A 57671-nucleotide genomic window follows, 5' to 3' on the forward strand; every position below is an offset into this window, starting at 1 on the left:
AGAACCTGTTGTATCCAAAACGTACAATGAAAGCATAAATTGAACAATGTTGCTTGCTGCCATAGTAAAAGCACTGCTAAACCAATAGAGCATATAATTCCTGTTGTGAAATAATTCTTTCAACTTTTAGACCTCCTAAAAAGTGAGTGTATAAGCAATTGAGTAACTTCTTATATCCCATCGGATCTTAAAAAGAGACTTATCTTTTTAGAAAGGTCTATTTTTTACAAACCGAAGGGATAGCCGACTTTCGAATATTTGATATTAGTACACATAATATATTAATATTCATCATAGAACCACCCCTTTTTCGGTTTTTATTCAAACTTAGGTATATTATACCGCATTTTTCCTTACGAGCTTATTTCAGATGTTATTTTCTCTATAGTTTTTTAGCAATTTTTTTCAACACAAAAAACTCACATTTTATACTCTTTGCAATTGACTCTGCCCAATACACATTTTGGAAGAAAACCAAAATAGTCCTAAACCTTAATTACCCAATTTAAATAAGTTCTTTATCTCCTGGTTGGATAACTCAGTTATCCAACTTTCTCCCGTTTTTATGATATTTTCAGATAACTCTTTCTTTTTTTCTAGCATCTCGTTTATTTTCTCTTCAAATGTTTCTAAGGTGATGAATCTGTGAACTATCACGTCTTTTGTTTGACCAATCCTGAAAGTTCTATCTGTTGCCTGACTTTCCACTGCCGGGTTCCACCAAAGGTCATAATGTATAACGTGGTTTGCAGCTGTTAAATTTAATCCCGTGCCTCCAGCCTTTAAAGACAGGATCATAATTGGGTATCTATGCTTTGTTTGAAAGTCGTTTATCATTTCGTCTCTCTTTTTTCTGTTGAGCCCTCCATGAAAAAATAGAGGTTCTATCTTAATGTTATCTGTAAGTATCTTCGTTAATATATCTCCCATCTCTTTGTATTGTGTGAAAAGTACTACTTTTTCGTTGTTGTCTACAATATTTTGAAGTAGGTCCAATAATTTCTCTGTTTTACCAGAATCATCCGGTAAAGGAACTCCTTTTTTAGTGTAGTTAACAGGATGATTGCAGATCTGTTTGAGTGAGGTCAACATTTTAAGTATTAATCCTTTTCTTTGTATGCCGTCAGCTTCCATCTTTTCCAACTCTTCTTCTACGTGTTCAACAACCTCTTTATAAAGTGCAATTTGTGATGGTTTTAAGTATACATATTCGTCGTATGTGAACTTTTCCGGAAGGTCTTTTATGATATTTTTATCAGTTTTAACCCTTCTTATCAAAAATGGATTTATCAAACTTTGTAATCTTTTGGTTGCTGTTGTATCTCCATATTTTTCAATTGGTTTCGCGAAGGTTTCTATAAAACGATTCTTCCCACCCAAATATCCAGACATAAGGAAATCGTATAAGCTCCATAATTCGGTTAATCTGTTTTCTATGGGGGTTCCTGTCATTGCGATCCTCTTTGGAGCGCGGAGAGCTTTTACCGCTTTGGTTTGTTGTGTATCCGAATTTTTTATATTTTGTGCTTCGTCTATAACAACCATTGAAAATTCTTTTTTTGTTAGAAATTCAACGTCATTTCTCACAACACTGTAAGTCGTTATAATTACATCAGAATTATTCTCAAACTTCCTATCACTTCCATGGTAAATACTTACATTTAAAGTAGGTGCAAATTTTTCACACTCTTTGTACCAATTTCCAACAAGTGTCGTTGGACAAACCACTAAAACCGGTTTTTCTAAAGCTTTTTCTTCCTTCATTTTGAGAATTACTGAAATAACTTGGATCGTTTTACCCAAACCCATATCATCTGCTATACAGACGTTGAAACCTTTTTCTAAATTCGTGTACAACCATCTGAATCCAGTTTTCTGATAATGCCTTAACTCCGCATTAAGATTTTTTGGTAACCTTACTGGAGAAACTTTTCTCAACTCTTCTAAAAACTTTTGCAGGTTGTTATCCAATATCACGGGAAGACCGTTCATCTCTTGTGAAAGTATAACTTTCAAAGTTTCAAAGTCTGAGGTTAAGTTTATATTCTTGACCTTTTCCATGATAGCTTCAAACTCGTTGGCACCTAAAAACACGTAATTTTCTTTTATCTTAACTATCCCTCTTGATTTTTTTGCCAATTTTTCGAACTCTTCAAGTGAAATTTCTGAATCTCCTATGAGTACGGTGTAATTGAATCGTATGAGCTTGGACAAAGATAAAAAGGATACGTGACTGCCTGTAGAGTTTGCTTTTAAAACGAGTTTTGGCCTTGAAACCTTTTGAAGTCCTTTTGGAGCTAGTATTTCAACGTTCAGGAGTTTTAATATGGGCATGGCATTTATCATTATTTCCGATAACTGTTCCGTATTAACCATTATTTTAGAACTTTTTTTCTTTAAAAACTCACCAAAGAATTCCGCGTATTTTGCAATAGTTACAATCTCTTTCAAGACCTCTGACTTTCCTACTTCTTGGCTCTCAAAGAAAGTTTTTATATCTTGGTAAGTATCAAAAGGCTCATCTTTTCTGTAGATATCGAGTGATAGGTTGAAAAACAACTCTCCCATATCCTCTATACTAATAACCAATTGATACTTGCTTTGCCTCAAAAGTAAAGGTTCAAGATAGTTTTTTATACTTTCGTAGGTTCTTTTTTCTTCAAACTTTTGGGCGGTGTATACCTTGGATTCAAAGAACACATCGATTATTTTATTCTTCACTTCTGTTTTGTAATACTTTTTTATGAGATATTTGATGTACTGGGATACAAGGTATTCAACGATTTTTTCCCTTTTCATGTATTGACCTTTTTCGTTGATTACCAGATCCACGGGAACGATAGAACTCAAATAATTAACGTAATCCTTCACATAATCGTTAAAATAAACAGGTGAGTAATCGATAACGAAGTCTTCTTCGTTAATCTTTTGTGGAGTAGGGATAAATGCCTTCATATCGATAAGCTTGTATACGAAAGAAACCAATCTTTTTAAAAATAGTGATGCTTCACTGTCCTCATCGGTTTCCATAAGAGGTATCGATCCAAATAAATCGAATAAATCTTCGTAATGCACCGTATAATTGCCATTTTCTTTTTTACATTCTAATTCTTCTAACGGTTCACCTTCTAAAATAATATTGGGAGTAATGGGAGAATAAATAAATTTTATATCAGACTCTTTGAAATATGGGTTAAACCTTTCATCTACCTTCTCATCTTCTTCACTTATAGCTTTCGATAAGTGATTGTACATACTCAACAGAAGGTTTTTAAAGTTTTTCCCATCGTAAAAATAGGCTTCATCAGGTAGTAGGTTTATAACCTTTTCTATCTCATATTTTTCATACGAAGGATCTGGTTGTTCCATCGGTTTGGTAGGTTCTTCCTTTTTATCTGTAAAGATAGAATCAGAAGTTTTTTCTGTCTCTTTAGCGATTTCTATCAAATCTTTCTTTTTCATGCCGTGCATTTCGAAGATCAAAAAAGGGTCTTTGTCTATCTCATCGGCTATAATATAGTAAACGGCTGCCAAATGTTTGCAAGGATTTGCCCAATCAGGACATGAACAATGTGCATTTATCTCATTCCAACTTTCTGGGAACAATCTTATTCCCATATTTTTGGTGATATCTAAAAGTTCTTCGGGAAGGTTCCCACCAATTAACATAGCAGAAAGGTCTAATCTTTCGCTTAGAATTTTTTTAATTTTTTCTTTCTCTTCTTCCGTAAAAACAGGCAAAGCTATCCTTTCTCTATAGGGATTCGGTCTCGTACCTTGAACCCTTGCTGATATTACAGAGTTTTTTTGAATTTTAATCTCCAAAACCGCCCCTTTTTTTGCATAGCTTCTACCGCGGGGCAACCTATTAGTGTCCCTGTCGATATTTTCCAAGGCCTCTACCCATTTTTTGCCCCACCAACTTTTTCCAAAAACGTATTTTCCACCCATTTTTCTTTTTTCTGCCTTCCTTCGTAATTACTTTTTAAGAAGGGATTTTGGAGAGCAACCTCCAAAATCCCTTGGTTTAGATTATGATCAATAATATTTAGGATTAGTTGGGATAAAATTAAACTTCTCAGGTACATTTTTATGTACCAAGAGTCTGATCGATTTTCCATGGAAATCACATTCTACCAAATTATGAGAAGAATCGTAGATATGGCTTTCTACTGTTTGAACGTCGAATCCTTCGTCTTTAATGGCTATTTCTTCTGGTCGAAAGCATAACTTGTAATTACCATCTTCTTTATCCACTTTTAATTTATTTAATACGTTGCCACCTTTGATTTCAACGTCTATTGTGTTCAATCCTAATCTGGAAGTAAGTTCCATAACTTTTAAGTTTGATGGGTTCTGGTAAACATCGAAGGTTTCTCCAAACTGCAAAAGCTCTCCATCATCCAGTATAGCAAGATAATCACTTACCGACAAAGCATCTTCGGGATCACTGAAAACTGCTATCGTTGTTTTACCTAATTCTTTTATAAATCTTTTGAGCAAAGCTCTCATTTCTACGTGAAGCTTTCTATCCAACTGACTTAGTGGTTCATCAAGGAGTAACAACCTACAATCGTGTAATTTCTCTCTCCCAAAGGCGATCAACTGTTTCATACCTTCAGGCAATTCATCGGGCTTTATTTCTAAATAATTCGGTAAACCATCCAACTCTTCTGCCGCTTTTATCGCTATCTCATACACTTCTTTTTTCTTTTTCCCACCAATGTACAAAGGGAAACCTAAATTCAATTTCGTATCTAAATGAGGGAAAATGGCATAGTTTTGAAAGACAAAACCGACCTTCCTGTCTCTTGGGGAATACTCTTCTATCCTCTCGTTTCCAAAGATAATTGCTCCAGATTCAGTTTTATTCAAACCTGCAAGGGTTCTTAATAATACCGTCTTACCTGAACCTGAAGGCCCTAAAATAGATAAAACTTCTCCAACTGGTAATTCAAAAGAGATATTTTTTAGTCTGAATTCACCAACTTGGGAGTTTAGGTTTTCTACCTTTAAAGAAACATCATTGGTTACTTCAACCATTTTTTTCACCTCCTTTGCCAAGTAATAGAGCAAAAAGTGAGGTTACTTTTTTACTGAAATTATAACATATTTAATTTAAGTTTAATGTGAAGGCAAAACGCGGAACTAGCTCTACATTAAAGAATTCAACATGTTTTCAATATTATCAAACCAGTATTTATTATACTCTGAAAGCACTTTAGCAGGATCTTCTGGTTTCATTAATAGTTTTATTTTCACATTGAATTCGTTATATTCGAAAACTTTCTCTTTGCCATTTTCTTCGAATAATTTTTTATACCAATCGATTTTTCTATAAGCGCTTGAATGCTCAGTTCCTTTTGGATCCACAAAAAGAATATAATAGTTATTTCTTCTTTTTAGCCAAAAAATAAAATCAGGATAAAATCTACTCATTTTATTTATGTTAGGATTATAATATGGAATATAGATTTCATCTAAACTTTCATCTAATTTACTAAAAAACCACCAATCAAATTCTTCGAACTTATTGTTTTCTCTTTTCAAATAATTTTCAAGATCGCTTATAAACTTTACTTCACTTGGTACTTTTATAATATGGTTTATATACTTTATTTTTTCATCTTCAGAAAGTATGAGTGGAACGTAATAGTGATTAGGGACATACTTTATTTTGATTCGTTGACCTCCACTTTCAAATTCTTCCTCCTCACTTATACTTTTCACTTTCTTTAAATATTCTTCCAGTGGTATTTTCCCATATTGTTCTTCTACTTCTTTCATAAACTTCGTAGAGTTTTTAACTTTTTCAATCTTATTTTGTATCTCGTAAATATTTTTCAAATACACTCTGATTTCCTTAAAATGTTTTATTTCTTCATCTAATTCTTTGAGGCCCTGAAAGTCTTTCGGAGCAAGGTTAAGATAATTAAAAAACCTTTGAACAAGCAAATCTACATTTTTAATGGTTTTCTCTTTGATATTAAAATTGCTTCGCTCTTTTAGACTTCCTCTCAAAAATTTTATTTTCTTTGGTTCCGTTTCGTATCTCATTAGAAACACTCTATCATCGGTAATAAATTCACCTAATTTAGATAATAACTCAAGATCTTCCGAAGAAATTTCAAATTTTATCTGTTCTTTCCTTTCTAAAATAGGCACTTTTGATTGTTTGTAGATTGGTACAAGTAAATCTTTCTTTTTGATTTTGTCATTTTCAAAAAGTGTAAGCTGATTCTCGCCATCTTTTTTTCTTTCTTGTTCTAACTCTTGAACAACTGTTTCTAAAGCTTTTCTATTCGTTCCAAAGATAAATAGAATCTCTATTGGTAAAACTTTGTTTTTAATTGCGTCGAACACTTCTTGATCAATTTCTTTGGCATTGTATAGCTGCAATATTCTTTTCCTCTTATTTCTTATGGGTTCTATTCTCACACCTCTACCAATTGATTGAAGAATAAATTTCTTTGCACTCTTATCAGTTCCTATGTTTATAAAATTAATTACATTAGGTCTGTTGGAATCCCAACCTTCGTAAAAACTTCGAGATCCCATAAGAATGCTAATATCAGATTCTTCCTTATTCAGATTTTCAAAATAACTTTCACCTTCGTATCTCTCTTGAAATTCATATCCTACTAACTCACTTTTTAACCATTCAGATATATTTCCTATTTTTATTAATGCAAACGGCGTATCACTTGTTTTCAATTTAAAGGCTAACTCTTGGTTATTGGACTGTCTAATTATTATTTCAATTTCCCCATGAACGGTTGAATTAAATACATATTTTAATATTTCTTCTTTTGTTATACTCTTTAGTGTGGACTCTTCTATCTTTATTTTTTGGTCTTTTTCAAACATACAGGGTGGTTCTTTGCGTAACTCTTCCCAAAGCTCCTCAATAGCCACTTTTAGAATCTCAAGATCGATTTCACCGACCGCTACTTTTTCAAGTTCTCTAAAAAATAATTTAAGATCTGCATCTTTAATATTAACAGAATTAACCAGAGTTAAAAGTAATGGTTTATGGTATAAATCAGCTTGGATACGGGTAATTTCTTCATAAAACTTTTTCACATAAGTTAGAAGAATCAATGATTTCAAAACTATCTTTTGTTTTTCTTCCTTGTTGTAATCTTCTTTATCGTTTTTAAATACCCTTATCTCTTGTTTTAAAATGCTCAAATGCTTACCATATCCTGCGTTTATGAAACTTGAAAGATTAAATTCATAAGCACATGTAACTATATCTCTTGGATCTATGAACGTTGCTGAAGAATTAAACAAAAATCCATTTCTTGACATAATAGAATAAATATGTTGCCTTTTGGAATCTTCTTTATCTCCTTTATGAGCTTCGTCTAAAAAGATGTACCATTTCCCATCATTATCATAGTTTTTGAAATCTATAATCTTATTTTTTTGTTCGTCACTTAAATTATCAGATCTATAATAAAAAATACTTGTCCCAAATAATTGAGGATTTCGCTTTATCTCAGAGTATTCTTTTAACTCATGCAAATATATGTTATTTTCATTCGACCTATTAAATTCATCCACATGTTTTTTAAGCTGCTCTATCAAATCGTCCCTATGGGTTAAAACGAGAATATCGTGTGGAGGGATCTCCTTCCAATTAATTAATTCTGATAAAATTTGAATTAGTTTTATGATAACAAGCGTTTTACCGCTTCCCGTGGCCATCCAAAAACTCATACGATTGATAAAGTTCTCATAAGAAAGCCTGTTATCATCTACTTGAGGGTAATATTCTGCTAAAAGCTTGTAGTTGCTTTTATTTGTCAATTTAAAATCAAAATCACTATCTAGGCCATTGTCTTTGTACCAATTAAAAAGCTTTTCTTTTCTTACTTTGTTCATCTCCAAACTTTCGTTATTTTGATAATCTACAAAATCCTCAAAATACTTCCATAATACCTTGATAGCATTTCTTACTGCATTTTGTTGATAATCCCAAAGAGTTTTGCTTTCTGAAAACCCTTCAAAATCAAAAGTATTCCACGTAACTGGTAAATCTTCAAATTGTATATTTTCTATCATATCTTGTAATAATGTTTCCAACCTGTTCACCACCAAATCAGAGGTTTTATGAGTTTATAATCCAAGTCTTTTAAGTTTATTTTCTCACCATTTTCAAATACTACGTAGTCCGAGTGAATCTTCTTTATCCATTTGCCAGTTAAGTTAGATAATGTTTCTGCGATGTCTATATTTTTATATAGCTTAGATAAATCTACTTTTACTTTATTGTTTTCATAATCAATCTCAAGAGCTTGGAGCATCTTTAAGTCTTTCATAAAAACATATTGATTGTACGGATCTTCATACGGATTATCAAAGAGTGTTGAATCTTCATATTTTACCTTTCTTAATGTGTCTTCATATTGCTCAAGCTCGTAGTATTTGAAGAAGCCACCGCCCTGCCAATCGATATCTTTACTTAAATGGGATCTTCTTTTCTTGTCAACTGCAGTAAATTCTTTGTCTCCAGCTAAAACTATTTTCATTCTTCCGAGTAATCCCAATTTTTCTTCTTCATCGAAATAAAATTTGTTAAAGCTCTCGGCTACTTCTACGCCTACCCATTTTCTTTTCAACTTATGAGAAACCGTTACAGCTGTCCCAGACCCCACGAAAAAATCCATAATAATATCACCTTTTTCAGATGTGGATTGAATAATCCTTCTTAATAAATTTTCTGGCTTTTGAGTATCATAACTAACATTTTCACTTGTCCTTAGCTCTGATTGTGTAAATGAATAGATATCATTCCATATATCACCAATGGGATAAATCTTTTCTTCTACCGTCTTTTTCTCAAGCTCAAAATTCCCCCCATCATATTTTTCTATAAAGAAATCATAATCTTCTATCTTCTGCGGATTAGGTTTATTTGGATAAGAAATAAGGTCCAACCAGCCGATATCCAATTTAGTGGTCTTTCTATTTGGTTTCCATAACTTTAGGAATTTGAAATCATCTGTCTTTGAAGCTTGAAATATTGTATCGTGTTGTCTTACGTATTTTTCTCCAAAACTTTTGTAACTGAACAATCCTGCTTCTTCATCTTTTGTTGCATTTGTATTCCATACAATCTCTGTTAAGGTAGAGAATAATTTTCCTAATAAATGTCTTCCAAGGAAATTAGCATTCCAATCAAGATGGACAAAAATACTCCCCTCTTTTTTCATAAAATATTTAGCTTGGTTAACTCTATTTTCCATTAAAGTTAACCAAGTAGAATCTTGAAATTTATCTTTATAAAAGAAATCTTTTCCAGTTTTAAACGGTGGATCAATATATATAGTCTGTACTTTTTCTTTGAATTTAGGAAGAATTGTGTTCAGTGCTTGATAATTCTCACTCTTTATAAGCCAGCCATCTAAGGAATTATCTAAATCATCAAAAAGACCTAAAATCTCGAGTTCTAAATCTTTGAAATATTTAGTGTCAATTGGGAGATGTTTATACTTTTCAGTTAATTGTTTCCCTGTTATACTGTTTTCTAAAATATTGTTTTTGTTAAGCTCAGTATCAATAATTCCTAACTCTTTCCATTCTTTTACTTGTTCTTCAAATCCTTCATGGTTCATTATCTTTTCTATAATTTCTATATCTTTCTGGGCTATCCTATCCATAGTTATCACATAGTTAGAATTTAAAACAAACTTGGGCTTGTTCCATATTTTTACTAACTCATCTTCAAATTGTGAAATGAAATCTATTATCTTAAAGGCTATGTCTTTTAGTACTTGCAATTCTTTTATTCTTTCTTCAGTCCATTCACTCTCTCCAGAAAAGACATACTGATATAACCAAATATTGAACTGTTCTTTCAAAAATTCTTTTGCATTCTTGTTTATAAAGTAATCTACTTCATTTTGTTTTTCAAAGACTTTGAAGGCTTTATTTAACTCCTCTTCAGTTGTTGTTACCCCTTCTTTTTTCAAGGATCTTAAAATATCATCGATCTTTGTTTTTCTTCCTCTTTCCGAGTATAATACATTGAAAACAATTGCTTCGTCTTTCCTTTTTTCTTTAAACTCGTATATTATTTCTCTCTTTTCATTTGCTTTTTTATGTTCTAACGTCGAAACATCAAAATAATACTTGTGCTTGTCAATTTCTACTTCTAAATTTTTGAATAATCTATCTGTTTTAACATAATACAGCATGTGTGTTTTCCAGAATAAGATGACATCTTTATCGTCTGTATATACCTTTTCGTAGACATTTTGATGAAATGGTGTGTACCTGAAATAGATTGAACCTGTTTCAGAGAAGTATCGATTGAAAAATGTATAAAGTTTATCAAATAATTCTCCCCTAAACTTAGGAAATGGTTTTAAGGCATCATCTATATCCTTTTTAAGTTGTGGGAATACTCCCTTTTTGTAGTAATTTGATTTGATTCTCATTAAATTAATATATCCTGATTCTCCTTCTACCTTTGCCCCAACAAAAATGTCTTCCAATGCATCGAAAAATTTAATTTCTTCTTTAGTCATATTGCTCGCTCCTTTTAATTTTAACGGTAATTAACTTTACTATTCTAAGCATTTAACAGATTTCTTTTATGTTCTTTTTATAAATTATAACATTAAGCTATTTTATAATAAAAAATTATTAGTGAAATACTTTAAAAAAAGATATCACTCCTCATAAAAAAAGAGTGATATCTTCAACAATACAATTACAGTATAGATACTTCTGATGAGTAACGGATCATCCTATTACAACTATTTTAACAATTCTTTTAGTTCTTCTATTGTTATTTCTAACAAGTTATCCCCTATGTAATCTAGCGTTTTCTCATTGGCTTTTCTTATTTTCTCTTTTATCTCTTCAGTTAATTGGTTGCCAAATCTTTTGCTTAATATTCTAATTGCAAATTCAATTTTGCCTTTTCTTTCACCTTCTCTTTTACCTTTTTCCACGCCTTCTTCAAATAATGAGGCTCCTATCTTTGTCATTCGTATCACCTCTTTCAGTTTGTTTAGATACTCTTCCCTTACATAATTGTCTGAGAACCCTAATAACGATCCTATTACCGCTTCTTTTTTGTTTTCATCTGGTATCTCAATCGCTAACTCTAACGCCTCTTTTGTCACTTCTTCTTCGCTTTTTTCGTTTCTCATCAAGGGTAAGAATACTAAATCCATTAAGTCTTTATCCGTTAGTGGTTCTCCTTTTTCTATCTTTCCTTTTATTTCTTTGTACCTTTTTATTCCATCGTATTTTATCATGAATACTTGTAAAACTTTATATTTATTTGATCCCATGTCCAATTCATTTTCTGCACTTTCGTATTTCCCTGAGTATATTACTACCGTGTTTATCTTTCTTCTTTCTTTTTGGTATAACGCTATGTCGTATTGTGCAAATCTTAGTAAGTCTGCCTTCTTCCACGTAGTTTGAAATTCTAAGTGTAACAGTGAGTTGTCTTCTAGTTCGAATACAAAATCCATGTTTCTGTCTGATACGTTTATTACCGGTAGTTCTGTTGGTTTTACTGAGATTATCTTTGGTAAGTTCAGTTCATAATATTTGAGGGTTTCATCTTTGAATAGTTCCGACATCTTTTTGAAGATAATGTCCTGACGGTTGCGAGTTATGTTGGTGCCTTTCATCAGCTCCCCCCTTTTGGTTACACGATAGTTTGTTGAACTAGTTATATTATACCATATGTTTTTGTTAACGCCCCTTCTCTCTGCAGCCCGCCTATAAAATTGGCAAGTATTTTCTCTGTTAATTTGATTATACCATTTATTTGTTTAACTATACTAATGATTGTAGAAATTTTGACAAATTACCTTTTATAACTTGACTTTTGCTTAATACTAAACTAGAATATAAATAATGAGTGTGATTTTTCAAATATACTCTTTGGAGGAAAAGATGGAAAATAACGGTTTTAAAAGTGGTTTCGTTGCTTTGGCTGGAAAGCCTAACGTAGGAAAATCAACATTGATAAACGCTTTGATGGGTCAAAAAGTGGTCATTGTTTCTGACAAGCCACAAACCACAAGAAATAGAGTAAACTGCATATTAACGGAAGATCATTACCAAATAGTTTTTGTCGACACACCAGGTATTCATAAGCCTATAAGAAAAATCGGGGAATACATGGTCAATATCGCAATAAATGCATTGAAAGGCGTTGACTTAATACTTTTTATAATCGATGCAAAGGATGGTTTAAGAAATTCAGATTTAAGAGTTGCTGAAATAGTCGATAAATCAAAAATTCCTACCATTCTTCTTGTGAACAAAGTTGACCTAGTAAAAGATAAAGAGAAAATTAACCTGATGACAGAAAAAATAAAAAGTTTATGTTCAAATATAGTTACAACCATTGAAATTTCGGCCTTAACGGGTAAAAATCTTTCTGAATTAAAACAAAGTATTATAGATTTATTACCTGAAGGTCCACAGTACTACCCAGAAGATATGATCACCGATAAACCGTCAAGGTTCATCATTTCTGAGTTAATTCGGGAAAAAATCTTTCATTTAACAAAGGAAGAGATCCCTCATTCAAGCGGTGTAGTTATAGAAGAACTGAAAGAAAGAGAGAACGGCGTTTTGTACGTAAGAGCAGAAATTTATGTTGAAAAGAAAAGTCAGAAACCTATTATAATAGGTAAAAACGGAAGTATGATTAAAAAGATCGGCCAATTGGCAAGACAAGACATCGAAGAACTTTTTGAAAGAAAAGTCTACCTTGATCTTTACGTAAAGGTTCGTGACAAATGGAGAGACGACAAAAATATTTTAAATAACATTATGGAATACAAAGTAGAAGAAATAAAAGATTGAAAATAGACTGCTATATGCAATTTAATCAATTCTAAAAGCCTTGTCAGCTTCTATAATTTCTTTCGCAACATCAACTAACTTTTGGTTGGAATTTCTACTCTTTTTTTGCAAAAATTTCATAGATTCTTCTTCGTTTAATTGTAATCTTTCCATTATGATACCTTTGGCTTTTTCTATTATTTTTCTTGATTCCAAGGTTTCTTTGGTTACTTCTAATTCATTTTTTAAATTCTTAATCTCCTCAAATCTAGAAAGAGCTATTTCAATAGCGGCTTTTAAATCTGATTCATCTATCGGCTTTATTAGATACCCCAATACTCCCAGATTTTTCGCTTTATCGATCAATTCCTCATCATCGTAGCCACTTACAATCAATGTGGGAATAAAAACCTTCTCATTTATCCTTCTTAATGCCTCTAAACCATCCATAACAGGGAGATTGATATCGGCTATAATCATATCCGGCTTTTTTTCTAAAGCTAATTTGATCAACTCTTTACCGTTTGTAGCTTCTCCAACTACTTTACACCCTAGATTTTCTAAGTTACTTTTTAACCCCATTAAAATTAGATATTCATCCTCGGCGACCAATACTTTCAAATCCTTCATAGTTTAACCCCCAACATCTTCAAATTTTCTCCATTTCTTCGACAGAAATACTCTTACTAATCTGTTTTACTGGGATTTCAATTCGAACTTTAGCACCGTTAGAGTTTTCGACTTCTATTTCCCCATTTAGTTGTTTGGTAATTATAGAATATACGATCGATAAACCAAGCCCCTGGGTTTTTTGAATATCGAAATTTTGTGGAAATCCTACTCCATTATCTGAAACCACTAGTTTTATTGATTCATTCTCAAATTTTGAAATAATAGTAATCTCACCATTTTCTTTACCAACAAAAGCATACTTTAGACTGTTAGTAACTAACTCGTTCACCACCAAAGCTATAGCAGAGGCCTTGCTATATGAAACGAAAATATCCTGCAATTCAAAGTTAAATTTTATCTCTTCTCTTGTACTGCTCATGAATTTGACTATCTTTATTATCATCTCTTTGAGATTGATAATACTTCTACCCAATTTATCTTTCGACAACAATTCATGCACAGCGGCGATGCTTTTTATCTTCGACATTAAATCATCGAGCATCTCTGCTACATCTTTCCTGGGATCTTTTTTGATCGACATTTTATACAAAGACATTAAACTAATTATAGACTGTAGATTATTCTTGATTCGATGATGACTCTCTTGTAACAATACAGAACTTCCAACTAACCTTGTATCATGAATTGCTAGGGCAGCTTGATGAGCTATAGTTTCTAAATACTTTATCTCTTCTTCAGAATAGATATATACTTCTTTGTAATATATGTGGATTATACCACTCAACCTTGATCTTATGTACAAAGGAACACATATAAAACTACATATATCTTTGTTGATTTTAAAGAATTTTTCGAAGCCTCTATCCCTTTTTGAAAAATAATAAACTTTTTCATCCCCGATTAAATTTAAGATTTCTGATTCATTCGGTTCAACTTCGACGTTTTTATTTCGTTTGTAAAAAGCTTTGTCTATTATTGCGTTTGTGTCCTCATCCATCAGAGATATTCCACACGCGTCTGCTTTCATAGCCTTTGCAGCATTTTTTGCAAGTAGATTCATAAGATCATCTAGCTCATATTCTGATGTTAAGTATTCTGCAGCTTCGAAAACCGATTCAATTAGTTGACTTTCTTCAGGATTTACATTATTGTCATCAGAGTTAATTCCCATAATCTTATTTATCAATTTCTTAGGATTATTTTTTATCTCTTGGGAGTCCAAAATTTCCGCAATCTCACCTTCATTCAATATTGTGATCTTATCAGCGATTCTCAAGGCATCTTCCCATTGTTTAGTAATGTAGATTACACTTTTACCTTCTTTTTTGTGTGTTCTTATCATATTGTGGAGATTCATCAAAGAACTTAAAGAAATATTCTCAGCTGGTTCGTATAAAATTACAACATCTGGATTAACAGAAAAAGCTCTCACAAAAGCCAAATTTTTCTTTTCTTCTAATGTGAGATCTCCTACTTTCATATCTGGTGATAAGTTTAAATTATACTTTTTTAAAATTTCCTCCACTACTTTCTGGGTGTTTCTTTTAAAGTAAAAAATCGATTGTTTCTTCTTATAAGAAGTATCTAAAAACAAATTCTCTGAAACAGAGAGGTTCTCTAATAATTTAGGTTTTTGATTAATAATTTCAATCTTATTTTTCTTGAGATCACACCGATTGAAAGAGATAAGTTGCCCCATATGAAACAACTTCCCCTCTGCAGGTGACTTACCAATCAAGCCATTGATAATGGCATTCTTACCCGATCCTTCTTGACCAACAATAGTTATAACTTCGCCCTTTTGTACTTCTAAGGAGAAATTTTTTAAAAGTTCTGCGTCTTGATCTTTTACACGAAAATTCTGAATTTCAAAAATTTTCTCTGGCATTTATTATCACCACAAAATAGATTAGCTTTTTTTATTATACCAAATTCATAGTTATTAGAAAAACTAAGGATTCCCTTATTATTTGGCTTTATTTCCTTCTAATTAATTCTATTTTCTTGTAATCGCCTTTAATCAGAGTTGACATAAAAATGAAAATATGATTAAATGATTTAGAAAGTCATTCTCAAGGGTGGGATGACAGTATTTAATAAAAAATTTAATGATATGAGGTCATGAATGCCTTAGTATATTGAAATATATACTAAGGCTTTTTTGTTTATTTTCACATTAACAAGTATTCAATCTTTTTTTTCATTAAGCCTTTATAATAATTTATCTGTTAATATGTACGAATTATTATCCTTTAGAAATTCAAGAATTGTTGAAAGACACGAATGCAAAAACTTTAAAATAAATATTTTTCAAAATTAAAATTTTGGTTTTAAAAAAATGAGAATGTGTAGCTTGTTTTTTCCTTTATCCCGAAGGCAACTGGCTGAAGAGGATCAAAAATATATTAAAATTAAACTTATAGTGACGAAGATATCTAGAAATTTTTGAGTTTCATAGTTTTTATTTAAAGTACTTCACCGTTTCTAAATGCAGTATATGCGAAATGAACAAGGAGGTGAAGATTTAGATGTAAAGTAAAAAAGTATTGTTAATTGATGAGTACAAGAACAACCTTGAAAGGAAAAAACAACTTTTTATAAGGAGGCGTTTTGTAATGAAAAAAAGTGTAAAGTTCGTAGTGATGATTTTTCTATTATTAGGAGGAGTTCTAAGTTTTTCTGCTTACGAAATTGCTTTTATAGTTAAAGCTACAGATTCAGACTTTTGGCAATATACCATAGTCGGAGCAAGAAATGCCGAGCATGATCTTCAGGGCTTGATAAATATTACAACGTATGGCCCACCTTCTGAAGCAGATATTGATCAACAGATCGCGATACTGGAAAATGTTGTCAATACAAAACCTGATGCTATAGTCATTTCTTCTACTAGTTCGGATGCACCTTCACTTATTCTTGATAACGCTTATGAACAGGGTATTAAGATAATTCTAATAGATAACTTTGTGTATGATACAAGATATAATTCCTTTCTTGCAACAAATAATGAAGTTGGAGGTGCACTTGCAGCCGATAAGCTCGTTCAGTTTCTTAAAGAAAAAGGGAAACCTCTAAAAGGAAAAGTCGGATTGGTTAGCGCTATGGCTGGTGTTCAAGTTTTGGTGGATAGAGATATTGGATTTAAAGAGAGACTTTCAGAAATAGCTCCTGAGCTTGAAATCCTCCCTACTATTTATGTTGATAACGATATTGCTAAAGCAGCAAACGCTACAGAAGATCTTCTTGTTGCCTATGATGATCTTGTAGCAATATTTGCTGATAATAACCATACTGGTGACGGAGTTGCAAGAGTTATCGAGCTTCAAGGGCTCGAAGAAGAAGTAGTCGCTGTAGCTTACGATTCTGATCCTCAAGAGATCGAAGCTCTTAGGAGTGGGGCACTTGATGCTTTAATTGTGCAGGATCCTCATGGGATGGGTTACAAAGGTGTTATGTTTGCTTTTATGGCAATTCATGATGAACCTTTGCCTGAATACTTCGATACAGGGGTCTATGTAGTCACACAGGAAAATTTAGATGACTCTATGTGGATTCTTGATCCTTATTCCAGACAAAGATATTAATTTGTATAACTTTAAATAACAGATTGGGGCAGGGAAAACTGCCCCTTTTTATAGAAATAGATTTATACATGAAAAAGAAACTTTATAATAGCATTAATTAACTTTTAGTATTTTATCTTAGTAACAGTGGTTAAAGATAAAAATTTCGATGCTTCAAAAGAATTAGAGATTTCCTTAAGAATATCCCTAAAGATTTCTGATGTATTACAGAGAAAAATAATTGGGGGTCAAAAGGTCGGTAGAAAAAATAAAACATGGAGGAGCATGTAGAATGAGTGTAGAAAAGGCTATATTGGAACTTGAAAAGATTAATAAAACCTTTCCTGGCGTAAAAGCTCTTGATAACGTCAGTATATCAGTAAATAAAGGGGAGGTGAGAGGTCTAGTTGGAGAAAATGGAGCAGGTAAATCAACTTTGATAAAAATTATAACAGGCAAATACACAAAAGATTCTGGCATTATAAAATTTAAAGGAAATATTATTGAAAAGAACTCTCCACTGATATCTAAAAAACTTGGAATTTACGCTGTTTACCAGGATGTTACTGTTGCCCCGGACTTATCTGTCGCTGAAAACTTTTTTCTTGGAGATCCCCCTAAAACAGGTCCTTTTATTAGCTGGAGGAAGATGCATGAAAAACTGGAAGATTTTCTAAAAAAAGAAATAGGTACGGACATAAAAATTGAAGAAATTATTAAGAATTTTAGTTTGGGCGAAAGAGAAATGATAAGCATAATCAAAGCCTTATGGTCTAAACCCAAACTAGTTATATTTGATGAACCTACCGCAGCTTTAACATCAAACGAAACAAAAATCCTTTTCCATATAATTGAACGTCTCAGAAAAAATAATACAGCTGTAATTTATATTTCACATAATCTTGAAGAAGTATTTGAGTTATGTGACACTGTCACAGTTTTGAAAGACGGCAAAGTTGTTGGAACATATACAACAGGGGAAGTAGGGGATGTGGAATCTCTTATTCCTCTAATGGTTGGAAGATCCATAAAAGAAATGTATCCTCCCAGAGAAAATCCTATTGGAAAAGAAATTTTGAAAGTTGAAAATATTTCAGGTAAAGGGTTTAAAAACATTAATTTTTCACTTAGATCGGGAGAATTAGTAGGATTATATGGATTAATAGGAGCTGGAAGAACAGAAATTGCTAAAGCAATTTATGGCCTTAATACTATAAACGTAGGAAAAATAACTTTCAAGGGATCAAAGGTTTTGTTTAAAAATTCAAAAGCAGCACTTACAAGTGGAATCATTTATCTTCCAGAAGATAGAAGAAAGGAAGGATTATTTCTTCAACAAGATGTAAATTTCAATATAAACATAAGCAACTATGATAAGGTGATGAGAGGACCTTTGATTAGTTATAAGCTGGCTTACCGTCAAGCAACAAATTATATTAACCAGTTTTCTATTAAAATAGGATCTCTATTTCAACCTGTCGGGGAACTTAGCGGGGGAAATCAACAAAAAGTTATAATGGCAAGAGGATTTTGCAAAAACGCTGATATTTATATTTTTGATGAACCTACAGTAGGAATTGACGTGGGAACAAAAGTCGAAATTTATAAATTTATTAATAATCTTCTTAACCAAGGTAAAGGAATAATATTTATTTCCTCTTATCTTCCTGAATTGATAGGAATATCAGATAGAATTTATGTTGTTTCTCAAGGAGAAATTGCTGGTGAAGTTGATAAAAAAGATTTTTCTGAGGAATATCTATTAAAGCTCTCAATGAAAAATGTATTGTCAAGAGGAAAAAAGGAGGAAGCGATCTCGAATGTTTAAAAATGATAAAATGAAAAAAACTTTTGCTGAAAGAAATCTTTTACTCATCGTAATTCTTATATGGGTATTTCTAGCTCTGGTAACAAAAGGGAATTTTTCTTCATGGGGAAATATCACAAATCTTGTTAGACAATCTTCAATAAACGGTGTAGTAGCCATAGGAATGACTTTGGTTATCATTACTGGCGGAATAGATTTATCTGTAGGCTCTTTTGTTGGGCTAAGTGGCATGCTATATGCAATCTTCACTTCAACTAGTATGGATTTTCAATTTTCTTCTGGTGTCAGTATTTTAATAGCTCTTAGTTTATGTGCTTTAGGCGGTCTTATAAATGGCATACTGGTTTATGATGGAAAGGTTCCTCCTTTTATTGCAACCCTCGGTATGATGACCCTTCTTAGAGGTGTCGTAATGTATATTTCATCTGGTAGAATGATAACTGGGATTCCTTTAGAATTTAAACAATTCGCAGTAAAAGAGTTTTTAGGAATGCCTGTTCTCGCATGGACATGGATCATTCTAGTAGCTCTAATGATGTTTATCTTAAAATATACTGTGTGGGGGCGCAATTTGTATGCTATTGGGAGCAATGAAGAAGCATCTCAAGTCGCAGGTATTAACGTCCGACTTCACCTTTATTCTTTCTATAGTATGGCTGCTCTTTTTAGTGGCATTGCTGGTTTGATGTTAGCTTCCAGAATGGCTGCGGGAGTACCTACTGCTGGTCAAGGATACGAATTGGATGCAATAGCTTCAGTAGTAATAGGAGGAGCTAGTCTAAGCGGCGGTGTTGGTTCTATTCTTGGGACTGCCTTAGGTGCAATTTTAATACAGACAATTAGAAATGGAGGGAACTTATTAGGAATCGATCCTTTTATTATGCAAATAATTATCGGTGCAATTATTATTCTTGCGGTTCTTTTTGACCAACTAGCTAAAAAGGGAGGCTCAAGAAATTTATTTAAGAAAATATTTCAGAGGAATTAAAGTTTTTTGCAAAAATATATATTTTAACGTTTCTAAAAATTTTTTGTCTAAATCATAGAGACAAGCTACATATAAAATTACTGATCTTAATCTAATAAGTTAAATGAAAGTTAGAATTTTTTTGAATATAAACACTATGTGAGTTTCATTTTTTTTAAAAGAAAATATAACTAATAGGTTTTTATTTAAGCTTTATTTTTAATTATTTGAAGATAAAGATCAATTTAATATCACTTTTATAAAATTGGAGGTAAAAGATGAATAAAGTCACAGTGTTTGGAAGTTATGTTATGGATCTCACTGTTTTTTCACCACATATACCAGTTGTTGGAGAAACAGTATTTTCTGGACCGTTTAGGATGGGACCCGGAGGAAAGGGATTTAACCAGGCAGTTGCTTGCAAAAAAGCAGGGGCAGAAGTTGAATTCATGACAAAAATAGGACAGGACTTTTTTGCCCCGTTTGTCAAAAATTCATTTGATAGATTCAACATTTCAAAGGAGTATTTGCTAGAATCTCCAACCGCTGCTACGGGCGTAGCTTTAATTATAGTTGAAGAGCAGACAGGTAAAAATGCTATCGCTGTCGCTACTGGAGCCTGTGAAGAACTTTCTCCTAAAGATGTGCAAAAAAGTAGAGAAATTTTTATGGGTTCAGACGTATTCTTAGCACAATTCGAAGCCAATCTTAAAGCGACTTATGAAGCTATAAAGTTGGCTAAAGAATTGGGAGCAAAAGTATTATTAAACCCTGCCCCAGTAAGAGAATTCGACCATACAATTTTGAAATACGTAGATATAATAATTTTAAATGAAATCGAAGCTAGTTTAATGACGAACATTCCGCTTGAGGAAACTAGTTTTAACAGAGATATAAGTAATATAGGTACTGAATTAAACAAATTAGTAAAAACAGTCATTATAACACTAGGAGAAAGAGGAGTTTATTGCCCTTCAATAAAAAATGAAATAATTCCAGCATATAATGTAAAAACAATTGACACTACTGGTGCGGGAGATGCTTTTGCTGGAATATTTGCATCTTATCTTTCAAGAGGAAATACATTAGAAGAATCGATTTACTATGCTATGGCAGGTGCGGCTTTATCTACAATGAAATTCGGTACATCTCCCTCAATGCCCAGCAAAGAAGAAATAGAATTATTTTTAAATAATCGAAGAAATAGAATTTTTTAAAACGATCTTAAGGAAGGTGTTAAAAAATGAGTTTTATTATCGCACATGATTTGGGGACAACTGGCAATAAAGCTACTCTTTATAAAACAGATGGAAAACTTATTGCCAGCTCTTTTTTCGGTTATAAGACATATTATCCTGGCCCAAATATGGTTGAACAAGACCCCGAAGAATGGTGGCAATCAGTAAAAAATGCCACGTGTGAGCTGGTAACTAAAGCAAAAATTGATTCAAATGATATAAAGGCAATTAGTTTCAGTGGTCAAATGATGGGTGTGGTTCCAGTTGGATGTGACGGAAATGCTTTAAGAAGGGCTATCATTTGGGCGGATCAAAGGAGTGTGAAACAGGCTGAAAAACTGGAAGCAATAGGTAACAATACTGTGTATGAAATAACCGGTACCAGAATCACACCGACGTATTCAGGTCCTAAGATCGCTTGGATAAAAGATAATGAACCTAAGATATATAAACAAACTCGCTTCTTTTTAAGTGCCAAAGATTTTATAGTGTATAAACTTACTGGTGAATTTGGAACTGATTATTCGGATGCGTCAATGACTTTGCTTTTTGACTTAAAGAATCTACGATGGTCTGAAAAACTTGTTGAAGCTCTTGAATTAGAAATTGGCAAATTGCCCCCAGTTAGTGCATCTACAACTGTAGTGTCTACTATACTTTTGAATGTGTCTAAGGAGCTAGGACTTCCCCCAAAAACCTTAGTTGTAAGAGGAGGGGGAGATGGTGCCTGTGCGTCTCTAGGTGCTGGAGTTATTCAACCAGGAGAGGCATACATTTATCTTGGGTCATCAAGTTGGGTCAGTACATCTTCGACTACGCCTTTCTATGATGAAAAATTAAGAACATTTAACTTCGCTCATGTTATAGAAGGCCTTTATTGCCCTACTGGTACTATGCAGGCTGGAGGAGCTTCATATCAATGGGCAAAAGATCACCTTTGTAAAGAAGAGCAATTAGCAAGTAAATTACTTGGGGTGGATGTTTACTCTTTAATGGATGACATTGTAGATCAGACAAAGGCAGGTGCACAACATCTTATTTTTCTTCCTTATTTATTAGGAGAAAGAAGTCCCAGATGGAATGCAAATGCTCGCGGTTCATTCATTGGTTTATCAATAACTCATAGTAAGTCGGATATGCTCAGAGCCGTTCTAGAAGGAGTAGCTTTTAACTTAAAAATAATTTTTGATATACTGGAATCAGATAAGAAATTTAGTAAAATTCGTTTAATAGGAGGTGGTGCCAAAGGGAGAAACTGGAAGCAAATTATCTCGGATATTTTTGGTAGAAAACTCATGATTCCTTCGCATTTAGAAGAAGCCACATCCATAGGAGCTGCATTAATTGGAGCCATTGGTATTGAAGAATTAACTCTCAATGAAGCAGCTCTGATTATTCAGGATGTTGAAACCATAATTCCTGATCAAAAAAAGCACGAATATTATGAAAGGTTATTCCGGGTTTTTGATAACGCATACTATGCTCTTGTAGAAACATACGAAAAACTTGCAAATTTGTAAATGGTGGAACTCCAGGAATTTTTATAATTTCTTTTGAACTAAGTAAAACGTTAATAATAAAGTAAGAGTCTTTTGTTCATCTCTCCTAAAATATTGAAAAAGTAATGATTAACAAAAAAAGTTAAAGAAGGTAGGTAAAGAACTAAAATATTGAATAATTATCCACAATGCTCTTTGAAAATTGAAATAATTCTTAAAAAAATCGAAAAGTTATTAGAATTGAACAATTTTTTAGGAAAATTACCCATGAAAGTAGTACGGTTAATGAATAACCGTTCATTGGAGAGAGGAGGTTATAAAAATTGATTTATAGAAAATTGGGTTCATCTGACTTGGAAGTTTCCATGCTAGGATTTGGCTGTTGGCCTGTTGGCGGCGAATGGACAGAGGCAAAAGATAGTGATTCAATAAAAACAATAAAAGAAGCTATCAAATTAGGTATAAATTTTTTTGATGTAGCTCCAGTATATGGTTTTGGGCATGCAGAAGAAGTATTAGGGAAGGCTATTAAGGGAAAAAGAAAAGATATTTATATAGCTAGTAAATGTGGACTACGTTGGGATAGTTCAAAAAAAATTACTCGTAACCTTTCAAGAAATAGTATTTTAGAGGAAATAGATAATTCATTAAGAAGACTTGAAACTGATTACCTGGATCTTTATCAAATTCATTGGCCCGATCCTAATACTCCACTCGAAGAAACCCTAGATACTTTGAATGAATTAAAAAAAGAAGGGAAGATTAGAAATATTGGTGTAAGTAACTTTTCTGCCTTCTTAATAGAAAGAGCTCAAGAGCTTAGTCAGGCAGAGATAGTAAGTAATCAGGTTTTATATAATTTGATAGACCGTAATTCTGATCATTATCATGATTTACCTCTAGTTTATAGAACTGAAAATGAAATTTTACCTTTTTCAAAAGATAATAGAATTGGTATAATTCCATATAGTCCGCTTGCCCAAGGACTTTTAACGGATGGTTTTGATATAGGAAAAATATCTAAATTTGATGTCCGTACTGCAAATCCAGAACTAAAGGGAGAAAAACTCAAGAAAAATCTAGAAATAGTAGGTAAACTAAAAAATATCGCGAAAGATATTAATCGTCCCCTTGCACAGATAGCAATAAATTGGTTGGCATCTCATGCAGAGATATCAACGATTATTGCTGGAGCAACAAATGTTGAACAACTAAGAGAAAATGTAGCCAGTTTTGATTGGGAAATGGAAGTTAAATTGATTGAAAGAATTAACTCAATATTTAAATAATTATTAATTTTGTGAAGTTCGCTCTTATTAGCTTATATGGTTAAATTAAAAAAGAAAAAAAGAACTAAAATTTTTGATAATTACCCAAAATATACTTTGAAAACCAAAAAATATGAGGAGGAATAAAAAATGAAATTGACCAAAAAAGAAGTAGCCAAAACCATTGATCATACCCTTTTAAAACCAAATGCAACTTTAGGAGATATAGAAAGGTTATGTAAGGAAGCAAAAGAGTTTGGGTTTGTAAGTGTTGCAATCGCACCATATTTTGTTAAGTATGCCAATGAGTTATTAGGAGACAGCGAAGTTAAAGTGGGCGTTGCTGTGGGATTTCCATTTGGATATAATACAACTGCTACCAAAGTTTTTGAAACGAAAGAGTCCATAGTTAATGGTGCAAAAGAAGTTGATATGGTAGTTAATATTAGCGCAGTTAAAGATAGAAAATGGGAAATAGTAAAAGAAGACATTGAATCTGTTGCAAAAGAATGTAAAAACATTGTTGTATTAAAAGTAATTTTTGAAACTTGTTATTTAGAAAAAGAAGAAATAAAGAAATTGGCTGAAGTTTGTCTGCAAATTCCTGGTGTTGATTATATCAAAACATCTACAGGGTTTGGTCCCAGCGGAGCAACTGTTGAAGATGTTAAGTTAATGAAAGAAACAGTTGGAAATAAAATCAAAGTGAAAGCTGCTGGTGGTATACGCACTTTACAAGACTATATAAATATGATTAATGCTGGAGCAGAAAGAATAGGAACAAGCTCTGGTATATCAATATTAAAAGAGTTATCTGAATAAAATGAAATGGTAGTTTCTTTTTATAAAGCTAATAGATGATATGCGAAGAGGTAAAAATCAAAAATTATTAAAAATTAGCGTAACTGACAATACCCATACTTTCAGAAAAACACAAAATAGGCTTGAAAAAAAAGGAGGAAATAGTAATGGAACTTTATATAGATAGTGCAGAAATTGAAAAAATTAAACATTTGACAGAATGGCTGCCTATTGATGGAATAACCGTTAATCCTTCAATTATTTCAAAAAATAAAACACCCTTATTTGAATTATTGAAACAACTATTGCCATTAAGTAAAAAATTTTTACATGTGCAAGTTCTTTCAAATAAAAAAGAAGACATCATGTTGGAAGCACAAACACTGCACAATATTTCTGAAAAAATAGTCGTTAAAATTCCTGCAACTAAAGAAGGTCTATCAGCTATTAAAGAGATTGATACAGAAAAAATTACTATTACTGCTACTGCCGTTTTTTCTGTTACTCAAGCATTGATTTCAGCAAAAGCTGGAGCAAAATACATAGCTCCATACGTTAGTCGTATCAACAGAATCGAACAATCTGGAACACTTTTAGTTAAAGAAATCAAAGAAACCGTTTGTAACATATATAAGTATCCCGTAAAGATAATAGCCGCAAGCGTTAAAAGTTCTTATGAAGTTAAAGAACTTCTAAATATAGGAGTCGATGCTGTTACCCTTAGTCCAGAAATAATGTATGAATCTTGTACTCATTTTTTGACGGATCAAGCTGTTGCTATGTTCACAGCAGATTGGGAAAAGACTTTTAAAGAGCTTAAATTAGATTCAGAATTAAAGCTCTAAGTTTAATAAGCTCCTTTGAGATAAAAAAATTTTTTAAAATAAAATATATTTTGCGTTCTCTTCCAAAAAGCGTAGCTAGAAAAATGAAATATTATCAGATGATTAAAAAAGCTGGTATCTTTTAAAAGTAAAATAGAGGTATGAACTCTGAACCTGGAGGATTGCTAAAAGAGCTTTTGGTTATAAAACATTAAATAATTTAAAAAATTACAACTTTTATTGTGATCAGCTAATTTAATTTAAATCCAACTTAATTACCCCTTATTTTCGAACGATAGTCATTAGCTGGTATCTATCCCTTAACAAAAGAAGCTTTTTCAAAAGAACAAATAAAAATACTTCCTATTAAGTTCTTAATGTATGGTCCTATGCAAAGAAATCAAATTTTATATTGAGAAATTACTGTTTTTTCTCGAGTATTGGAAATTAGAAATTGATTAAGAAAGGAGTAATTTTTATGATAAGAAAAGGTATTTTAAATATTGAAATAAACAGGATCTTATCCAGTCTTGGCCACGGTCAACTGTTATTGGTTTGTGATGCGGGGTTTCCCATCCCAATAAATGCAGACTATGTTGATTTATCCCTCACTAAAGGAATTCCTAGTTTAAATACAGTTTTAAAAGCAATTAACGATGTATTTATTACTGAAAAACTTATTTTCGCTGAAGAAGTTCTAAAAAATAATTTGCCATTATATAACGATTTAAAAAATATTTTCCCTGAAGTAGAATTTGAAACAATTCCTCATGAACGAATCCTTTCTGTTTATTCAAATGCTGTAAAATCAATAATTAGAACTGGTGATTATAACCCATGGGGAAACATAATTTTACAGTCGGGTACCGATCCTTACGCTTGGTTTGAAAATAAAGAATTAACCATGACAGATTTTTATAAAAAGAGAATCGAAAAAATCGAAAAAGCAGGAAAAAGAGATATGTTCTATAAGGGTTGAATAACTTAACGGTATATAGAAGATATCCGATCAAATGGAATTTTCTTATGCAACAAGTATTTTCTTTTTTCATTGTTGCCCTAGCTAAACTTAATTTAATTACATCTTAATTATTTACTATTTTCATGTAAGAATAGTATGTTGTTATTAACATAAGAAACCCATTTTTATATTATGAAATATAAAATTGAAAAAGTATTATATTGTAAAGTAATAAATAAAAAGAACAAGAACTAAAATTTTTTCTGAATTCAGGTAATTTTGCAATAAAGAAAGTAACCATCTAATTTTTAATAATACGAATGAGGAGGATTTCATGGATAAATTAAAAGTGATGGAACGAATTATAAATGTTGGAATAATTGCTGTAATAAGGGCTGATTCTGCTGAACAAGCATTGAAAATCGCCGATGCTGTTAAAAAAGGTGGCATCGAGGCCATTGAGATTACAATGACTGTTCCTGGAGCAGATGATGTTATCAAAGAGCTGAAAAAGGTGCATTCAAAAGGAGAAATTCTTGTAGGTGCTGGAACTGTTCTTGATCCTGAAACAACGAGAATTGCTATGTTAGCTGGAGCCGAATTTTTTGTAAGTCCATATCTCAACAAAGAGATGGTAAAAATGTGCAATAGATATCAAAAAGTTTCTATGGCTGGAGCAATGTCAATAAAAGAAGTTGTAGAAGCTATGGAAGTAGGGACGGATTTTGTTAAATTGTTCCCGGGTAGTGCTTTTGGCCCTTCAATAGTCAAAGCGATTAAAGGACCTCTTCCTCAAGCACCGATAGTTCCTACAGGCGGTGTGAGTCTCGAAAATGTAGGAGATTGGATAAAGGCAGGATGTGTTGCAGTTGGCGTTGGAGGAGAATTGACCAAAGGCGCAAAGTCGGGAGACTATGAGCTTGTTCAGGAAACAGCTAAAAAATTTGTTGAAGCCATAGCAATTGCTAGATAATTTTTAAGAACACAAAATATATTTGAAAGGAGATATTGTAATGGCTAACAAAATTGTTACTTTTGGTGAAATTATGATGAGACTTTCTCCTCCAAATTATTTTAGATTTGTTCAAACAGATTCTTTTGATGTAACTTACGGTGGAGGTGAAGCCAACGTTGCCGCTTCTCTTGCCAATTACGGAGAAAATGCTTATTTTGTGACAAAAGTTCCAGACAATCCGATAGGACAATCGGCGATAAATCACCTTCGCCGATATGGGGTAAAAACTGATTATATAGTTCAAGGTGGAGAAAGGTTAGGTATTTATTTTCATGAATTTGGAGCATCTCAAAGACCTTCTATGGTTATTTATGATAGAAAACATTCATCTTTTGCAGAATCTCAACTCACAGATTACAAATGGGATAATATTTTAGAACAAGCAAAGTGGTTTCATTTTACAGGGATAACACCTGCATTGAGCGAAAACGCAGCACAGGCCTGTCTTGATGCAGTGAAAACAGCTAAAAATAAAGGAACTATTGTTAGTTGTGATTTAAATTATAGAAAAAAACTGTGGTCACCTCAAAAAGCTAACGAAGTGATGTCAGGCCTTATGAAATATGTGGATATAGTTATAGCGAACGAGGAAGATGCGGAAAAGGTATTCAATATAAAAGCTAAAGATTCAGATGTAGCCAAAGGCAATCTAAAGTTAGACGATTATAAAGATGTGGCCAAACAAATTTTTGACAGGTTTGATTTGAAAGGGGTCGCTATAACGTTAAGAGAAAGCTTTTCTGCTTTTGATAATGGTTGGTCAGGTCTATATTATGATGGCAGCAAATTTTATTGCTCCAAAAAATATCAAATTCATATAGTTGATAGAGTAGGGGGAGGAGATTCCTTTGCCGGAGGGTTAATATATGCTTTAATAAACAATTACGCTCCTCAAGAGGCAATAGAATTTGCTACAGCCGCATCCTGTTTGAAACATTCTATAGTCGGAGATTTTAACCACGTCACAGTAGAAGAAGTTAAAACTCTCACAAAAGGAGATTCCACAGGTAGGGTTCAAAGATAGATAAGAATGCCATTAAATAAAATATAATCGAAAGGGCTTCAAAGCCCTTTTGATTTTGTGCTCCCAGCATGTGAAATAGCTAAGCGGTGAAAGTCCGCTGTGGGCCAGGTAGCAGGAACCACTAGTCGAAGGCAAGGGTGTCCATCGGTCAGGCCTTGGGACCTCAAATACTTAGGGTTCTCCTTCTACGTGAAAGAAAAGAAATATGAAATTAGAGTGCCTGAAAAATCCATCAAAGAATTCAAAAAGAAGCTAAAAGGGGAAACGAAAAGAAGCAGTGGAAGGAGCATGACATACAAACTGTCAAGGTTAAAACAAATAATAACAGGATGGATAAACTACTATGGAATAGCAAATATGAAATCGGCAGCCGAAAGTCTTGATGGATGGCTCAGAAGGAGAATTAGGATGTGTATCTGGAAGGAATGGAAGAAAATCAAAACAAAACATGAAAACTTAGTCAAATTAGGACTAAACACCTACAAAGCATGGGAATATGCAAACACAAGAAAAGGCTATTGGAGAATCTCCAACAGCCCGATACTTTCAAGAACACTAACTAATAAACGCCTTAAGGAAATGGGGTTACCTTCTATCCTTGAAACGTATAACCTAAAACATCAATTCTGTTGAACCACCGTATACCGGATGGAACAGGCTTCCGTCTCTTAAGGACACGTACGGTGCACGTACGGTGGTGTGGGAGGACGGTAGATAAATTAATTATCTACCTTCTACAACGTTTTCAATCATAATACTTTTTCCATACGAAAAAAGCTTAATTTTCGTTGCCGACTTAATTCTAATGTTGATTCACTTATTATTTTATATCCTAACTTTTTATAAAACTTGATAGCTATAGTATTTTCTTTTTCTACATCTAATACAACTTTGAGGCTTTTTAACTTTCTGGCTTCTTCTTCAGCTTTAGATATCAACTTCTTTCCTATTCCCGAACTTCTATAAGCTTCATATACGGCGATATTACTTATGTAGAATTCTCTTTTTCTAACTTTTCCTACCGCTTGGTTGAGTTTCAATAATAATGGAATGATTTTTACAAAGATGATCCCAAGATTTTTCAGCATTAAATATCCAGTTCTTAGATTCTCTTTATTTTTACTTTTCCAGTCGTAACTTATTATCATTCCTGAAATATTCTCCTCAATTTTAGAAAAGAAAACATGTTCAAAAGAAAATAAGTTTCCTTCTGTTGTGAACAAATTATTCAACATTGCTTTTGTTTTTTGACCAAAAAGCAAGTAAAAGAAAGGAGCAGAAATCAAAAAAAGTTCGACAAAATCTTTGCTTTCCTTCGTAGTTGCTTTCTCTATGCTGATCATTTTATGACCCCCCTTTAATGTATTTTACCAGATCATAGTACGATGTTTAGAAAGAGTATTTTTAAGAATTTTCAGCGTAATCGGCTATAAAAGCTCTTAATTACTCTTAATCATCTCAAATCACGAATAATTAAGTTTGCAAAATATAAAAATTAAAGTTATAATTAGAATAAAGATATGAAGTATGATATGTTATTTAATTTTAATCTAAAAGTTATTTTATTTTCATGTTTTAATCTGAGGAGGTGCTAAATGATTTCAAAAGCTGGTAGATCCTTATATAAAGAAATATTAAAAGAATTGAGAACAAAAATTACTCAACTCCCTGAAGGGTATAAATTACCCTCTCAACAGGAATTGTGTGAAAATTTAGGGGTTAGTAGAACTTTAATCAGAGAAGTACTAGTAAGCCTTGAGCGAGAAGGTTTGATCATTAGAAAACAAGGACTTGGTACATTTGTAGTGAAGAAAGAAGGTATTGTACAAACGGGTTTAGATTATTTAAGGGGAGTTTCAAACATAATTTCGACCTCAGGAAAAGTACCTGACCTTATTTTAAACGAGTTTGAGGAAGTAGATGCATCTCCTTCACTCTCAAAAAAATTGGAAATCACTCCTAAAGACCCATTAATCAAAATTAAAAGAGTTTATACGGCTGACGGTATCCCCGTTATATACGCAGAAACGTATATGGTTATCAACAGAATTCCCGGAGGAAAAGACGCAATAATTTCCGTTTTAAAAGATGAAAATAGTAAAAACGAGGAGATTTTTACCTATCTAGATAAATATTTTATGAGACCCATTAAACATGCTATCTCAGAAATAGAAGCTATTGATGCCGACAAGAAACTTGCCAACTTATTGAAAATTCCCGAGAAAAAAGCAGTCACTCTTTTATTAGAAGTTCACTACGATGAAAATAATATTCCCTTACTTCACTCATTGGATTACATAAATACCTCTATTTTCAAATTGAGTGTATTCAGAAGAAAAATATAACGTATTTAAAACTACAAGGAGGAGATTCTGTGTTTAAACAAGATTTTAGGGTTCCAACAGGATTAGAAAATCAAATTCAATACCATATTCAATGTGGGCCGGGTGACGTTGCTCCTGTAGTGATTGTTCCCGGTGATCAAGGCAGAGTAGAAAGTATTATCAGTAAACTACACGATCCCAAAAAAGTTTCAGAAAACAGAGGACTTATTACTTATACCGGTTATCATGAAGATTACCCTGTATCAGTCACTTCAACAGGAATGGGTGGGCCTTCTGCAAGCATTGTCTACGAAGAGCTTATAAATATTGGGGCAAAGATACTGATTAGGATTGGAAGTGTTGCTGGATTACAAGAAGAAATTGAAGAAGGAGATGTCATAATTCCTCATGCTTGCGTGAGAGATGATGGAGCTAGTCAATATTATGTACCACAGAATTTCCCTGCGGTAGCTTCACCAGAAGTATATTTAAGACTTATTTCTGCAGCAAAGAGTCTAAATCTTGATTTCAAAACAGGGATAAATTGGAGTCATTCTTGTTTTTACAATAGGGATCCTGAATATTTTCAAAGATGGAGCAGATACAGAGTTGTTTCAATGGATATGGAGGCTTCTTCTCTTTTCGTTGTCTCATCGTTAAGAGGTGTAAAAGCAGGATTTATTGGCATATGTTATGCAAATAGGTTCAAACAATCTAATAGAGACAAGGTAGATCTGAGCGTTCCAGATACACATAGAAGTATAATAAAGTCTTCAACAAACAAGGCTATTGATATTACTTTAAGGGCAATTAAAGACCTGTACCAAAATGAACTTTAATTAGGAGGTGTTCAAAGTGCGGAAAGGTAGAGTATTAGTTATTCTTTTTGTTTCTTTATTAGTTTTTGCAAATATGTTTTCAGAAGTGAATTTAGTGAGTGAAGTAGGTATACACACTGAAGCGTGGAAAACAGTTATGGATGATTTTCAAAAAGAAACAGGGATAAAGGCAACTATTCAGCAATTCCCTTATGCAAATTATTTTGATCAGCTGATGTTAACCTTTACCTCTGGAAGAGTCGATTTTGATGTACCTTATGTTTCAATGCTTTGGTATCCTGCTTTAGCAACTGCTGGATATATATACCCCATAAACAAGATAGAAGGATACGAAGAGTTAAATTTAGAAGATATTTCCGGTATAGAAAACGCCTGGCAAAATGGAAATCTGTATTTCATTCCGTATATGAATGAGTTGGGAGGTGTAGTTTACAGGACTGATTTGTTCAACGATCCTAAGGAGAAAGCGGCTTTTAAAGAAAAATACGGGTATGAACTAACTCCACCACAAACGTTGGAACAATATAAAGATATAGCAGAATTTTTCTATAGACCTCCAGAATTATACGGTGTAACTCTCATGGGTCAAAGAAGTATATTCCTTGCCACTCATTTCCTGCAAAGATTATGGGCAAGAGGAGGAAGTCTTTTAAATGATGAAATGAAACCTGTTTTTAATTCCAAAGAAGGTATTGAAGCTTTGGAAGAAGTGGGAGAAATGTTTAAATACGCAAATCCTGCTGCAAAAACCTATGTATTTCAGGATGCTTTGACAGAATTCACACAAGGAAGAAGCGCTATGGCTGAACTATGGACAACAGCCATGCTTTACACAGAAGATCCAAAAACTTCAAAAGTTGTTGGTAAATCATCCTTTGTTGGATTCCCAAGACCGGAAGAATTGAAAGATGAAAAATTACCAATGTTGTATATTTCATGGGGTTTTACTATCTCCTCTGCAAGTAAGAATAAAGAAGAAGCCTTAGAATGGATAAAGTTTGTGACTGAAACGCAAAACGAAGTAAATGCTGCTCCTTACGGTAACATCCCAGCGCGTTTTTCGTCTATAAACGATCCAGAGTTGAGAGAAAAATTTCCATGGTTGGAGGGCTTTTCAAAAGCAATGGAAAACTCTATCCCAACTCCTATGGTCCCGCTCATTCCGGAAGGAAATTCCATAGTAAATAATTATATAGCTCCTGCGGTATCTGAATATCTAAGCGGGTCAAAAACGGCCGAAGAAGCTTTGAATGAAGCTGCAGATGGTGTTTTCCAACTATTGAAAGATCATGGTTATTATTATTGAATCCAATAAAGCCCCGTTTTAACGGGGCTTTACTCCAAAGGAGGTTTTGTTGATTGCAGCCTAAGAACAAATTAAATAATGTTGGATATGTTTTACCCACACTTATTTTCATAATATCAATTTTTTTGATTCCTATTGTATATACTGTAGTCATTTCTTTCTTTAATTGGAATCTGTTAAGACCTGATTTAGGAATAAGTTTTGTAGGATTACAAAATTATACAAGAGCTTTTAGAGACTCTTTTACCTGGGAAACAATGGGAAGAACTTTCTACTTTGTTATAGTTTCAGTTCTTTTGGAACTAATATTTGGTTTTATAATAGCTCTTTCGCTAAATACAGAATTTAAAGGTTGGAAAGTTGTTCAATCGATAATTTTAATTCCTTTCATGATTGCTCCAGTTGTAGTCGGATTCGTGTGGAAATTTATTTTAAATCCTGATTACGGTCCTTTACCACAACTTTTAATGAACATAGGATTTGGTTCAATAGCAGAAAATCCATTGTTAGCAAATCCAAACTCTGCCATGTTCATGGTCATATTAGCGGATGTTTGGGAATATACCCCTTTTGTTACTTTAGTTTTATTGGCTGGTTTAAAAGCTTTGCCACAAGAACCATATGAAGCCGCATATGTGGATGGAGCTTCAGCTATTCAAAGATTTTTTTATATAACTCTACCTTTACTACGACCCTCAATCATGGTTGCTATTGTAATTAGGACGTTAACGTCTTTAAGAGTATTTGACACCATTTTTATCATGACGGGTGGTGGACCAGGTTCTGCTACAGAAACACTTTCTTTTTATGGTTATAGAACTGCATTTCAATCATACCAAATGGGATATTCGTCAGCGATTAATCTGATCTCATTTTTCTTAGCGATTGTTTTTACTTTAATCTATATGAAAATATTAGGGTGGGATAATAATGAGTAAAAGTAAAATTATAAAAGTATTGTCATTGACAATAGTAGTTATAGCGTTAATTTGGACGCTTTACCCACTTATGTGGATTCTTTTTTCATCCTTTAAAACACCTATTGATCAGTTCACTATTCCACCAAAGTGGATCCCAGAAAATTTTACTTTAAGGAATTATAAGATTTTTTTTAGTAACACAGAATTCGTAAGAGCCTTCTTCAATAGCATTATAGTAACCGCCTCTTCCACTATTTTAGCGTTAATTCTTGGTATACCGGCAGCTTATGGTTTGGCTCGTTTTAAATGGAAACATACAAGTCTATTGTCATTTATTATACTGTTAGCACGTATGACTCCTCCAATTGTTATGGTGTTACCTTTTTTCTTAATTTCTCGCATTCTAAATCTATCAGGAACATACATCCCTATTATCATTGCTAGTTCTTTTTTCAGCGTACCTTTTGCGGTGTGGATGATGCAAGGCTTTTTTTCTGAAATTCCTGAATCACTAGAAGAAGCTGCTATGATAGATGGTTGTACAAGATTTGAATCGTTGAGAAAAATAGTTCTTCCTTTAGTATTACCAGGGATTTCGGCAACTTCGATATTATGTGCACTCGTATCATGGAATGAATTTTTATTCGCCTTAATTTTAACTGGTCAGGAGACCCGAACACTGCCGGTACTTGTTAATATGTTTGTAAGTGAAAAGAATGTTGATTGGGGGGTAATGAGCGCTGCTTCGTTGATCACTGTTATACCCATGATAATCTTCGGCCTACTCGTTCAAAACAATTTGGTCAGAGGGTTAACTGCAGGAAGTGGAAAATAGGAGTTTTATCCCCCTCAGATCCCCTTTCTTATGTTCAGTTCACTAAAAACTCATCTTTTAACCGTCAAAGTAAGGAATTTGCCTACCGGATAGGGGAGATTTTTAAAGATACTTTTGGTTGCTGCAATATTTGCTATTCAGCGGAGGCAATTGCCTCAATCTCAATTTTGACATCTTTGGGCAGTCGAGCGACTTCCACAGCACTACGGGCGGGATAAGGTTCAGTAAAGAATTCCTGATAGACTTCGTTTATTGCTGCCATTTCATTCATGTCCTGGATAAAAAGGGTGCATTTAACTATTTTATCCATACTTAAACCCGTTTCTTCCAGGATTTTTTTAATGTTTGTTAAAGACTGCCTGGTTTGGTCCTTAATATCATCACTTACTAGTTTCCCTTCAGCTGTGAAAGGAATTTGACCACTTGTTATAATCAGATTTCCGATTTTAATAGCCTGAGAATAGGGGCCAATTGCAGAAGGAGCATTTTTTGTCTTGATCGCTATTTTTTTACTCATTTTTTATCAACCTCCTGATGTTGTAAAATTGCTCTCTTTAGAATCTCTTCAATCATGCCACTTTATTCTACTGGTTTTAACCTGCCAGTGAAATGTCTTAAAATTTCTGGTTCATATGTGAATTCTAAGCCCTTGAGCGAATTAGATATATCTTTTACAGCTAATAATCCTTCAGCAACGTAATCAAGGTGAGTGTAAGTATAGACTCTTCTTGGGATAGCCAATCTTAAAAATTCAAAAGGAGATTCAAGTTGTTCACCGGTCTGAGGATCACGCCCCATCATTAATGATCCAACTTCTACTCCACGAACTCCAGACTCTAAATAAAGTACGTTTGCCAATGCTTGAGCTGGAAACTGGTAATAAGGTATATGAGGAAGCATTTTTTTAGCATCCACAAAAACAGCATGTCCTCCAGTTGGATATTGAATTGGTACTCCACCCTCTCTTAACCTATCTCCCAAGTATTTTACTTGTCTTATTCTATAATCCAAATAATCAAATTGAATTCCTTCTTTTAAACCTCTTGCCATCACTTCCATATCTCGACCGGCTAAACCACCATATGTAGGAAATCCTTCTAAAGGGACAAGAGCTGCTTTTACTTGATTAAACAGGGCTTCATCTTCTTTAATCCCAATTAATCCACCTATATTTACTATGGCGTCTTTTTTTGCACTCATGGTGAACCCATCGGCATAACTGAACATCTCTTTCACTATTTCTTCTATGGATTTTTCAAAATATTCTTTTTCTCTTTGCTTTATAAAATAAGCATTTTCAGCGTAACGAGCTGCATCTAGAAATACACGAATCCCATATTTATTGGCTATTTCACTAACTTGCCTTATATTTTGCATAGAAACAGGTTGTCCACCCGAACTGTTACAAGTTATAGTTATTATGATAAAAGCAATACTATTACTTCCTTTATCTAATATAAAGGATTCCAATTTTTCCAAGTCAAAATTTCCTTTAAAGGGATGATAGGTATCTGTATCAAGAGCCTCTTCTATAACTAAGTCGACAGGTTTACCTTTAGCTAATTCGACGTGTGCCTTAGTTGTATCAAAATGCATGTTACTCAAAACGTATTGACCAGGTTTTTTAATTAAAAGGGGGAATAAAACCTGTTCTGCTCCTCTTCCTTGATGAGTTGGAACAAAATAGTTATGTCCAAAGATTTCTCTACTTGTTTCCCATAAATGGTAGAAACTTTTACTTCCTGCGTAAGATTCATCTCCCAACATCAATCCTGACCATTGATTATCGCTCATTGCGCCAGTACCGCTGTCAGTCAACAAATCAATGTAGACTTCTTCTGATTTCAAGGCAAATAAATTATAACCACCCCTCTTTAAAGCTTCTTCCCTTTCTTTTCTTGAAATTTTTTTGATAGGTTCCACCATCTTAATTTTAAAAGGTTCTGGGTTTGCTTTTATCTCCATTTTTCTCCTCCTATTCAGTATTTGAAGCTCTTTTTATTAATTTTCTAAAAAACAACAGAATTTTTCACCCCTTTTTAGAAGTTGATTCATTGTGACACCATTTTTATTATGCCGACTCAATTCAACAAAGTCAAGTTATATTAAAATTTTTAAGGTAATACAAAAGATAAGAAAAAAGATTAAATTTTTCAAAAAAATCCCAAAACCAGAAAGAACATCTTATATTTTTTTAGGGATATAAAATATTCCAAGGTTTTTTCACAAGAAAAACAAAAAGGTGATATAATAAATAAACGAATGAATATTGCGTCAAAAAAGTTTTTCTTTTTTTCGGCAAGGAGGTTAATCTAAGGGAGGCTCATTTAAGGTTGGAAAAAGAAACAACAGTGAACGAAAAAAATTATTATTCTAGGTTAGACACGTTTATAAGAAAAAATTATCCCGAAATAAAATTGGGAGCTATTTATGGTTTGATAAGAAAAGGTTTTGTTAAAGTCAATGAAAAGAGGGTCAAAAAGAACAATTATATCTTAGAAATAGGAGACAACGTTAAAATTATTCTGGATGAAAATAAATTAGAAGAATTATCCAGACCTACTCAACCTTCTTTAAAGGCAAGACCAGTCTCTTTTGACATTATCTATGAAGATAAAGACCTTCTAGTGATAAACAAACCTGCCAAAGTGTCTGTACATCCGGGATCTAAAGAAGAAATGGCAACGATAATCGAAGGAGTGATGCATTACTCACGAGGTGAATTTGAGCCTCACTTGGTACATCGTTTAGATAAATTAACATCTGGGGTAATGGTTGTGGCAAAAAACAAGCAAACAGCTCGTGAGTTAACACAGTTAATCAAAAGTAGAGAAACAAGGAAATACTACTTAACCTTATTGGTAGGGAATTTAAATAAAAAAAGTGGAGAATTAGTTTCTACAGTTTATGGTAAAACAGCACAGTTAAAATTTAACCTTAAGAAAAAATTCGATTTATTTGGTGAGCTATATTCTTTGGTAGAGATTGAATTATACACAGGCAGAAAACATCAAATAAGAGTTCAATTCGCTGATTTAGGTTTTCCCATCGCTGGGGATGATAATCACGGGGATAAAAAGCAGAATAAGCTTTTAAGAAAAAATTATGGTTTAAAAAGAATTTTTCTTCATGCGAGTAAGATTTCTTTTGATTATAATAATAAGCATTACGATTTTTATGCACCGCTGAGTGAAGATCTTCAAACTGTATTGGACAAACTGGAGAAAAGCCCAAAGAGGAATTGAGGGATCTAAAATGAACAAAATAAGAAAGCCGATAATTTTTATTACTTTATTTAGCTCTTTGATTTTCTTCTTTTACGCCTTTTATATTGATTATCAAAATTCTAAAAATTATTCTATACTGCCTACAGAAGATCAATTGAATTCTGAACAAAAAAGCGGCTATAATTACTTGGTTTATAACCAATATGCCATATTAAAAGACTTTGAATCTCAAGGCTTCGAAGAAGATCAATCTTTTCTAAGAGAATTAACAAACCAATACGATTGCCTACTAGTTGTCGAGTTTTCTGATTTTGATAAGTATTTTACAGAAATAAAAGATAAAATGAATAAGGACATCCTTAATAATATGAGATATGTACATTACATCAAACCTGGAGAAATAGATAAATTTGATGATCAGATGATAGTTCAAAGATTTCATAGGGCATTGAAAGAGAGAAAGATAAGATACTTTTTGTTCCCCGATCATCCAAGGACCCCAGAGCTAATAAGATTAGTTCAAAAAGATTTAGGAACCCCAGTTACAATCGATTCAATTAAGTACTCTTCTCCCAACGTTATCGTTCCATGGGTAGGTTTTGGACTCATCACAATGAATTTATTAGTATATATACCCCTTTTTGCTATCTTATATATTTTGGCTTTTTTCTTTTTATACAATTGGTCTTTCACTTTGGCCGCAACTTTGTTTTCAGTCATCATCTTTTTTAGAATTTCTAAAAATAACCTCCTAAAAATAATTGGCTATGCTTTATTATTTGGAGTTTTAGTGTATATGAGCGCTTACAACTCTTTATTTATCTTCAAGCTTAACAACGTTAGAGGGATCAAAATTCTACTTTTAGTTTTGCCTTTGTTAGTACTGTTGAAAGCGTTTATGGATTTTACCGGTTTTAGATTTAGCAAATTTAATATCGCGGAATCTTTTAAGAAGGTTAAAGAGTTTAAATTTAACAAGTCGGATATTTTATTACTTATTTTTGTCGCATTTGCTGGAATTATATACATAGTAAGAAGTTCAAACTGGGCTTTTGTTACAAATTTTGAAAGAAGAGTTAGGGATGCGTTAGAAAGAGCGCTTATATCAAGGCCGCGAACAAAAGAACTTATTTCGTACTTGTTTTATTATACAACTCCTCTTTCAGGGAGAAGTTTTATATGGGACTTTTTTAAGGCTCTACTACCGGTATCGATACTGGACACTTTTTTACATATACACACACCGTTGAACTTGAGTGTCTTACGAACGCTCAACGGTTTTTTAGTTTCTCTTTTACTTTTGTTAGTTATAATATTAATAGAAAACTTGTATAGAAAGTTTACATATTCAGCTCATGCACCGCAAGAAGAAAATATTAGCCAAGAAAATTCAACCGCCGAGGAGGGGATAGAATGAATAACTTGAAAGTTTTTTTAAGAAGCATAGCAATTATTGGAAGTATCGTGGTAGCGGGACTTTCTGTCTACTTGTTTTATCTTGAAAGTGTCAATCAAAGACTTTTCGAGTATTTTAATTTTTCGGATTTTTTAAACTTTCTTTTTATAGGTTTATTTGTCGGATTGGTAGGAGGTTTAATATTTTTTTATTTTCTGTTTCTATTTAACAAAAAATACGGTATGACATTTTCGATCATACTACTTAGTGTGCTTTCTGCTTTGTCTATTGTTGTATACTCTTCAATGATTTTAAGCGTTATTTTTATTGCCAACCTTATTGGATTATCTTTGGCAATATATTTCACAAGGCAAAAGCCGGAAAACAAAAAGTACGTTAAACCTTCATCGCCCAAAACTGCCAAAGAACAAACTGACAAAAATTCAGAAAATTAATTCAAAGGCGCCGTATATTGAAACGGCGCCTATTGATATCATTTAACTTTTATTTTTCTCTCATTGTAAACGGTCACAGCTTCTTTTAGGATATTACAAGCCTTTCTTAACTCTTCGCTGTTTAATACATAAGCGATCCTTATTTCTTGCTTGCCAGCACCTGGTGTAGCATAAAAGCCTGACAACGGTGAAACCATTACAGTTTCTCCATTCACATCGAAGTCTGTAAGCATCCACTTAATGAACTCCTCAGAATCATCGATCGGTAGTTTAACGGAGAGATAAAATGAACCATGGGGTTTCTTACAAACGGCTCCTTCGATCTTTTTTATCTCTTCGTATGCAGCGTCCCTTCTTTTTTGGTACTCTAATGCAACACCTTGATAATAATCTTTCCCCAAATCCTTTAGTAACCCTAAAACACCAAATTGAGCCAACAAAGGTGGAGATAATCGAGATTGAGCAAATTTCATAACTTGCTCTAAAAGTTTTTTGTTTTTTGTAGCAAAAACTCCAATTCTTGCGCCACAAGCACTGTATCTTTTTGACACACTGTCTATCAAGATGAATCTGTCTTTGTCTTCAAAATCCATGACGGATACATGCTTAGTTCCATCAAAAGTGAATTCTTTATATACCTCATCTGATATTACAAATATGTCTTTTTCTTTTGCAAAGTCAACGATTCTTTTTACTTCTTCGTAACTGTACACAGCTCCTGTCGGGTTTGAAGGATTTGAAAAGATTATTGCCTTAACGTTTTCGTTGTAAGCCTTTTCGAATTCTTCTATACTTGGAACAGCGTAGCCGGTTTCCGGATCCGATTTCACTGGGCAAAGTTTTACATTTAGCATCTCTGCAAAACCTTTATAATTAGCATAAAAAGGCTCTATAACCATTACTTCATCTCCTGGATCTGCAACAGATGCCAAAGCGAAAATTGCTGCCTCGCTTCCACCTGTAGTGACGATCAACTCTTGGGAGTCAAAGTCTATATCCCACAACTTATAATAATCGGAAAAAGCCCCACGTAACTCTAATAGCCCTGCAGAATGACTGTAATAAATTACTTTGGATGAGTACTTTTTTATCCCTTCGAAGAATGCTTTAGGTGTTTCAATATCAGGTTGCCCTATGTTTAAAAGGTAAACTTTTTTACCTTCTTCCTTTGCCCTTTCTGCATATGGAACTAATTTTCTAATAGGAGAAAATTGTGTATTTAAAACTCTTTGAGATATTTTCATATCTTGCCCTCCTCATTCTCATTTTTATTATCTCTTCTGAGACTTGCTCCCCTTTGCCCCGCTCCCCACCCCGTTTCGTTCCCCATTCCGTAGGGATAAAGTATAAATTTATTTTCTAACAGTTCTTATTATAATTTAAATAAACTAAAAAGTCAAAGGACGCCAGAGCTGATTATAAGTGAATATAGCTTTTTACAGGCAATTATTCAAGCAATGAAAAAAAATTCATAGAAAATATTTTCTCATTAACGAAAGATATATTTGAACTGTTGTATTCAAAGAGTGGATGTTGTATAATTAAGTGAAAAATACAGCTTTTAGTTTATTATTGGATTTCTACTTAGAGGGAGGAATTTATATTGAAAACGAAAGATGTTGCAATTTCTGGTATAATGATTGCCTTAGTTTTTGTTTTAACCTTTGCGATAAAAGTTCCTGTCCCGTTCACAAGGGGCTACGTACATTTGGGAGACAGCATGATATTCATTTCAGCAATTTTGTTTGGCAGGAGGGTTGGAGCTTTAGCCGGAGGATTAGGTTCGGCTTTGGCGGATTTGGTTGGAGGTTATGCTTATTGGGCTATACCTACTTTAATTATAAAGTCCGTTATGGGGGCTTTAGTCGGTTGGATTTCCGATAGTTATAGAAACAAATATTCTGGCAAAAAAGAACTTACAATTTTTCTCTCAAGTATAGGTATATGGTTGGCTTTTTCTTTAACTCTTTCCTTATTCTTAAAAAACTTGATAGAGAATTTAGCTACTTCTCCTTTCACTAACAATTTAATGAATGAATTGGGATATGAAAATATAGAAGAGTTAGAAAATTTTTTATTAAACGCTAGGGGATTAATCAACATTATTCTTTTAGCAATACCAATAGCCATAATACTAATTTCGTTGTTTCTTAGGGGGAAGGATTCAAAAATCTTCAGATTAGGTAATTTGATGGGAAGTATGATAGCCGGTCTATGGATGGTTATAGGATACTTTTTTACAGGTAGAATTATAGTTGGTAATTGGGTGATGCCGATTTTTGAGGTACCTTGGAATGTTTTACAATTCACCGTAGGAATTCTCGTTGCATACATAGTGCTATTCGGTCTACAAAAGACAAAACTTTTTGAAAACTCCCAAAAGTAAAATAAGTAATCTCGGTTGCATAAGCAACCGAGATCTTTTTATTCTACTATTATTTATTTTAGCAACATTTCATACCTTTTAGTAACTTCTTCCCAATTAACTATGTTCCACCAAGCTTGTATGTATTCCGGTCTCCTATTTTGATATTTTAAATAATAGGCGTGTTCCCAAACATCTAAGCCTAACAAAGGTTTTAAACTGTATGTAATAGGATTATCTTGATTCGGTGTGGATAGAATCGAAAGATGCCCGTAGTTATCTAATACTAACCAAGCCCATCCGCTCCCAAATCTTGTTGCTGCAGCATTTGAAAATTCCTCTTTAAATTTGTCGAAACTTCCGAAAGTCTTATCAATACTTTCAGCTAACTTTCCAGAAGGTTCGCCACCACCGTTGGGTCCCATTATTGTCCAAAATATGGAATGATTGTAATGTCCGCCTCCGTTATTCCTTACTGTTGTTCTAATATCTGCTGGTATATTGTCTAAATCCTTGAGAATGTCTTCTATACTTTTGCTTGCCCATTCAGGATATTTTTCTAAGGCAGCATTTAAATTTTTAACGTAACCTCCATGATGCTTAGTGTGGTGAATCTCCATTGTTGTAGCATCTATGTAAGGTTCTAGAGCATCGTAGGGATAACTCAATTTTGGTAATTCAAAAGCCATTATTACACCTCCATAATTTGATTTAAATGCCGATAATTTTTATCGTAATTAAATTATACCACACATTTTGTTATTATGCAAGTCGAATTTGAGGTTCATATATTTTTAATAAATCTTATAAAAAGAGGAAAATGTTTGTGTTATAATTACCTTCGGAATTTCGAAAAAATCTGCTGGAGGAAACCAAATGAAGGTTTTTCTGAGTGATTTGCACATCGGTTTAGGTAATGAATCAGATGACTTTATATACGATGACAGACTAATCAAGTTACTACGTGATCTTGATGATGAAAACAATGAGTTATATATCGTTGGAGATTTTTTCGAGTTATCTAACTTAATCAATGATGGTCTCATGATGGATACAGCTTCTGAATATGCAGAAAAATTTGATCCGTCTTTAATAGATACAATATTCGCTAGCCATGAAAAGATGATCGAAGAGCTCCGAAAATTTTCAAAAAAACATAACATTTATTATATCGCAGGTAACCACGATTACTATGTTCTTTTGAATCAAAAAATAAACGAAAAAATCAAAGAAGCATTCGAGAATTGTGAAATTTTACCCTATTATTATGATCCAAACTTAAGATTATTTGTTATACATGGTAATCAGTTCGATATAGTCAATCGATTGAGCAAAGATAAAGATGGAAACCTTATTCCGCCATTTGCAGAGTACATGAACAAATACATGAATTATAATTTTGGAAAAGTCGCCGGGAAAATTCTACCTGCTGAGCTTTTTTCAGATTATCAAAATATTTATCCTCAGTTGGATGTTTTCAAGTGGTTGGATATCGTAAAAGAAAAATATGATCTTAATTACAATTTAAAAAACAAATGGATCGAAACCTTCACACAACTAATTAAAACTCCTCAGGTAAAGAAATGGATGAAAATCAATTTTCCGGGTGTAAATATTCTATCCAATATATTCGTGAATAACTTAGGGGGCATGAAATTAGGTGAAGCTATAGTTAGGGCAGGAATGTTCTTTAGAAGTATGAGAAATTCGAATTCTCTTTTAATGAAAGCAGAAGAACTTTTAAATGATAAATTCTATATACCGAAAGAATATCTTATTGGGTTTTATGATCAGGATATCTCTTTTGCTAAGGGAGAAATACAGGGAATAGTTATGGGCCATAACCATAGAGCGTCCTTTAATATCATAAAAAACGGAGGCTTAAAAGAAGTTTATATTAATACTGGAACATGGAAATTCATGGTAAATAGAAATTTTGGAATAAATAGAAATGAGTTCGTCAAAAAAAAATTAATTTCCTATCTATTGATAGACGACTCGAATAAATCTATGAATTTTAAATTAGTTAGGGAAGAAGCATTTTAAATTATTAAAATTGTATGTTAAATTTTACCCAAATGAGAAATAGAAAAAAAGTAATTAGAATATAATTAAATAAAGTGTGATGATTTAATCACATTGGTTTTTTTGTAATTATAATTTTTTCATAAAAATAGCTAGGAGGGAAACAGATGGGAAAAAAGTACGTATACGTGTGGAATAAAAACCGAGTAGAAGGTAACTCGAAAATGAAAGACATTCTTGGTGGAAAAGGTGCTAACTTAGCAGAAATGGCATCTTTAGGTTTGCCAGTACCTCCAGGTTTCACTATTTCAACGGAAGTATGTAAATATTATTGGGATAATGGCAGAAAATTCCCAGAAGATCTTAAATCGGTTGTTGAAGAAGCCATGAGGGAGCTTGAAAACGTTACGGGTAAAAAATTCGGTGACAACGCAAATCCTCTCTTGGTTTCAGTCAGATCAGGTGCTGCTGTTTCTATGCCTGGAATGATGGATACTATATTGAATTTAGGTCTTAACGATGAATCAGTAGAGGGATTAGCCAAGCTAACTAACAACGAAAGATTTGCTTGGGATTCTTATAGAAGATTTATCCAAATGTTTGGTGATGTTGCACTGGGTATCGCCCATGAAAAATTTGAAGAAGCCCTTAATGAAGTCAAAAAAGAAAAAGGCGTAAAACAAGATTTGGAATTAGATGCGAACGATCTTAAAAAAGTTGTTGAATTATACAAAAAACTGTACAAAGAAGAGGGAAAAGAGTTCCCACAAGATCCTATGAAACAGCTTTGGATTGCTATTGAAGCAGTTTTCGGAAGTTGGAACAATCCAAGGGCTATAAAGTATAGACAAATTAATGAAATGGACAAACAAGGGCTTTTAGGAACCGCTGTGAACGTAGTTGCTATGGTTTTTGGTAACATGGGAGAAGATAGCGGTACAGGTGTGGCTTTCACAAGAAATCCAAACACTGGTGAAAAGAAATATTACGGTGAATTTCTAACCAATGCACAAGGCGAAGATGTCGTTGCTGGTATAAGAACTCCAAAAAGTTTGGATGAGTTAAAGAGTATCAATCCTAAAACATATAACCAGTTACTTGAGGTTATGGATAAATTGGAGAAACATTTTAGAGATATGCAAGACATAGAATTTACAGTTGAAAAAGGGCAATTATATATGCTTCAAACAAGAAGCGGAAAAAGAACTGCTGCTGCGGCTGTTAAAATTGCGGTAGATATGGTAAAAGAAGGTCTCATAAGCAAACAAGAAGCAGTGATGAGAGTTAAGCCCGCAGATATAGAAAAATTACTACATCCTATTTTCGATTCTGAAGAATTAAAAAATGCCCAATACATTGGGAAAGGATTACCCGCATCTCCTGGTGCTGCAACTGGAAAGATTGTTTTTAGCGCAGACGATGCTGAAAAGCTGGCAAAAGATGGTGAAAAAGTAATTCTCGCTAGACCCGAAACATCCCCCGAAGATGTTGGCGGTATGAACGTTGCAGAAGGAATATTAACATCACGTGGAGGCATGACTTCTCATGCTGCCGTAGTTGCCAGAGGAATGGGTAAGACAGCTGTTGTTGGAGCAGAAGATATAGTCATCGATTTAAAAAATAAAGTTATAAAATCTAATGGAGTTGAATTAAAGGAAGGCGATTGGATTTCCATCGATGGAAACGAAGGAAAAGTTTACGCTGGAAAAATCAAAACAGTTAGACCCGAAGGATTAGCAGGGGATATTTCAGTATTGCTTGAGTACGCAGATGAGGTTTCAGTTTTAGGGGTCAGAGCAAACGCAGATATCCCAAGAGATGCAAAAGTTGCAAGGGAGTTCGGAGCTCAAGGAATTGGACTTTGTAGGACAGAACACATGTTCTTTGGACCAGAAAGAATAAACAAGATGAGAACTATGATCGTCTCAAAAACAGAAGAACAAAGAAAAGCAGCTTTAGAACAACTGTTACCATTTCAAAGATCAGACTTCAAAGGATTATTTGAAGAGATGGAAGGATTTTCTGTTACAATAAGGCTTTTGGATCCACCTCTTCATGAATTTGTTCCAGAGAATGATGAACAAATAAAAGAAGTAGCAAAAATGATTGGAATCAGTGAAGAAGAATTAAGAAGTACAGTTAAAGATCTAGAAGAATTTAACCCAATGATGGGTCACAGAGGTGTGAGATTAGCTATCACTTACCCAGAAATAGCAGAAATGCAAACAAAAGCAATAATTTTAGCCGCTATAGATATGATAAAAGAAGGTAAAAAGGTACAACCAGAAATAATGATCCCATTGGTTGGAAACGTAAAAGAGCTCACCATCCTTAAAGAATCTGTCAAAAGGATAGCTGACGAATTAATAAAAGAAAACAACGTAGACTTAGAATACAAAATCGGAACAATGATCGAAGTCCCCAGGGCCTGTGTTGTTGCTGATCAAATTGGTGCTGAGGCTGATTTCTTCAGCTTTGGAACCAACGATCTTACACAACTTGGCTTAGGTTTTTCAAGAGATGATTATGGAAAATTCATTGGAGATTACATTGAAAAAGGTATCTACGAAAAAGACCCATTCCAACAAATCGATAGAGAAGGCGTTGGAAGATTAATAAAACTTGCTTTGGACGGTGGAAGATCAACAAACCCAAAATTGAAGGTAGGAATTTGTGGTGAACACGGTGGAGACCCCGATTCTATTGAGTTTGCACACTTGGTAGGGTTGGATTATGTAAGCTGTTCTCCATACAGAGTACCAGTCGCTAGATTAGCAGCTGCACAAGCAGCGGTAAATTATAAAAGAGGCAAAACAGTTAATTATTAATCAACAGGTAAGAAATTCAGAAACAATCAGAGTTTTAAAAATAAGATATTGATCTTATTATAGTTACAGGGTGGAGACCTCTCCACCCTTTTTGTTATTTAGCCCATTAACTGTTGACTATTTTTTGCTAGTATGTTAAAATTGAAAAAATGTTTTATTATATCTTTTCCGGGGTGATCCATAATGAAGATAGTAGATTTGATTAAACAATCAAACAAACCTGTTCTTTCCTTTGAAATTATCCCACCTAATGTTGGAGAAAGTATTGATTCAATATTTAATGTTGTGGATAATTTAATCGAATTTTATCCTAAATTTATCAATGTCACTAAGCATGCCAACGAAATAGAATATGTTGAAGAAAATGGGAAGATCATGAAAATCATCCAAAAGAAGAGGCCTGGGACCGTCGGGGTAAGTGCTTCAATAAAACATAGATATAATATCGAAGTTGTTCCTCACTTAATATGTACAGGCTTTAACAAATATCAACTAGAAGACATTCTAATAGACCTAAACTATCTAAGGATAGAAAACATATTCGTCGTAAGAGGAGATAAGAAAAGGTATACATGGAAAGAAACCGATGAATACGAACATGCAAGTCAATTAGTTGAGCAAATAGCAAATATGAACAGAGGAATATACACGTTCCCAACAAAAGAACATAATTCTACAAATTTCTGCGTGGGCGTTGCAGGATACCCAGAAAAACATTTTGAATCCCCAAACTTTGAAAAAGATTTGGACTATTTGAAATTAAAGGTCGATATGGGGGCAACATTCATAATAACTCAGATGTTTTTTGACATCGAGTATTACAAAAACTTCGTTAATAAAGTTCGAGATCTCGGCATAGAAGTGCCAATAATTGCAGGCATCAAACCGTTGGGAAGCAAAAAAACACTATACAACATCCCTAAAACTTTTCATGTTAATATACCTAAATCCATTGTGGAAGAGTTTGAAGACGCAAAATCATCTCAAGATGAATATATTATAGGAGTAAGGCACGCAATAAAACTAATTGAGCAACTTTTAGAACTGGGAGTTCCAGGAGTACATCTTTTTACGATGGGGAAAGGAAAGATAGTAAAAGACGTTTTAAGTGCATTTAAGGGAATTTTTTAGAATTTCGATGGGTGGGGAGCAAAGGAGAAATAAAAATGGCACGCCCGGAGGGAATCGAACCCCCAACCTGCGGTTTTGGAGACCGCCGCTCTGCCAGTTGAGCTACAGGCGTATTGCTACAATATTATAACATAAAAGTAGAGATCTATCAAGCATTTTTTTCTTTAAATTAGAGTGAATTGATTTGTTAACAATAATGTGATAAGCTTATGAATAGAGAAATACAACGCGTATTTTAAAATAAGTGTTCTTCTATTTATATTATAAAAAATTTAATGTAATAGTAACTTTAAATTATACCTCGTCTTCTACTTTTTTCATACTTTTTACCAAATTTCTTTCTTTTTATAGTATACTAAGGAAGGATTATTTTAAGTCATGGGGTGAGCAAATAATGTTTGAAAACTTACAAAAAAAGCTGACAGGAGTCTTCAAGAACCTATCGGGTAAAGGAAAATTATCCGAAAAAAATATAAAAGATGCTGTTAGAGAAGTGAAACTTTCTCTCTTGGAAGCAGACGTTCACTATAAAGTGGTAAAAGAACTGATTGACAGAGTCAAAGAAGAAGCAATTGGATCTAAGGTTCTCGAAAGTTTAACCCCTGATCAAGAATTTATCAGAATAGTTAGAGACGATTTAATAGAATTGATGGGTGGTAAAGAAAACAATAAAATTACCATTTCTCGTAATCCAGGTTTTATAATGCTTACGGGTTTGCAAGGAAGCGGTAAAACAACAACCGCCGCTAAGTTAGCAAATTTTTATAAGAAAAAAGAAAAAAACCCTTTGTTAGTTGCTGCCGATACTTACAGACCAGCGGCTATCGATCAACTTGTACAGTTGGGTGAGGATATTGGCATTCCCGTTTTTACTGGTGACAGAGTAAACGCTTTGAAAATTGTAGAAGAAAGTAAAAAATATGCAGAAAAGCTTTTGCATGATATTGTTATTGTAGATACCGCAGGGCGTTTACACATCGATGAAAAGATGATGGAAGAGCTAGAAAATATAAAAAAATTAATCAATCCTGATGAAATTTTGATGGTTGTCGATTCAATGGTTGGTCAAGATGCAGTTAATTCAGCAAAAGAATTTAACGATAAATTGGATCTTTCTGGTTTTGTTGTTTCAAAACTCGACGGTGATTCTCGAGGCGGGGTCATCATCTCTATTAGGTACATAACTGGAAAACCCGTCAAATTAGTTGGTGTTGGTGAGAAGATAGATGATTTGGAAGAGTTTTACCCAGATAGATATGTTGGAAGAATTTTGGGAATGGGAGACGTACTTTCTTTCATAGAAAAAGTAGAACAAGATATAGATAAAAAGAAAGCAGAAGAAGATGCCGAAAGGTTTATGGATGGAAAGTTTGATTTAAAAGACTTTCTCGAGCAAATTCGACAAATAAGAAAATTAGGGCCTCTAAGTAGTCTTTTAGAAATGGTTCCCGGTGTCCCAAAGGAGCAAGTAGATGTAACAAAAGGTGAGCAAGAATTAAAAAAATTCGAGGCAATAATAAATTCAATGACCCCTAAGGAACGTAAAAACCCAGGAATACTTACTTATTCAAGAAAACAGCGGATAGCCAAGGGAAGTGGGACAACTCTGCAAGATATTAACAGACTATTGAAATCATACGATCAACTGAAAAAAACTATGAAGCAAATGAAGAAACTAAAGGGCAGAAAACTAATGAACAATCTACCGTTTTGAAATACCAATAATAATTAAAAATATATGGAGGTGTATTAATGGTAAAAATCAGATTGAACAGGATGGGAAGGAGACATCAACCGTTTTACAGAATAGTTATCGTAGACTCAAGAAACAAAAGGAGCGGAAAATATATAGAATCAATAGGATACTATGATCCTCTAAATAACTCAAACCAGTACAAAGTCGATGAAGACAAGGCTTTAGATTGGCTTTTAAAAGGTGCTCAACCCACAGACACAGCAAGAAGAATTCTTAGAAAAATGGGTGTTATGAAAAGATATGATGAAATAAAATTTCGATCCAGAAAAGAAAAGGACGTCAAAGAATATAATGAAATTGTTGAACCAGAAGGAGAAGAATTGAAAGAATGAAAAATCTGCTTTTAGACATTTTGAACAACATTGTTAAACATCCCGATGAGATAAAGATAGTAGAGTCCACTGAGGAACAAAATGTAATATTTGAAATATACGCAAATTCTGAAGATGTAGGTCAAATAATTGGAAAAGACGGCAGGACTATTAAATCCATAAATATTCTTTTAAACGCAGCAAAAAAAGACCCTGAAAAGAAATTTATTTTAAAAGTAATCAGGTGAGTGAATTGAACAGTTTATCCAATCTTTTGGACAACAAAATCTCTGTGGCAAAAATTGTTAATAGCCATGGAGTGCACGGAGAAGTAAAAATAGTACCTTTTACCAACGTAAAAGATGTGATAACGAACTTAGAAGAAGTTCTTTTATACAACACCTCAACCAGAAATTTCTTCTTTAGTAAGGTACTACAAGTTAAACCATTAAATAAATTTTTTGTATTGAACTTACGTGGAATAAAGGACATGGACGAAGCTAAAAAAATGATAGGGTATGAAGTTTTTATCGATAAGAAAGATCTTCCTTCTCTTAATAGTGAGGAATATTACTGGTATGAGATTTTAGATTCTGAGGTGTACTATGAAGATGGGGAATACGTTGGAAAAGTAGAAGAAATAATTCAAACAGGTGCAAACGACGTTATTTCTATAAAAAACCTTGAAGATGATAAAGAAGTTCTCATACCAATGACAGATCATTACATTGTTGAGTTAAAAAAAGAGGATAAAAGTATTATAGTAAAAAAGATAGAGTGGTACGAAAATGGAACAAATCAAGCGGATTAAAATTCGTGTTTTGACTATTTTCCCCGGTATGTTTGATATAATAAGAAACTATGGAGTAATCAAAAAAGCTATAGAAAAAAAATTAGTTGAAATAGATATACTCAATTTAAGAGATTACACAACCGATAAACACAAAGTAACTGATAAACCTGGTTACGGTGGAGAAAATGGAATGGTTATGCTGGCAGAACCTTTTTATCGTTTTTACGATGAATACATACTATCTAAGAACCACAAACCTTATGTAGTTTTACCTTCTCCCCAAGGCGAAGTATTTAATAACGATTTAGCTTTTGAGTTAGCAAAAAAAGAGGAATTAGTTTTTTTCTGTGGAAGATACGAAGGAATAGATGAAAGGGTTAGAAAGATCGTTGACAAAGAAGTTTCAATAGGAGATTATGTTTTAACCGGCGGTGAAATCCCTACCATGGTTATTATTGAAACTCTTTTAAGATTTTTGCCCGGAGTAATAGGTTCAAAAACAAGCGTGGAAAACGATTCCTTTTACAATGGGCTTTTAGATTATTCACACTACACCAAACCTCAGAATTTTAGAGGGATGCAAGTGCCGGAAATTCTGTTAAGTGGGGATCATGAACGTATTAGAATCTTTAGAAAAAAAGACAGTTTGTTAAAAACGATATTGAAGAGGCCAGATCTATTTATAAAGAAAGAATTAGATGAAGAAGAAAAAAAGATTTTAGTAGAGATTATTCAAGAAATGTTTAACAAAAACCCTGATAATTTTAAGGAGTCCAAAGATGTTTGATAAACTATATGTGGCCTTAATTCACTATCCTATTCTAAAAAAAGACGGAAGTATTGTTTCAACAGCCGTTACAAATTTTGATGTTCACGATATTTCAAGAACCTGTAAAACTTATAATGTTAAAAACTATTTCTTAGTTACTAACTTGCCTGCTCAACGAAAGATTGTAGAAAAAGTTTTAGATTACTGGCTCAACGGATATGGAGGAGAATTTAATCCCAACAGAAAAGAAGCGCTTGAAATATTTAAAATAAAAAATTACCTGGAGGACGTTATCGAAGAAATAGAAAAAAATGAAGGAGAACGACCAAAGATAGTTTTCACTTCTGCTAAAGCAAGAAATAATGTAGTTTCTTTCGAGGAACTAAAGAATAAGATAAAAAATTCTGACCATCCCTTTTTAATTCTTTTTGGAACCGGTTGGGGAATGCCAGAAGAGATTAGAGAAATTTGTGATTACGATTTAGAACCTATTAGAGCTAATGGAGAGTTCAATCATCTTTCTGTGAGAGCAGCGGTTGCTATAACGCTTGATAGATTAATAGGTGAAATTGTTTGATTTCTAGACTCTTCTGTTGTAGAGAATGTGGTTTTGCAGCTTTGTGCAAAATGTTTCTTTAAAATGCTTTAGAAACAATTTCCATATTCTCATTTGTGGAACAAATGATGTGCTGCTTTAGAAATGTTTTCCAAAATCTCGTTTGCTACGCAAACGATGTAAAGTCACTATGAAAAATAATATTTGGGAGGTTTTAAAAATGGACAAAATCATAAATGCAGTAGAAACAAATTATAAAAAAGAAGATATCCCTGAAATTAGGCCGGGAGATACTGTAAGAGTCAACGTGAAAGTTGTTGAAGGGGAAGGTGAAAAGAAAAGAGAAAGAATCCAACCCTTTGAAGGACTAGTAATAAAAATAAGAGGCGCTGGCCTAGGACGTTCTTTCACTGTTAGGAAAATGGGAGCAGATAGAGTAGGTGTTGAAAGAATCTTTCCATTTCATTCCCCATCAATAAGCAGCATAGAAGTACTGAAAAAAGGTAAAGTTAGAAGGGCTAAACTTTATTACCTGAGGGATGTTAAAGGGAAGATAAGGATCAAAGAGAGGAAGGATTGAGCCTTTTGAAAGAGGCTACTAAGAAGAAAATTAAAGATGAGACCTTAGATTGGATTTACGCCATAATATATGCATTGATATTTGGAACAATTATCAGACTGTACGTATTTGAAACAATGATGGTTCCAACACCTTCTATGGTTCCAACAATTCAAGTATACGACAGGTTGTTTGTAGAAAAAGTTACTTATGAATTTGCCGAACCAAATAGAGGCTCGATAGTGGTCTTTTGGACACCTTTTGTGGACATTAGGGCCCAACAACAGTTACGTACTTTTGATAGGTTTATGGATTTTTTTGCTCCAGCACAATTTGAGGGCCATGTAAAATACGTTAAGAGATTGGTAGGGAAACCGGGGGATACCTTAAGACTGGTACCGGTTGAAGAAACGTTTTGGGAAGATATTAAAAACGGAGAAATTCAAAGTACTCCCGAATGGTTAGATTTTATTATTGATTATTATGAAAGTGTAGATTATATCCCAACCCAGATAAAAAACAAGGTTTCAAAACTAGAAATAAACGGAGAAATACTACCTGAATTTGAAAATATTTATTATTTAAGAGATGCAATATTTGAGGATCCTAAATTTTTTGATTATATAGCCTATCCCGATCAATACCGTTATGAAATTGCTACATCTGATTTATTTTTTATGTATAAGGATAACTTCACGGGTAGGTTGATACCAGCTAAACCCACTATTGAATGGTACAGAGAAATGAGAGATACACTCTTATTTACCGATTTTTATGAAAATGAACTTTCAAAATTGGATTTACCTTCCTTAATATTCAAAGATGAAGAAGGCCTTGTAAATATAAAAATTCCAGAAGGATACTATTTCTTCATGGGTGATAACACATTGGAAAGTCAAGATAGCCGCTTTTTTGGATTTGTTCCTGTTGAGAATATTATTGGAACAACTTTTTTAAGAATTTACCCGTTTGACAGGTTCGGTAAGATATAGATAAGTATAGTAAAAACCGCCAAAAGGCGGTTTTTTAAGTTTAAGAATGGCGGAGACGGTGGGACTCGAACCCACACGGGGTGTAACCCCATCGGTTTTCAAGACCGACGCCTTAGCCAATTAGGCTACGTCTCCAAAACAATATGAATAAAATGTCCAACCCACAGGAATTATAACATATAAGGAGCTCTTTGTCAATGAAAGAATCGGATGAAAAGGTCCAAAAAATTAATAAATACATTGATATGCTGATTAACTATCCAGTAAATTTGACTGCCTATGAAAACGAAAAGGATGCCTTTGAAAACCTAATTTTAGACAGTATAATTCCTATTGAGGCAGAAGACAGCTTTTTAAATTCAAAAAAAATTATAGATATAGGAACCGGAGGAGGTATACCTGGTTTAGTATGGGCTATATACTTCCCAGAAAAAGAGTTTTATCTAGTAGATAGCGTATCAAAAAAGGTAGAAGCTTTGAAAACTTTTATAAAAGAGTTAAAATTAACTAACGTTTATTTGTTCTGTGAAAGAGCAGAGGATTTCGCAAAAACCCATCGAGAATATTTTGACTTTGCAACATGTAAAGCGTTAGCCAGAAGTGATATCGCATTAGAATATTTGACCCCACTTGTGAAAGTAAATAGCTATATATCCCTATTCAAAGGCCCATCTTACTTCAAAAATGAGAAAAAATATACACAAAACGTGTTGAACAAGTTAAATATTGCAGAGTTTAAAGAAATTGAATACGAAATCGGAGAAGACAAGAAGAAAAGGTATTTTATACTTTTTAAAAAAATTGGAACTACCTCTCAAAACTATCCAAGGCAAGTAGGTATTCCAAAAAAATTCCCTTTAGGAGAAACGAAATGATCAAAATTATTGTTGATAAGCCTTATGAAGGTTCTATGAATATGGCATTAGACATATCAATAGCCAAACTCAGTGCAATAAGAAAAATTTCTACATTAAGGATCTACCAATGGAAAGTTCCCACCTTATCCCTTGGAAAACATCAAAAAACAGGCAACCTAAACTGGGAGTTTATAAAAAGTAACAATATCTCTGTTGTAAGAAGGCCCTCAGGTGGTAGGGCGGTTTTACACAATAATGAAATAACCTATTCTTTTTCAACCTATATTAACTACGAAAACTTACCAAATAATCTACTTGCAAGCTACTTAAAAATCTCTCAAGCTCTAATAAGATCATTACACGAATTAGGAATTGAAGCGGATCTTGAAAGTTCAAAAAAAGAAGGTGTAACTAAAGATCTTTGCTATGATGCACCCTCATTTTATGAAGTGAAAGTTAATGGAAAGAAACTAATTGGAAGCGCACAATACAGAACGGCAACTTTCATTCTTCAACATGGTTCAATTCCAATTAAGCATGACTATGAAACTTACATCAACTCTTTTAAATACTCTCATACTGATTGGATAAAACGGCATTTAATTAGTTCAACCATCGATTTAGAAACAATTTTAAAAAAACCTATTTCAAAGATGGAGATTGCCAGAGCTTTTGAAATAGGTTTTAAGTCGGTCTTCAAAGAAGAAATATCAGAAGGTGTTTTAGAACAAGAGGAAATAATTCTTGCACAAAAAATGAAAAATAATTTTAACGTTCTGGAGGAAATGAACTAACAATTTGATTAACCAAGGGTTTTAAGCTTTGTTGAGTCAATAGATTAGCATATTCAACATTTATCCATTCTTTAATCCACTTTTCTGCATTTGATTCTGGAATTAATTTATTCTCTTTAAATAGTTCATCATCTTGTGCAGAGTTCAATATCTTTGCAAAGATGTCCGACACGAAAGCTTCAGTTGCTTCTCTCATACCTATTTTATTATAATTTATACCAGATACATTAAATGCTGGTCCAATTACGTTAGTCATTTACATCACCACCAAGTCGGCATATAGGTAAGTTTTAGCACTTTGAATAATTGCAATTATATCTTGAGGTGTTGCTCCAGCCGTTTTTAAAGCTGTAATCAGGTTCGCAACCGTTGCAGGTTTACCACTTATTTTGCCGTTTTCAACACTTACACTGAAGTTACCATAACTAACAGTGAAATCAGCCATTCCGACATCTCCTCCAAGAACTATTGTGCCCGTTCTTTCATTGATCACTATCTTAGCTTTTACATCGGGAGTAACCTCTATCTCTTCAATTAAAGCCAAAAAAGATATAATATCATCTTCAAAATATTTTGGAACTTCTACTTTAATTGAAGAGGGATCAAGAGCTTTTGCAATTTTTAATGAAAAAGTTGAATTTATTGCGTTAGCAACCCTCGCCGATGTTGTAAAATCTGGTTGTTTCAAGTTGATAGTCACCGTGTCTTCATCTACAATCCGAGCAGGAATTTCTCTCTCTATAATAGCCCCTTCAGGGATATAACCAACAACTTTGTATCTTTCTTGCAGGTTAGATGATGAACGAACATTGGCTCCACCAGTTAAAACATTACCTTGTGCAACAGCATAAACTCTATTATCAGCACCATAAAGAGGCGTTTGCATTAAGACTCCATTTTCAATTGAATCAGAATCTCCTATGGCAGCTACAGTAACGTCTAATCTCATACCTTCCTTGTAAAAAGAAGGTATATCAGCGAAAACCATAACAAGGGCGGTGTTTTCTGTTTCAACATAAGAGGTAAGATTGATGTTAAAGTTGGTCAGCATATTATTTATCATCTCAGAGGGTACATCCCCCGAATCTCCTGTACCATCTAAACCTGTAACTAAACCGATTCCAAATAATTGATTGTCCCTTGCACCTCTGAAATTCGAGATATCTTTTACTCTAACTCCAGCAAAGGCATAACCACTTATAATTAAAATTAATAAAAAGGTGACAAATAAATTTTTTCTCATTTTGACTCCCTTCTAAAAAAATATATTTGCTATTCCTGAAAGTATAGAAGTTAACCATGACGGTTCGTTAGGATCCTGTTGGAAAACTATATCTCCATCGTACCAAATCTTTGCATTAGCTAAACTAGAAGAAAAAATAGTTCCGTCTTTTGCTATGTTTTTGGGAGAAACATAACCTTCAACAATCATAGTATTCCTGTTATTCCCCACCTTAATTTCCTTTTCTCCTCTAATTTTTAAAAGTCCATTTTGGTCTTTTTCTTGAATTATACCAGATACAAATAGTTGGACCTCTGCAGAAGAAGAAGAACTTTTTTGATTGTTTTGTACACTAACCTGCGTTGGATCTCCAGCCCCAATAGGTAAAAAATTAGATAAATCTACCCCTCCCATTTTATTTACTACTGAGTTAACCGTATCAACAGACGCCTTTTTATAATCAGGCATATTTTCCGATAAAGAGAGGGAAGGATTTTCTGAAACAACGATGGTTACAACATCTCCTACTCCAAAATCCTGGTTATAGTTGTAAATAGAATTACCTTCTTCATCATTTTTATTCCACAATGACTCAGAGAAACCAAAACTAGTTAAAAATAAAAAAATCAAGAAAAAAATAAAAACTTTTGAAAACTTTTTATTAGTCATTCTTACAAACCTCCTAAACTAACAAGAAGTATAGGACCTTCCTTTAGTTTACCAGTTATTATGTTTCCGCTTTCAACATTCCTAACGCTCAAAGTATCTCCAAAATTCGCATTTGTCATAGCCCTTGCCAAAGTAGAAACCTTTATGCCCTCAAATTCTACCAAAACCGTTACAATGTCTCCAGCTTTAACATCAGGTATACGCTTCAAATAAGTTGAATCTACTATTTCACCTTTTTTTACATCTTTTGTTAATTCATAACTTCCAGATCTTAACAATTCTACATCTACAGGTTT

The 57671-nt window shown here is 33.3% G+C and carries 50 protein-coding genes, 2 tRNA genes and 1 pseudogene (1 of these 53 running past the window's edge); 35 read left to right on the forward strand and 18 right to left on the reverse strand.

The genetic code is table 11. From position 1 onward, the window contains the following. Positions 1-492: 492 nt before the first annotated feature. From X926_RS09570 to X926_RS10340, 5 genes are all read right to left on the reverse strand, one after another. Entirely contained in the window at positions 493-3951 is a 3459-nt protein-coding gene (locus tag X926_RS09570) for a DEAD/DEAH box helicase (protein ID WP_103065939.1), read from the reverse strand. Positions 3952-4038: 87 nt separating this feature from the next. Further along, on the reverse strand, positions 4039-5043 hold the full coding sequence (locus tag X926_RS09575; RefSeq protein ID WP_103065940.1) for an ABC transporter ATP-binding protein: 1005 nt from the start codon (positions 5041-5043) through the stop codon (positions 4039-4041). A gap of 111 nt (positions 5044-5154) precedes the next feature. Next, complete coding sequence (locus X926_RS09580; RefSeq protein ID WP_199171210.1) at positions 5155-8088, reverse strand: DEAD/DEAH box helicase family protein; 2934 nt, start codon at positions 8086-8088, stop codon at positions 5155-5157. 5 nt (positions 8089-8093) lie between these two features. Next, positions 8094-10535 (reverse strand): DNA methyltransferase, encoded by a 2442-nt coding sequence (locus X926_RS09585; protein WP_103065941.1) that lies wholly within the window; start codon positions 10533-10535, stop codon positions 8094-8096. Between the two features lie 231 nt (positions 10536-10766). After that, the gene (locus X926_RS10340; protein WP_103065942.1) at positions 10767-11657 is read right to left on the reverse strand and encodes a hypothetical protein; all 891 of its coding nucleotides are present in this window, start codon (positions 11655-11657) and stop codon (positions 10767-10769) included. Between the two features lie 268 nt (positions 11658-11925). On the opposite strand from X926_RS10340, the gene era reads away from it, so the two are divergent. After that, entirely contained in the window at positions 11926-12846 is a 921-nt protein-coding gene (gene era / locus X926_RS09595) for a GTPase Era (protein WP_103065943.1), read from the forward strand. A gap of 21 nt (positions 12847-12867) precedes the next feature. Here era and X926_RS09600 read toward each other — a convergent pair whose 3' ends face one another. Beyond that, complete coding sequence (locus X926_RS09600; RefSeq protein WP_103065944.1) at positions 12868-13455, reverse strand: ANTAR domain-containing response regulator; 588 nt, start codon at positions 13453-13455, stop codon at positions 12868-12870. Between the two features lie 19 nt (positions 13456-13474). Continuing rightward, entirely contained in the window at positions 13475-15346 is a 1872-nt protein-coding gene (locus X926_RS09605) for an ATP-binding cassette domain-containing protein (RefSeq protein WP_103065945.1), read from the reverse strand. 727 nt (positions 15347-16073) lie between these two features. Here X926_RS09605 and X926_RS09610 point away from each other — a divergent pair. The 12 genes and pseudogenes from X926_RS09610 to X926_RS09665 all read left to right on the forward strand — a co-directional run. Beyond that, complete coding sequence (locus X926_RS09610; protein WP_103065946.1) at positions 16074-17042, forward strand: ABC transporter substrate-binding protein; 969 nt, start codon at positions 16074-16076, stop codon at positions 17040-17042. A gap of 271 nt (positions 17043-17313) precedes the next feature. Continuing rightward, positions 17314-18849, forward strand: a complete 1536-nt coding sequence (locus X926_RS09615; RefSeq protein ID WP_103065947.1) for a sugar ABC transporter ATP-binding protein — start codon at positions 17314-17316, stop codon at positions 18847-18849. Next, entirely contained in the window at positions 18842-19837 is a 996-nt protein-coding gene (locus X926_RS09620) for an ABC transporter permease (RefSeq protein WP_199171211.1), read from the forward strand. The genes X926_RS09615 and X926_RS09620 overlap by 8 nt, the downstream gene beginning before the upstream one ends. Before the next feature lie 257 nt (positions 19838-20094). Continuing rightward, positions 20095-21033 (forward strand): ribokinase, encoded by a 939-nt coding sequence (locus X926_RS09625; protein WP_103065948.1) that lies wholly within the window; start codon positions 20095-20097, stop codon positions 21031-21033. A 26-nt stretch (positions 21034-21059) separates the two neighbouring features. Further along, positions 21060-22574: a xylulokinase gene (gene xylB, locus X926_RS09630; protein ID WP_103065949.1), complete on the forward strand. Its 1515-nt coding sequence runs from the start codon at positions 21060-21062 to the stop codon at positions 22572-22574. Between the two features lie 302 nt (positions 22575-22876). Next, the gene (locus X926_RS09635) at positions 22877-23842 is read left to right on the forward strand and encodes an aldo/keto reductase (RefSeq protein ID WP_103065950.1); all 966 of its coding nucleotides are present in this window, start codon (positions 22877-22879) and stop codon (positions 23840-23842) included. Between the two features lie 129 nt (positions 23843-23971). After that, a complete protein-coding gene (gene deoC, locus X926_RS09640; protein ID WP_103065951.1) occupies positions 23972-24643 on the forward strand; it encodes a deoxyribose-phosphate aldolase in 672 nt (223 codons plus the stop codon). A 146-nt stretch (positions 24644-24789) separates the two neighbouring features. Continuing rightward, the gene (locus X926_RS09645; RefSeq protein ID WP_103065952.1) at positions 24790-25467 is read left to right on the forward strand and encodes a transaldolase family protein; all 678 of its coding nucleotides are present in this window, start codon (positions 24790-24792) and stop codon (positions 25465-25467) included. Positions 25468-25924: 457 nt separating this feature from the next. Continuing rightward, positions 25925-26425, forward strand: coding sequence for a D-ribose pyranase (gene rbsD / locus X926_RS09650; RefSeq protein WP_103065953.1), 501 nt, complete (start codon positions 25925-25927; stop codon positions 26423-26425). Between the two features lie 316 nt (positions 26426-26741). Continuing rightward, the gene (locus X926_RS09655) at positions 26742-27380 is read left to right on the forward strand and encodes a bifunctional 2-keto-4-hydroxyglutarate aldolase/2-keto-3-deoxy-6-phosphogluconate aldolase (RefSeq protein ID WP_103065954.1); all 639 of its coding nucleotides are present in this window, start codon (positions 26742-26744) and stop codon (positions 27378-27380) included. 40 nt (positions 27381-27420) lie between these two features. Beyond that, the gene (locus X926_RS09660) at positions 27421-28446 is read left to right on the forward strand and encodes a sugar kinase (RefSeq protein WP_103065955.1); all 1026 of its coding nucleotides are present in this window, start codon (positions 27421-27423) and stop codon (positions 28444-28446) included. A 150-nt stretch (positions 28447-28596) separates the two neighbouring features. Further along, positions 28597-29079: pseudogene (locus tag X926_RS09665) on the forward strand (group II intron maturase-specific domain-containing protein); the annotation flags it as partial. 116 nt (positions 29080-29195) lie between these two features. Here the strand turns inward: X926_RS09665 and X926_RS09670 are convergent. After that, a complete protein-coding gene (locus X926_RS09670) occupies positions 29196-29789 on the reverse strand; it encodes an N-acetyltransferase (RefSeq protein ID WP_103065956.1) in 594 nt (197 codons plus the stop codon). Between the two features lie 252 nt (positions 29790-30041). Between X926_RS09670 and X926_RS09675 the strand changes: the two genes are divergently transcribed. Genes X926_RS09675 through X926_RS09695 form a run of 5 tightly spaced genes read left to right on the forward strand, consistent with a single transcriptional unit; the run spans position 30042 to position 34670 of the window. Beyond that, positions 30042-30791 carry a GntR family transcriptional regulator gene (locus X926_RS09675; RefSeq protein WP_103065957.1) on the forward strand — a complete coding sequence of 250 codons (750 nt, stop codon included), beginning with the start codon at positions 30042-30044 and terminating at the stop codon, positions 30789-30791. 29 nt (positions 30792-30820) lie between these two features. Then, the gene (locus X926_RS09680) at positions 30821-31609 is read left to right on the forward strand and encodes a nucleoside phosphorylase (protein ID WP_103065958.1); all 789 of its coding nucleotides are present in this window, start codon (positions 30821-30823) and stop codon (positions 31607-31609) included. 16 nt (positions 31610-31625) lie between these two features. Continuing rightward, positions 31626-32915, forward strand: coding sequence for a sugar ABC transporter substrate-binding protein (locus X926_RS09685; protein ID WP_199171212.1), 1290 nt, complete (start codon positions 31626-31628; stop codon positions 32913-32915). Positions 32916-32968: 53 nt separating this feature from the next. After that, positions 32969-33853 (forward strand): carbohydrate ABC transporter permease, encoded by an 885-nt coding sequence (locus X926_RS09690; RefSeq protein WP_103065959.1) that lies wholly within the window; start codon positions 32969-32971, stop codon positions 33851-33853. Then, a complete protein-coding gene (locus X926_RS09695; RefSeq protein ID WP_199171213.1) occupies positions 33846-34670 on the forward strand; it encodes a carbohydrate ABC transporter permease in 825 nt (274 codons plus the stop codon). Before X926_RS09690 ends, X926_RS09695 begins: the two co-directional genes overlap by 8 nt. Positions 34671-34803: 133 nt before the next feature. On the opposite strand, the gene X926_RS09700 is transcribed toward X926_RS09695, so the two are convergent. Both X926_RS09700 and X926_RS09705 read right to left on the reverse strand, forming a co-directional pair. After that, positions 34804-35187, reverse strand: coding sequence for a RidA family protein (locus X926_RS09700; protein WP_103065961.1), 384 nt, complete (start codon positions 35185-35187; stop codon positions 34804-34806). 62 nt (positions 35188-35249) lie between these two features. Next, the gene (locus X926_RS09705) at positions 35250-36635 is read right to left on the reverse strand and encodes a tryptophanase (protein ID WP_103065962.1); all 1386 of its coding nucleotides are present in this window, start codon (positions 36633-36635) and stop codon (positions 35250-35252) included. 368 nt (positions 36636-37003) lie between these two features. Here X926_RS09705 and X926_RS09710 point away from each other — a divergent pair, with 368 nt between their 5' ends. From X926_RS09710 to X926_RS09720, 3 genes are read left to right on the forward strand one after another with little or no spacing between them, the layout of a single operon-like run. Continuing rightward, positions 37004-37915: an RluA family pseudouridine synthase gene (locus X926_RS09710; RefSeq protein WP_012208159.1), complete on the forward strand. Its 912-nt coding sequence runs from the start codon at positions 37004-37006 to the stop codon at positions 37913-37915. A gap of 10 nt (positions 37916-37925) precedes the next feature. Next, complete coding sequence (locus X926_RS09715; protein WP_103065963.1) at positions 37926-39314, forward strand: DUF5693 family protein; 1389 nt, start codon at positions 37926-37928, stop codon at positions 39312-39314. Next, positions 39311-39748 carry a hypothetical protein gene (locus X926_RS09720; protein WP_012208161.1) on the forward strand — a complete coding sequence of 146 codons (438 nt, stop codon included), beginning with the start codon at positions 39311-39313 and terminating at the stop codon, positions 39746-39748. The genes X926_RS09715 and X926_RS09720 overlap by 4 nt, the downstream gene beginning before the upstream one ends. Before the next feature lie 38 nt (positions 39749-39786). On the opposite strand, the gene X926_RS09725 is transcribed toward X926_RS09720, so the two are convergent. Next, positions 39787-40992, reverse strand: a complete 1206-nt coding sequence (locus X926_RS09725; RefSeq protein WP_103065964.1) for a pyridoxal phosphate-dependent aminotransferase — start codon at positions 40990-40992, stop codon at positions 39787-39789. 359 nt (positions 40993-41351) lie between these two features. On the opposite strand from X926_RS09725, the gene X926_RS09730 reads away from it, so the two are divergent. Then, a complete protein-coding gene (locus X926_RS09730; protein ID WP_199171214.1) occupies positions 41352-42134 on the forward strand; it encodes an ECF transporter S component in 783 nt (260 codons plus the stop codon). A gap of 53 nt (positions 42135-42187) precedes the next feature. Here the strand turns inward: X926_RS09730 and X926_RS09735 are convergent, their stop codons facing one another. Beyond that, positions 42188-42802, reverse strand: a complete 615-nt coding sequence (locus X926_RS09735; RefSeq protein ID WP_103065965.1) for a superoxide dismutase — start codon at positions 42800-42802, stop codon at positions 42188-42190. A gap of 187 nt (positions 42803-42989) precedes the next feature. On the opposite strand from X926_RS09735, the gene X926_RS09740 reads away from it, so the two are divergent. The 3 genes from X926_RS09740 (at position 42990) to X926_RS09750 (ending at position 48097) form a co-directional block, all read left to right on the forward strand. Next, positions 42990-44159: a metallophosphoesterase gene (locus X926_RS09740; protein WP_103065966.1), complete on the forward strand. Its 1170-nt coding sequence runs from the start codon at positions 42990-42992 to the stop codon at positions 44157-44159. Between the two features lie 146 nt (positions 44160-44305). Continuing rightward, positions 44306-46966 (forward strand): pyruvate, phosphate dikinase, encoded by a 2661-nt coding sequence (ppdK, locus tag X926_RS09745; RefSeq protein WP_103065967.1) that lies wholly within the window; start codon positions 44306-44308, stop codon positions 46964-46966. 183 nt (positions 46967-47149) lie between these two features. Then, positions 47150-48097 (forward strand): methylenetetrahydrofolate reductase, encoded by a 948-nt coding sequence (locus X926_RS09750; protein WP_103065968.1) that lies wholly within the window; start codon positions 47150-47152, stop codon positions 48095-48097. A gap of 36 nt (positions 48098-48133) precedes the next feature. Here the strand turns inward: X926_RS09750 and X926_RS09755 are convergent. After that, positions 48134-48209: transfer RNA gene (locus X926_RS09755), tRNA-Trp, on the reverse strand. 282 nt (positions 48210-48491) lie between these two features. On the opposite strand from X926_RS09755, the gene ffh reads away from it, so the two are divergent. From ffh to lepB, 8 genes are all read left to right on the forward strand, one after another. Next, positions 48492-49811 (forward strand): signal recognition particle protein, encoded by a 1320-nt coding sequence (ffh, locus tag X926_RS09760; protein ID WP_103065969.1) that lies wholly within the window; start codon positions 48492-48494, stop codon positions 49809-49811. Between the two features lie 38 nt (positions 49812-49849). After that, complete coding sequence (gene rpsP, locus X926_RS09765; protein WP_103065970.1) at positions 49850-50185, forward strand: 30S ribosomal protein S16; 336 nt, start codon at positions 49850-49852, stop codon at positions 50183-50185. Next, positions 50182-50412, forward strand: coding sequence for a KH domain-containing protein (locus X926_RS09770; RefSeq protein WP_103065971.1), 231 nt, complete (start codon positions 50182-50184; stop codon positions 50410-50412). The genes rpsP and X926_RS09770 overlap by 4 nt, the downstream gene beginning before the upstream one ends. A gap of 5 nt (positions 50413-50417) precedes the next feature. Further along, on the forward strand, positions 50418-50975 hold the full coding sequence (gene rimM, locus X926_RS09775) for a ribosome maturation factor RimM (protein WP_158245387.1): 558 nt from the start codon (positions 50418-50420) through the stop codon (positions 50973-50975). Continuing rightward, entirely contained in the window at positions 50953-51744 is a 792-nt protein-coding gene (trmD, locus tag X926_RS09780) for a tRNA (guanosine(37)-N1)-methyltransferase TrmD (protein ID WP_103065973.1), read from the forward strand. The genes rimM and trmD overlap by 23 nt, the downstream gene beginning before the upstream one ends. Beyond that, complete coding sequence (locus X926_RS09785; RefSeq protein ID WP_103065974.1) at positions 51737-52303, forward strand: RNA methyltransferase; 567 nt, start codon at positions 51737-51739, stop codon at positions 52301-52303. Before trmD ends, X926_RS09785 begins: the two co-directional genes overlap by 8 nt. A gap of 199 nt (positions 52304-52502) precedes the next feature. After that, the gene (gene rplS, locus X926_RS09790; RefSeq protein WP_103065975.1) at positions 52503-52862 is read left to right on the forward strand and encodes a 50S ribosomal protein L19; all 360 of its coding nucleotides are present in this window, start codon (positions 52503-52505) and stop codon (positions 52860-52862) included. A 5-nt stretch (positions 52863-52867) separates the two neighbouring features. Then, on the forward strand, positions 52868-53833 hold the full coding sequence (gene lepB, locus X926_RS09795; RefSeq protein WP_103066002.1) for a signal peptidase I: 966 nt from the start codon (positions 52868-52870) through the stop codon (positions 53831-53833). Positions 53834-53880: 47 nt separating this feature from the next. Here the strand turns inward: lepB and X926_RS09800 are convergent. Next, positions 53881-53968, reverse strand: a tRNA-Ser gene (locus X926_RS09800). Between the two features lie 62 nt (positions 53969-54030). Between X926_RS09800 and rsmG the strand changes: the two genes are divergently transcribed. Together rsmG and X926_RS09810 are read left to right on the forward strand one after the other, a co-directional pair. Then, positions 54031-54708 carry a 16S rRNA (guanine(527)-N(7))-methyltransferase RsmG gene (rsmG, locus tag X926_RS09805; protein ID WP_103065976.1) on the forward strand — a complete coding sequence of 226 codons (678 nt, stop codon included), beginning with the start codon at positions 54031-54033 and terminating at the stop codon, positions 54706-54708. Then, entirely contained in the window at positions 54705-55484 is a 780-nt protein-coding gene (locus X926_RS09810; protein WP_103065977.1) for a biotin/lipoate A/B protein ligase family protein, read from the forward strand. Before rsmG ends, X926_RS09810 begins: the two co-directional genes overlap by 4 nt. On the opposite strand, the gene X926_RS09815 is transcribed toward X926_RS09810, so the two are convergent. The 4 genes in view from X926_RS09815 to flgA are tightly spaced (at most 12 nt apart) and all read right to left on the reverse strand, a layout consistent with a single transcriptional unit that may run on beyond the window. After that, positions 55459-55740, reverse strand: coding sequence for a hypothetical protein (locus X926_RS09815; protein ID WP_103065978.1), 282 nt, complete (start codon positions 55738-55740; stop codon positions 55459-55461). The two genes, X926_RS09810 and X926_RS09815, sit on opposite strands and share 26 nt — an antisense overlap. After that, the gene (locus X926_RS09820; protein ID WP_103065979.1) at positions 55741-56727 is read right to left on the reverse strand and encodes a flagellar basal body P-ring protein FlgI; all 987 of its coding nucleotides are present in this window, start codon (positions 56725-56727) and stop codon (positions 55741-55743) included. A 12-nt stretch (positions 56728-56739) separates the two neighbouring features. Then, positions 56740-57375: a flagellar basal body L-ring protein FlgH gene (locus X926_RS09825; protein ID WP_103065980.1), complete on the reverse strand. Its 636-nt coding sequence runs from the start codon at positions 57373-57375 to the stop codon at positions 56740-56742. Positions 57376-57377: 2 nt separating this feature from the next. Next, positions 57378-57671, reverse strand: the 3' portion of a protein-coding gene (gene flgA / locus X926_RS09830) for a flagellar basal body P-ring formation chaperone FlgA (protein ID WP_158245249.1). Its footprint extends 639 nt past the window's final position; 294 of the gene's 933 nt are visible here — the last part of the coding sequence; the start codon falls outside the window, past its right edge — the gene reads right to left on this strand; it ends in the stop codon at positions 57378-57380.

This window comes from Petrotoga sp. HWHPT.55.6.3, assembly GCF_002895495.1.
Lineage (GTDB): Bacteria > Thermotogota > Thermotogae > Petrotogales > Petrotogaceae > Petrotoga > Petrotoga mobilis.

Coding starts and splice junctions, on each gene's coding strand:
- X926_RS09570 (WP_103065939.1), bottom strand. CDS start 3,951: ATGGGTGGAAAATACGTTTTTGGAAAAAGTTGGTGGGGCAAAAAATGG.
- X926_RS09575 (WP_103065940.1), bottom strand. CDS start 5,043: ATGGTTGAAGTAACCAATGATGTTTCTTTAAAGGTAGAAAACCTAAAC.
- X926_RS09585 (WP_103065941.1), bottom strand. CDS start 10,535: ATGACTAAAGAAGAAATTAAATTTTTCGATGCATTGGAAGACATTTTT.
- X926_RS10340 (WP_103065942.1), bottom strand. CDS start 11,657: ATGAAAGGCACCAACATAACTCGCAACCGTCAGGACATTATCTTCAAA.
- era (WP_103065943.1), top strand. CDS start 11,926: ATGGAAAATAACGGTTTTAAAAGTGGTTTCGTTGCTTTGGCTGGAAAG.
- X926_RS09600 (WP_103065944.1), bottom strand. CDS start 13,455: ATGAAGGATTTGAAAGTATTGGTCGCCGAGGATGAATATCTAATTTTA.
- X926_RS09605 (WP_103065945.1), bottom strand. CDS start 15,346: ATGCCAGAGAAAATTTTTGAAATTCAGAATTTTCGTGTAAAAGATCAA.
- X926_RS09610 (WP_103065946.1), top strand. CDS start 16,074: ATGAAAAAAAGTGTAAAGTTCGTAGTGATGATTTTTCTATTATTAGGA.
- X926_RS09615 (WP_103065947.1), top strand. CDS start 17,314: ATGAGTGTAGAAAAGGCTATATTGGAACTTGAAAAGATTAATAAAACC.
- X926_RS09620 (WP_199171211.1), top strand. CDS start 18,842: ATGTTTAAAAATGATAAAATGAAAAAAACTTTTGCTGAAAGAAATCTT.
- X926_RS09625 (WP_103065948.1), top strand. CDS start 20,095: ATGAATAAAGTCACAGTGTTTGGAAGTTATGTTATGGATCTCACTGTT.
- xylB (WP_103065949.1), top strand. CDS start 21,060: ATGAGTTTTATTATCGCACATGATTTGGGGACAACTGGCAATAAAGCT.
- deoC (WP_103065951.1), top strand. CDS start 23,972: ATGAAATTGACCAAAAAAGAAGTAGCCAAAACCATTGATCATACCCTT.
- X926_RS09645 (WP_103065952.1), top strand. CDS start 24,790: ATGGAACTTTATATAGATAGTGCAGAAATTGAAAAAATTAAACATTTG.
- rbsD (WP_103065953.1), top strand. CDS start 25,925: ATGATAAGAAAAGGTATTTTAAATATTGAAATAAACAGGATCTTATCC.
- X926_RS09655 (WP_103065954.1), top strand. CDS start 26,742: ATGGATAAATTAAAAGTGATGGAACGAATTATAAATGTTGGAATAATT.
- X926_RS09660 (WP_103065955.1), top strand. CDS start 27,421: ATGGCTAACAAAATTGTTACTTTTGGTGAAATTATGATGAGACTTTCT.
- X926_RS09670 (WP_103065956.1), bottom strand. CDS start 29,789: ATGATCAGCATAGAGAAAGCAACTACGAAGGAAAGCAAAGATTTTGTC.
- X926_RS09675 (WP_103065957.1), top strand. CDS start 30,042: ATGATTTCAAAAGCTGGTAGATCCTTATATAAAGAAATATTAAAAGAA.
- X926_RS09695 (WP_199171213.1), top strand. CDS start 33,846: ATGAGTAAAAGTAAAATTATAAAAGTATTGTCATTGACAATAGTAGTT.
- X926_RS09700 (WP_103065961.1), bottom strand. CDS start 35,187: ATGAGTAAAAAAATAGCGATCAAGACAAAAAATGCTCCTTCTGCAATT.
- X926_RS09705 (WP_103065962.1), bottom strand. CDS start 36,635: ATGGAGATAAAAGCAAACCCAGAACCTTTTAAAATTAAGATGGTGGAA.
- X926_RS09715 (WP_103065963.1), top strand. CDS start 37,926: ATGAACAAAATAAGAAAGCCGATAATTTTTATTACTTTATTTAGCTCT.
- X926_RS09720 (WP_012208161.1), top strand. CDS start 39,311: ATGAATAACTTGAAAGTTTTTTTAAGAAGCATAGCAATTATTGGAAGT.
- X926_RS09725 (WP_103065964.1), bottom strand. CDS start 40,992: ATGAAAATATCTCAAAGAGTTTTAAATACACAATTTTCTCCTATTAGA.
- X926_RS09735 (WP_103065965.1), bottom strand. CDS start 42,802: ATGGCTTTTGAATTACCAAAATTGAGTTATCCCTACGATGCTCTAGAA.
- X926_RS09740 (WP_103065966.1), top strand. CDS start 42,990: ATGAAGGTTTTTCTGAGTGATTTGCACATCGGTTTAGGTAATGAATCA.
- ppdK (WP_103065967.1), top strand. CDS start 44,306: ATGGGAAAAAAGTACGTATACGTGTGGAATAAAAACCGAGTAGAAGGT.
- X926_RS09750 (WP_103065968.1), top strand. CDS start 47,150: ATGAAGATAGTAGATTTGATTAAACAATCAAACAAACCTGTTCTTTCC.
- ffh (WP_103065969.1), top strand. CDS start 48,492: ATGTTTGAAAACTTACAAAAAAAGCTGACAGGAGTCTTCAAGAACCTA.
- rpsP (WP_103065970.1), top strand. CDS start 49,850: ATGGTAAAAATCAGATTGAACAGGATGGGAAGGAGACATCAACCGTTT.
- X926_RS09770 (WP_103065971.1), top strand. CDS start 50,182: ATGAAAAATCTGCTTTTAGACATTTTGAACAACATTGTTAAACATCCC.
- trmD (WP_103065973.1), top strand. CDS start 50,953: ATGGAACAAATCAAGCGGATTAAAATTCGTGTTTTGACTATTTTCCCC.
- X926_RS09785 (WP_103065974.1), top strand. CDS start 51,737: ATGTTTGATAAACTATATGTGGCCTTAATTCACTATCCTATTCTAAAA.
- rplS (WP_103065975.1), top strand. CDS start 52,503: ATGGACAAAATCATAAATGCAGTAGAAACAAATTATAAAAAAGAAGAT.
- rsmG (WP_103065976.1), top strand. CDS start 54,031: ATGAAAGAATCGGATGAAAAGGTCCAAAAAATTAATAAATACATTGAT.
- X926_RS09810 (WP_103065977.1), top strand. CDS start 54,705: ATGATCAAAATTATTGTTGATAAGCCTTATGAAGGTTCTATGAATATG.
- X926_RS09815 (WP_103065978.1), bottom strand. CDS start 55,740: ATGACTAACGTAATTGGACCAGCATTTAATGTATCTGGTATAAATTAT.
- X926_RS09820 (WP_103065979.1), bottom strand. CDS start 56,727: ATGAGAAAAAATTTATTTGTCACCTTTTTATTAATTTTAATTATAAGT.
- X926_RS09825 (WP_103065980.1), bottom strand. CDS start 57,375: ATGACTAATAAAAAGTTTTCAAAAGTTTTTATTTTTTTCTTGATTTTT.